General features: G+C 71.0%; 46 protein-coding genes (2 of these 46 running past the window's edge). 34 read left to right on the top strand and 12 right to left on the bottom strand.

The window, feature by feature from the left end:
• Window positions 1-856: the 3' portion of a hypothetical protein gene (locus tag H0E82_RS04800; RefSeq protein ID WP_180544300.1), read on the top strand. Its footprint begins 65 nt before the window's first position; 856 of the gene's 921 nt are visible here — the last part of the coding sequence; the start codon falls outside the window, past its left edge; it ends in the stop codon at window positions 854-856.
• 34 nt (window positions 857-890) lie between these two features.
• Complete coding sequence (gene plsB / locus H0E82_RS04795; protein WP_180544299.1) at window positions 891-3,665, top strand: glycerol-3-phosphate 1-O-acyltransferase PlsB; 2,775 nt, start codon at window positions 891-893, stop codon at window positions 3,663-3,665.
• 9 nt (window positions 3,666-3,674) lie between these two features.
• Here the strand turns inward: plsB and H0E82_RS04790 are convergent, their stop codons facing one another.
• Entirely contained in the window at window positions 3,675-3,899 is a 225-nt protein-coding gene (locus tag H0E82_RS04790) for a YdcH family protein (RefSeq protein ID WP_180544298.1), read from the bottom strand.
• Between the two features lie 151 nt (window positions 3,900-4,050).
• On the opposite strand from H0E82_RS04790, the gene bamE reads away from it, so the two are divergent.
• From bamE to H0E82_RS04770, 4 genes are all read left to right on the top strand, one after another.
• The gene (gene bamE, locus H0E82_RS04785) at window positions 4,051-4,632 is read left to right on the top strand and encodes an outer membrane protein assembly factor BamE domain-containing protein (RefSeq protein WP_180544297.1); all 582 of its coding nucleotides are present in this window, start codon (window positions 4,051-4,053) and stop codon (window positions 4,630-4,632) included.
• A 162-nt stretch (window positions 4,633-4,794) separates the two neighbouring features.
• Complete coding sequence (ttcA, locus tag H0E82_RS04780) at window positions 4,795-5,688, top strand: tRNA 2-thiocytidine(32) synthetase TtcA (protein WP_180544296.1); 894 nt, start codon at window positions 4,795-4,797, stop codon at window positions 5,686-5,688.
• A 104-nt stretch (window positions 5,689-5,792) separates the two neighbouring features.
• Entirely contained in the window at window positions 5,793-6,695 is a 903-nt protein-coding gene (locus H0E82_RS04775) for a recombination-associated protein RdgC (RefSeq protein WP_180544295.1), read from the top strand.
• A 101-nt stretch (window positions 6,696-6,796) separates the two neighbouring features.
• Window positions 6,797-7,579, top strand: coding sequence for a M48 family metallopeptidase (locus H0E82_RS04770; RefSeq protein WP_180544294.1), 783 nt, complete (start codon window positions 6,797-6,799; stop codon window positions 7,577-7,579).
• A gap of 14 nt (window positions 7,580-7,593) precedes the next feature.
• On the opposite strand, the gene H0E82_RS04765 is transcribed toward H0E82_RS04770, so the two are convergent.
• Window positions 7,594-8,460 carry an alpha/beta fold hydrolase gene (locus tag H0E82_RS04765; protein ID WP_180544293.1) on the bottom strand — a complete coding sequence of 289 codons (867 nt, stop codon included), beginning with the start codon at window positions 8,458-8,460 and terminating at the stop codon, window positions 7,594-7,596.
• A complete protein-coding gene (gene hemH / locus H0E82_RS04760) occupies window positions 8,457-9,434 on the bottom strand; it encodes a ferrochelatase (RefSeq protein WP_180544292.1) in 978 nt (325 codons plus the stop codon). The genes H0E82_RS04765 and hemH overlap by 4 nt, the downstream gene beginning before the upstream one ends.
• Window positions 9,435-9,576: 142 nt before the next feature.
• Here hemH and H0E82_RS04755 point away from each other — a divergent pair, with 142 nt between their 5' ends.
• The 5 genes from H0E82_RS04755 (at window position 9,577) to H0E82_RS04735 (ending at window position 12,681) form a co-directional block, all read left to right on the top strand.
• Window positions 9,577-10,449: a lipid-binding SYLF domain-containing protein gene (locus tag H0E82_RS04755; RefSeq protein ID WP_180544291.1), complete on the top strand. Its 873-nt coding sequence runs from the start codon at window positions 9,577-9,579 to the stop codon at window positions 10,447-10,449.
• Window positions 10,450-10,524: 75 nt separating this feature from the next.
• Window positions 10,525-10,746, top strand: a complete 222-nt coding sequence (gene tatA / locus H0E82_RS04750) for a Sec-independent protein translocase subunit TatA (RefSeq protein WP_180544290.1) — start codon at window positions 10,525-10,527, stop codon at window positions 10,744-10,746.
• Between the two features lie 21 nt (window positions 10,747-10,767).
• Window positions 10,768-11,235 (top strand): Sec-independent protein translocase protein TatB, encoded by a 468-nt coding sequence (gene tatB, locus H0E82_RS04745; protein ID WP_180544289.1) that lies wholly within the window; start codon window positions 10,768-10,770, stop codon window positions 11,233-11,235.
• Window positions 11,219-11,980 carry a twin-arginine translocase subunit TatC gene (tatC, locus tag H0E82_RS04740; RefSeq protein ID WP_180544288.1) on the top strand — a complete coding sequence of 254 codons (762 nt, stop codon included), beginning with the start codon at window positions 11,219-11,221 and terminating at the stop codon, window positions 11,978-11,980. The genes tatB and tatC overlap by 17 nt, the downstream gene beginning before the upstream one ends.
• Window positions 11,977-12,681, top strand: a complete 705-nt coding sequence (locus H0E82_RS04735) for an RDD family protein (RefSeq protein WP_180544287.1) — start codon at window positions 11,977-11,979, stop codon at window positions 12,679-12,681. Before tatC ends, H0E82_RS04735 begins: the two co-directional genes overlap by 4 nt.
• A gap of 16 nt (window positions 12,682-12,697) precedes the next feature.
• Here H0E82_RS04735 and H0E82_RS04730 read toward each other — a convergent pair whose 3' ends face one another.
• From H0E82_RS04730 to H0E82_RS04720, 3 genes are all read right to left on the bottom strand, one after another.
• Complete coding sequence (locus H0E82_RS04730; RefSeq protein ID WP_180544286.1) at window positions 12,698-13,630, bottom strand: hypothetical protein; 933 nt, start codon at window positions 13,628-13,630, stop codon at window positions 12,698-12,700.
• Between the two features lie 135 nt (window positions 13,631-13,765).
• A complete protein-coding gene (locus H0E82_RS04725; RefSeq protein WP_180544285.1) occupies window positions 13,766-14,497 on the bottom strand; it encodes a glutamine amidotransferase in 732 nt (243 codons plus the stop codon).
• 187 nt (window positions 14,498-14,684) lie between these two features.
• Window positions 14,685-16,508 carry a GspE/PulE family protein gene (locus tag H0E82_RS04720; protein ID WP_425600314.1) on the bottom strand — a complete coding sequence of 608 codons (1,824 nt, stop codon included), beginning with the start codon at window positions 16,506-16,508 and terminating at the stop codon, window positions 14,685-14,687.
• A 94-nt stretch (window positions 16,509-16,602) separates the two neighbouring features.
• Between H0E82_RS04720 and glyQ the strand changes: the two genes are divergently transcribed.
• The 5 genes from glyQ (at window position 16,603) to H0E82_RS04695 (ending at window position 25,684) form a co-directional block, all read left to right on the top strand.
• Window positions 16,603-17,511: a glycine--tRNA ligase subunit alpha gene (glyQ, locus tag H0E82_RS04715; RefSeq protein ID WP_180544284.1), complete on the top strand. Its 909-nt coding sequence runs from the start codon at window positions 16,603-16,605 to the stop codon at window positions 17,509-17,511.
• Entirely contained in the window at window positions 17,508-17,753 is a 246-nt protein-coding gene (locus H0E82_RS04710) for a hypothetical protein (protein ID WP_180544283.1), read from the top strand. Before glyQ ends, H0E82_RS04710 begins: the two co-directional genes overlap by 4 nt.
• Window positions 17,750-19,867, top strand: a complete 2,118-nt coding sequence (glyS, locus tag H0E82_RS04705; protein WP_180544282.1) for a glycine--tRNA ligase subunit beta — start codon at window positions 17,750-17,752, stop codon at window positions 19,865-19,867. The genes H0E82_RS04710 and glyS overlap by 4 nt, the downstream gene beginning before the upstream one ends.
• A 68-nt stretch (window positions 19,868-19,935) precedes the next feature.
• Entirely contained in the window at window positions 19,936-21,738 is a 1,803-nt protein-coding gene (locus tag H0E82_RS04700) for an autotransporter assembly complex protein TamA (protein WP_180544281.1), read from the top strand.
• Window position 21,739: 1 nt separating this feature from the next.
• A complete protein-coding gene (locus H0E82_RS04695; RefSeq protein WP_180544280.1) occupies window positions 21,740-25,684 on the top strand; it encodes a translocation/assembly module TamB domain-containing protein in 3,945 nt (1,314 codons plus the stop codon).
• Window positions 25,685-26,148: 464 nt separating this feature from the next.
• On the opposite strand, the gene H0E82_RS04690 is transcribed toward H0E82_RS04695, so the two are convergent.
• A complete protein-coding gene (locus H0E82_RS04690; RefSeq protein ID WP_180544279.1) occupies window positions 26,149-27,477 on the bottom strand; it encodes a sialidase family protein in 1,329 nt (442 codons plus the stop codon).
• A 78-nt stretch (window positions 27,478-27,555) separates the two neighbouring features.
• Here H0E82_RS04690 and H0E82_RS04685 point away from each other — a divergent pair, with 78 nt between their 5' ends.
• Together H0E82_RS04685 and H0E82_RS04680 are read left to right on the top strand one after the other, a co-directional pair.
• Complete coding sequence (locus H0E82_RS04685; protein ID WP_180544278.1) at window positions 27,556-27,930, top strand: putative signal transducing protein; 375 nt, start codon at window positions 27,556-27,558, stop codon at window positions 27,928-27,930.
• Window positions 27,931-28,108: 178 nt separating this feature from the next.
• Complete coding sequence (locus H0E82_RS04680) at window positions 28,109-30,466, top strand: Tex family protein (RefSeq protein ID WP_180544277.1); 2,358 nt, start codon at window positions 28,109-28,111, stop codon at window positions 30,464-30,466.
• A gap of 49 nt (window positions 30,467-30,515) precedes the next feature.
• On the opposite strand, the gene H0E82_RS04675 is transcribed toward H0E82_RS04680, so the two are convergent.
• Window positions 30,516-31,046 carry a hypothetical protein gene (locus H0E82_RS04675; protein WP_180544276.1) on the bottom strand — a complete coding sequence of 177 codons (531 nt, stop codon included), beginning with the start codon at window positions 31,044-31,046 and terminating at the stop codon, window positions 30,516-30,518.
• Between the two features lie 194 nt (window positions 31,047-31,240).
• Here H0E82_RS04675 and H0E82_RS04670 point away from each other — a divergent pair, with 194 nt between their 5' ends.
• From H0E82_RS04670 to glgX, 8 genes are all read left to right on the top strand, one after another.
• Entirely contained in the window at window positions 31,241-31,396 is a 156-nt protein-coding gene (locus tag H0E82_RS04670) for a cysteine hydrolase family protein (RefSeq protein ID WP_180544275.1), read from the top strand.
• A 452-nt stretch (window positions 31,397-31,848) separates the two neighbouring features.
• A complete protein-coding gene (glgA, locus tag H0E82_RS04665; protein ID WP_235974169.1) occupies window positions 31,849-33,399 on the top strand; it encodes a glycogen synthase GlgA in 1,551 nt (516 codons plus the stop codon).
• Window positions 33,400-33,437: 38 nt separating this feature from the next.
• Window positions 33,438-35,633 carry a 1,4-alpha-glucan branching protein GlgB gene (gene glgB / locus H0E82_RS04660; protein WP_425600316.1) on the top strand — a complete coding sequence of 732 codons (2,196 nt, stop codon included), beginning with the start codon at window positions 33,438-33,440 and terminating at the stop codon, window positions 35,631-35,633.
• On the top strand, window positions 35,621-37,381 hold the full coding sequence (treZ, locus tag H0E82_RS04655; protein ID WP_180544272.1) for a malto-oligosyltrehalose trehalohydrolase: 1,761 nt from the start codon (window positions 35,621-35,623) through the stop codon (window positions 37,379-37,381). The genes glgB and treZ overlap by 13 nt, the downstream gene beginning before the upstream one ends.
• Window positions 37,378-39,255, top strand: a complete 1,878-nt coding sequence (locus H0E82_RS04650) for a 4-alpha-glucanotransferase (RefSeq protein ID WP_180544270.1) — start codon at window positions 37,378-37,380, stop codon at window positions 39,253-39,255. The genes treZ and H0E82_RS04650 overlap by 4 nt, the downstream gene beginning before the upstream one ends.
• Window positions 39,252-41,765 carry a malto-oligosyltrehalose synthase gene (treY, locus tag H0E82_RS04645; RefSeq protein WP_180544268.1) on the top strand — a complete coding sequence of 838 codons (2,514 nt, stop codon included), beginning with the start codon at window positions 39,252-39,254 and terminating at the stop codon, window positions 41,763-41,765. Before H0E82_RS04650 ends, treY begins: the two co-directional genes overlap by 4 nt.
• A gap of 3 nt (window positions 41,766-41,768) precedes the next feature.
• The gene (locus tag H0E82_RS04640; RefSeq protein WP_180544266.1) at window positions 41,769-41,945 is read left to right on the top strand and encodes a DUF2934 domain-containing protein; all 177 of its coding nucleotides are present in this window, start codon (window positions 41,769-41,771) and stop codon (window positions 41,943-41,945) included.
• On the top strand, window positions 41,942-44,083 hold the full coding sequence (gene glgX, locus H0E82_RS04635) for a glycogen debranching protein GlgX (protein ID WP_425600313.1): 2,142 nt from the start codon (window positions 41,942-41,944) through the stop codon (window positions 44,081-44,083). The genes H0E82_RS04640 and glgX overlap by 4 nt, the downstream gene beginning before the upstream one ends.
• Before the next feature lie 133 nt (window positions 44,084-44,216).
• On the opposite strand, the gene H0E82_RS04630 is transcribed toward glgX, so the two are convergent.
• Complete coding sequence (locus tag H0E82_RS04630) at window positions 44,217-45,095, bottom strand: LytTR family DNA-binding domain-containing protein (protein ID WP_180544264.1); 879 nt, start codon at window positions 45,093-45,095, stop codon at window positions 44,217-44,219.
• 155 nt (window positions 45,096-45,250) lie between these two features.
• On the opposite strand from H0E82_RS04630, the gene H0E82_RS04625 reads away from it, so the two are divergent.
• Window positions 45,251-46,492: an acyltransferase family protein gene (locus H0E82_RS04625; RefSeq protein ID WP_180544262.1), complete on the top strand. Its 1,242-nt coding sequence runs from the start codon at window positions 45,251-45,253 to the stop codon at window positions 46,490-46,492.
• A gap of 22 nt (window positions 46,493-46,514) precedes the next feature.
• Here the strand turns inward: H0E82_RS04625 and H0E82_RS04620 are convergent, their stop codons facing one another.
• Both H0E82_RS04620 and mnmG read right to left on the bottom strand, forming a co-directional pair.
• Window positions 46,515-46,880, bottom strand: coding sequence for a hypothetical protein (locus tag H0E82_RS04620; RefSeq protein ID WP_180544260.1), 366 nt, complete (start codon window positions 46,878-46,880; stop codon window positions 46,515-46,517).
• 199 nt (window positions 46,881-47,079) lie between these two features.
• Window positions 47,080-48,969 (bottom strand): tRNA uridine-5-carboxymethylaminomethyl(34) synthesis enzyme MnmG, encoded by a 1,890-nt coding sequence (gene mnmG / locus H0E82_RS04615; RefSeq protein WP_180544258.1) that lies wholly within the window; start codon window positions 48,967-48,969, stop codon window positions 47,080-47,082.
• Between the two features lie 1,236 nt (window positions 48,970-50,205).
• On the opposite strand from mnmG, the gene H0E82_RS04610 reads away from it, so the two are divergent.
• From H0E82_RS04610 to H0E82_RS04600, 3 genes are read left to right on the top strand one after another with little or no spacing between them, the layout of a single operon-like run.
• On the top strand, window positions 50,206-51,183 hold the full coding sequence (locus H0E82_RS04610; RefSeq protein ID WP_180544256.1) for a pyridoxal-phosphate dependent enzyme: 978 nt from the start codon (window positions 50,206-50,208) through the stop codon (window positions 51,181-51,183).
• A gap of 10 nt (window positions 51,184-51,193) precedes the next feature.
• Entirely contained in the window at window positions 51,194-51,820 is a 627-nt protein-coding gene (locus H0E82_RS04605) for a YdcF family protein (RefSeq protein WP_180544254.1), read from the top strand.
• A complete protein-coding gene (locus tag H0E82_RS04600) occupies window positions 51,817-52,233 on the top strand; it encodes a ketosteroid isomerase-related protein (protein WP_180544252.1) in 417 nt (138 codons plus the stop codon). The genes H0E82_RS04605 and H0E82_RS04600 overlap by 4 nt, the downstream gene beginning before the upstream one ends.
• A gap of 16 nt (window positions 52,234-52,249) precedes the next feature.
• Here the strand turns inward: H0E82_RS04600 and H0E82_RS04595 are convergent, their stop codons facing one another.
• Window positions 52,250-52,861 (bottom strand): hypothetical protein, encoded by a 612-nt coding sequence (locus H0E82_RS04595; protein WP_180544250.1) that lies wholly within the window; start codon window positions 52,859-52,861, stop codon window positions 52,250-52,252.
• A 332-nt stretch (window positions 52,862-53,193) separates the two neighbouring features.
• On the opposite strand from H0E82_RS04595, the gene H0E82_RS04590 reads away from it, so the two are divergent.
• The 4 genes from H0E82_RS04590 to H0E82_RS04575 all read left to right on the top strand — a co-directional run.
• The gene (locus H0E82_RS04590; RefSeq protein WP_180544248.1) at window positions 53,194-53,904 is read left to right on the top strand and encodes an ABC transporter ATP-binding protein; all 711 of its coding nucleotides are present in this window, start codon (window positions 53,194-53,196) and stop codon (window positions 53,902-53,904) included.
• Entirely contained in the window at window positions 53,901-55,340 is a 1,440-nt protein-coding gene (locus tag H0E82_RS04585) for a DUF3526 domain-containing protein (RefSeq protein ID WP_180544246.1), read from the top strand. Before H0E82_RS04590 ends, H0E82_RS04585 begins: the two co-directional genes overlap by 4 nt.
• Window positions 55,337-56,590 carry an ABC transporter permease gene (locus tag H0E82_RS04580; RefSeq protein ID WP_180544244.1) on the top strand — a complete coding sequence of 418 codons (1,254 nt, stop codon included), beginning with the start codon at window positions 55,337-55,339 and terminating at the stop codon, window positions 56,588-56,590. Before H0E82_RS04585 ends, H0E82_RS04580 begins: the two co-directional genes overlap by 4 nt.
• A gap of 68 nt (window positions 56,591-56,658) precedes the next feature.
• Window positions 56,659-57,267: the 5' portion of a TonB-dependent receptor gene (locus tag H0E82_RS04575; protein ID WP_180544242.1), read on the top strand. 1,425 nt of this gene lie beyond the right edge of the window; only the first 609 of its 2,034 coding nucleotides appear in the window; the start codon lies at window positions 56,659-56,661; its stop codon lies off the right edge, out of view.

The raw sequence follows: 57,267 nt of genomic DNA, 5'->3' as shown, positions 1-57,267 counted from the left end.
GCCGCTGCTGCTGTGGCTGGGCGCCTGTCAGCGCGAAGTGGCGAGCGATGCGGCGCCGCCCACGGGGGGCGAGACGCCGGTGGCGGCGGTCACCGGCCTGACCACCCATCTGCGCAACGGGGACCTGGCCGCATTCGCCCGGGATGCGGTCCCCGCGTCGCTGGCGGGTCCGCTGGACCAGGCCTGGCGCGATGGGCGTTCACGCTGGCCCCTGACCGAGCTGCCGTTGTCGGGCCAGGTGCCCGCCGCATTGGCCGCGCTGTCGGCGCCGCAGGCCGAACGCAGCCTGCTCCAGGCCTTCCATCGCCAGTTCGCCGGCGCGGACCGCGAACTGCGCTCGGCCGCGATCGCGCTCGGCGTCTTCGCCACCCAGTACCTCGAGCACGACGGCGCGTTCAGCGCGGCCGAACGCGCCCATTACACCCAGCTGGTGGCGGCGACGAGCGACTGGGCCGCGCAGGCGCCGCTCTCGGATCGCGACCGCGCCCGGCAGCTGATCGCCGGCCTGGTGGCGGCGGCCCGCGCCAGCGGCATCGACAGCGACGCGACGCTCGGGCGCGCGGGGATGACGGACGGCCTGGCCGCGCTCTCGCCGCTGTTCACCGCGGTCAAGGGCGAACTCGCCGCCTATGGCCTGGATCTCGATCTCGCCTTCGACAGCGCCACCGTGTCACTGGTCGAGCAGACCGGGGACCGGGCGCGCGTGCGCCTGCAATACACGCTGGCCGGGCGCCCGGTCGACGCGGTGCTCGAGGTGGAGCGCCTTGGCGGCCGCTGGTACGTGTCCGACTTCCTGCGCCACGCACGCAGCGCCGTTGCGGCGGACACGCCGGCCGGCGCGGCGGTTGCGCACTGAAGCGGGCCGGGCGGGCTGCGCCCGCTTGGGCATAATGCCGGCGATGCCCGACCAACCTTCCCTGCAGTTTCCCGGTGGCCAGGACCCGCGCAGCGGCGCCGACCGCCCGGCCGCCACACCCGCGCCGACGGCGCCGGTGAACGACGACGCGACGACGGGCGGGCTCCCGCATGTCGACGCGGCCGACGTGCCCGTCCAGGCGACGGCCGACGTGTCCGCCGGAGCCGGACATGCAGAGACGGCCGTCGAGGCCCCGGCGTTCCATGCGCCGGTGGCCCTGGCCGCGTCGCGCCCGCGTCCACCACGCACGCCGTGGTGGGCCGGCCTGCTCGGCCGCCTGATGCGGCCGTGGATCGGCCTGAAGGTGGAGCCCCAGCTGCCCGAAACGCTGGTCGACCATCGCCCCGTCTGTTACGTGCTCGAGGATTACGGCCTGTCGAACGCGCTGATCCTCGATCGCGCCTGCCGTGAGGCCGGCCTGCCGTCGCCGCTGCAGCCGCTGCCCGGCGATCCGCTGGGGCGCAAGCGCGCCTATGTCGCCCTGTCGCGCCGCAATGCCGGCAGCGCGCTGGCGCTGGCCACCGGCAAGGCACCGCCGAAGTCGACCCATTCCGAATCGCTGGCGCGCCTGCTGGAAGCGCACCGCGCCGATCCCGCGCTCGACGTGCAGGTCATGCCGGTGTCGATCTTCGTCGGCCGCTCGCCGGACAAGAACAACGGCTGGTTCTCGGTGCTGTTTTCCGAGAACTGGGCGATCGTCGGTCGCTTCCGCCGGCTGCTGTCGATCCTGCTCAACGGACGCGACACCCTCGTGCGCTTCGCCGAACCCGTCGCGGTCCGGCCGCTGCTGGCCGAAGACCTCGGCGCCGAGCGCACGGTGCGCAAACTCTCGCGGGTGCTGCGCACGCATTTCAACCGGGTGCGCGAAGCGATCATCGGACCGGATCTGTCGACCCGCCGCCTGCTGGTGGACAAGGTGCTGGCCTCGCCGTCGGTCAAGGAGGCCATCGCCGACCAGGCCCGGCGCGACGGCACCCGGCCCGAGGACGCGTGGAAGAAGGCCCACGCCTATGCCTACGAGATCGCCGCCGACTATTCGCATCCGGTGGTACGCTCGGCGAGCTTCCTGCTGACCACGGTGTGGAACCGGATCTTCCGCGGCGTGCTGGTGCATCACCTGGATCGGTTCAAGGAAGCTGCGCCCGGGCACGAGATCGTCTACGTGCCCAGCCACCGCAGCCACATGGACTACCTGCTGCTGTCCTACCTGCTGTACGGCCGCGGCATCGTGCCGCCGCACATCTTCGCCGGCGTCAATCTCAACCTGCCGGTCATCGGCACGCTGCTGCGCAAGGGCGGCGCGTTCTTCGCCCGCCGCAGCTTCCGTGGCAATGCGCTGTATTCGGCGGTGTTCTCCGAGTACATGGCGCAGCTGGTCGGCGGTGGCTATTCGATCGAGTACTTCATCGAGGGCGGCCGTTCGCGCACCGGGCGCCTGCTGCCGCCCAAGGGCGGCGCGCTGGTAATGACGCTGCGCGCGCACCTGCGCGAGCCGCGCAAGCCGGTGCTGTTCCAGCCGGTCTACATCGGCTACGAAAAGCTGATGGAGGGCGGCAGCTATCTCGACGAACTCTCGGGCAAGGCCAAGAAGAAGGAATCGATCTGGCAGCTGTTGTGGAGCATCCCCAAGGTGCTGCGCAGCAACTACGGGCAAGTGGTGGTGAACTTCGGCGAGCCGATCCGGCTCAACGACATCCTCGCCGAGACCGCTCCCGACTGGAACGGCGCGCCCGTGTCCGAGGACGACAAGCCGGCCTGGCTCGCCAACACCGTCGACGTGCTGGCGCAGCGCATCCACGTCAACATCAATCGCGCCGCCGACGTGAACCCGATCAATCTGCTGGCGATGGCCCTGCTGTCGACGCCCAAACACGCGATGGGCGAGGCCGACCTTTTGGCGCAGATCGCGCTGTCGAAGCAGATGCTGGTCGAGGTGCCGTATTCCGATCGGGTGACCGTGACCCCGCACACCCCGGCCGAGATCGTCGCCCACGGCGAGGAAATCGGCGTGCTGGAGCGCGTGACGCATCCGCTGGGCGATGTGCTCCGGGTCGACGACGAGCAGGCGGTGCTGCTCACCTACTACCGCAACAACGTATTGCACCTGCATACCGCCTCGGCGTGGATCGCGTGCTGCTTCCTGCACAACCGGCGCATGAACCGGCAGACGGTGCTGCGGATCGGCCGCACGATGTATCCCTTCCTGCAGGCCGAGCTGTTCCTTCCGTGGAACGAGGACGGGTTCGCCGAGCGCATCGAACGCACGTTCGAAGTCTTCGTGCGCGAGGGGCTGCTGGAACTGGCCAGCTCCGACGACGGCGAGGTATTCGCGCGCAATGCCGGCCAGACCGACGAGGTGTTCCGCCTGCGCGCGTTGAGCCATCCGCTGCAGCAGGCGTTCGAACGCTACTACATCGCGATTTCGGTGCTCGCCAAGAACGGCCCGGGCACGCTCGGCGCCGGTGAGCTGGAGGGCCTGTGCCAGCTGGCCGCGCAGCGCCTCTCGCTGCTGTACGCGCCGGCGGCGCCGGAGTTCTTCGACAAGTCGCTGTTCCGCGGGTTCATCCAGAAGCTGCGCGAGCTGGGCCTGGTCAAGCTCGACGGCAACAGCAAGCTGGTGTTCGACGAGCGCCTGGCCGTGCTGGCCAAGGATGCGAAGGTGATTCTGGGCCGCGAGTTGCGCCACTCCATCGAGAAGGTCAGCCCCGAAGCGGTCCGCACGGTGCCGCCGGTGATCGCCGAGGACTGAGGACGCCGGTCAGGCCGGCTCGTCCGGGATCAACGACGACTCCAGCCGGGCGATCGCGTCCTTGAGCTGCAGCTTGCGCTTCTTCATGCGCTTGATCGCGAGTTCCTCGCCGACCCGGTCCCCGTGCAGGCGTGCGATCTCGTCGTCGAGGTCGCGATGCTCGCGGCGCAGCCGCCGCAGTTGCCCGCCGACGCTGTCGTCCGATGCGCTGTCGTCGGTGGGGGCGGCGGCCATCGGGCGAGCTTAACCGACGGGTGCGTCCCACCGTCTTGGCGCCGCAGCCGAGGCCTGCAAGAATGCGTCCGCGCCAGCCGGGGACTGGCGCGCCGCGATCCGCTCGCGCGCAGACTCCGCGGGCCCCGCCGCATCCCTCAAGGACGTCCCGATGCGTATTCCTCCGTTCCATCTCTCCGGCGCGCTCGTCGCGCTGGCCCTGCTGTCGGCGCCGCTCGCCGCGACCGCGCAGGAGAAGTACGACGGCTTCCTGTGCTGCAACATGCGCAGCGACGGCAGCTGGATCAGCGACAGCAACTATTCGGAAAACGGCAAGCGCGTGATCCCGGTGGGCACGCCGGTCAGCGTCACCGGATATGGTCGTCACCGGGTCAACGTGCGCATCGACGGCGCGCGCCAGGCCATCGGCAACGACTACAGCCGCGACATCGCCCTGGCCGACTTCGCCCGGCGCTACGTGGTGAACGAGGACCCGGCGGCGAAGATCGCCGGCTACCCGGCCAAGATCCAGGAGGCGATCAAGCGCGCCAAGATCACCACCGGCATGACCCGTGAGCAGGTGCTGATGGCCCTGGGCTACCCGATCAGCAGCGAGAACCCGGATCTCGGCGCGAACCTGTGGCGCTACTGGATGAGCAGCTTCGCCGAGTTCCAGGTGCAGTTCGACGCCAACGGACGGGTCAGCGGCGTCACCACCGATCCCAACACGCGCAATCTGGTCTGGGCGGACTGACCCCGCGCCGACCGGTCTCCACGGGCGCCGCGAGGCGCCCGTGTCGTATCCGGGTGCCGCCAGGCGCAGCCCCGGTCGAGCAACCGGTCGCGCCCGGGCAAGCCGCTGTGCGTCGGTGCGCGGCGCAGGCCCTGCGACGGGAGGCCCGGTAAACTAGCGCGGATGAGCACCGTTCTACCCCTTCACGAACCCCTGCCCCGCGCCCGCCCGGCGCGCGATGCCGAAAAGCTGGCGACGCGGCTGCGCCACCAGATGGGCCGCGCGATCGCCGATTTCGGCATGATCGAGGACGGTGACAAGGTGATGGTGTGCCTGTCCGGCGGCAAGGACAGCTACACGATGCTCGACATCCTGCTGCAGCTGCAGAAGAAGGCGCCGGTGTCGTTCTCGATCACCGCGGTCAACCTCGACCAGAAGCAGCCCGGCTTCCCCGAACACATCCTGCCGGCGTATCTGCAATCGCTCGGCGTGGACTTCCACATCATCGAGCAGGACACCTATTCGGTCGTCAGCCGGGTGATCCCAGAAGGCAAGACGATGTGCTCGCTGTGCTCGCGGCTGCGCCGCGGTGCGCTGTACACCTGGGCCGAGGCCAACGGCATCACCAAGATCGCGCTCGGCCACCACCGCGACGACCTGGTCGCGACGTTCTTCCTCAACCTGTTCTTCCACGCCAAGCTCAGCGGCATGCCGCCGAAGCTGCGCAGCGACGACGGCAAGCACGTCGTGATCCGGCCGCTGGCCTACGCGGCCGAGGACGACATCGCCGCGTACGCGCAGGCGAAGGCGTTCCCGATCATTCCCTGCAACCTGTGCGGATCGCAGGAGAACCTGCAGCGCAAGCAGGTCAAGAAGATGCTCGATGCCTGGGAGCGCGAGACGCCCGGTCGCATTGAGACCATCGCGCGCGCACTCGGCGACATCCGTCCCTCGCAGCTCAGCGATCCCAAACTGTTCGACTTCCTCGGCCTCGGCGGCGGCATCGCCGCGATGCCCGCGGCCGGTGTCACCCTGCCTGTCTGGCACGAGGACAACGCGCCGGCACAGGCGCCGTGACCACCGCCTGACGTGCCCGCGACGCGCTGCGTCGCCTATCGACTTTCCGGCGACCGCGTGCCATTGGCCGCGTCCGCTCCCACTTCCATTGGATCCCGACCCCGATGTTCTTCCGCAACCTGACCCTGTTCCGCTTCCCCACCGCTCTCGACCTGTCGGAACTTGACGCGCGTCTGGCCGAGTTCCCGCTCAAGCCGGTGGGCCCGCTCGAGATGTCCTCGCGCGGCTTCGTCTCGCCGATCGCCCGCGACGGCGAGGCGATGACGCACCGGATCGAGGACGCGATCTGGCTCACCGTCGGCGGTGAGGAGAAGATCCTGCCCGGGCCGGTGGTCAACGAACTGCTGGCACGCCGCATCGAGGAGTTCGAGGACAAGCAGGGCCGCAAGCCCGGCGGCAAGCTGCGCAAGCAGATGAAGGACGACCTGCTGCAGGAGCTCATGCCGCGCGCGTTCGTCAAGCCGGTGCGCAGCGACGCGCTGATCGATACCGAACACGGCGTGGTCGTGGTCAATACCTCCAGCCGCAAGAGCGCCGAGAACGTGGTGTCGGAGATCCGCACCGCGCTGGGCAGCTTCCCGGCCCTGCCGCTCAATGCCGAGGTCTCGCCGCGCGCGGTGATGACCGGCTGGATCGCCAGCGAACCGCTGCCCGACGGCCTGACGCTGGGCGAGGAATGCGAGCTCAAGGATCCGTCCGACCAGGGCGCGATCGTGCGCTGCCAGCGTCAGGACCTGCAGTGCGAGGAGATCACCCGCCACCTCGATGCCGGCAAGCAGGTGACCAAGCTCGCGCTCAACCTCGACGACCACGTGTCCTTCGTGCTCGGCGAGGATCTGATCATCCGCAAGTTCAAGCTGCTCGACGGCGCACTGGATTCGCTCGAGCACACCGACAACGACGACATGCGCGCCGAGCTCGATGCCTGCTTCGCGCTGATGCGCGGCGAGTTCAAGCGCCTGTTCACGGCGCTCGAAGGCGCGCTGAAGCTCTCCAAGGCGGATTGAGGCGCGCACGCGCGTCAGCGAGGCCGGACGGCCCGTGCGGCGTCCACGGCACAGCGCGCGAACGACGGCGCCGGCATCGCGCATGCGCATACAATCCGTGCATGCCGTCCCTGTCGCGCCTGTTGTCGTCGTCCACGAAGTCCCCCTCGATCCAGCGCGAGACGGTGCGCGTCCGGCTCGACGACGGTCGTGATGTCGAGGTCCTGCGCGTACGCGACCCGCGCGCGCGGCGCATCCGCCTGAGCGTCAGCGAACGCGGCGCGCGATTGACGCTGCCGTTGCGTGCGAGCCTGGTCTCGGGCGAGGCCTTCCTGCGCGAGCATCGCGACTGGCTGGCGGCGCAGCTGGCCGAGCACGGCGAGGCGCAACCGCTGCGGCGTGAGACCACCACCCATCTGCCACTCCGCGGCGGGTCGTCTCCGGTGCTCTGGACGCTCGGGCGTTATACGTGTCTGCGCCAGTGCGACGACGGCAGGCTGCAGTTCACCACGCCCGCCCAGGCCGGGCCGGCGGCGCTGCGACGCGGGCTGCGCGAGTTCTACGAGGCGCAGGCACGGGCCGACATCGCACGCTGGATGCCCGCCTACCTGGCGGGCCTGCCGCGCACACCGTCACGGGTGCGGCTCAAGGTGATGTCGTCGCAATGGGGCTCACTGGCGCCCGACGGCACGCTCACGCTGGATCTCGCGCTGGTGCTGGGTGCGCCCTCGGCATTCGAATACGTGCTGGTGCACGAGCTCTGCCACCTGATCCACGCCGACCATTCGCGCGCGTTCTGGCGCGAGGTGGAGGCACGCTGTCCGGACTGGCGCGATGCGCGCGACTACTTCCGCGACCACGGCCGCCGGCTCAAGGGCGATCTGCACGCACTGTTGACCGGCTGATCCGCGGTCCCGCGTCAGCTCGCCGGGTCGAGGAACGTCCCGATCGCGGCCGCGACCTCGCGCGGCTGCTCCATGTGCAGGTGATGGCCGCCGGTGATGACCACGAGGTCGCCGTCGGGCAACAGGCGCGCGCGCCGGCTGCGGTCGGGCTCGGGCAGGTAGACCTGGGGCGGATCGGCATAGATCACCCGCGTCGGACATTCGATGCCGGCGACCAGTGCGTCGACCTGGGCACCGGTCATGCGCACCGCGGTGGGCACGGTCAGGCGCGGATCGCTGCACCACACGTAGCCGCCGTCGACCTGGCGCACGCCGCGCTCGACCAGCAGGCGCGCGGACGCTTCCGACAGCGCGTTGACGCGCATGCGCGCACGCACCGGCGCATCGAGATCGGGAAACACCCGCAGCGCGCGCTGCGGCAGGCCGCGTGCCGATTCGACCGCGTCGCGCAGGCGCGGCACCGTCTGCTCCACGGTTTCCGGCAGGGCGCCGAGCGCCTCGATCGCGACGAAGCGCTCGATCCGCGTCGGGACCGCCGCCGCGACCAGGCTGGCGATGCCGGCGCCCATGGAGTGCCCGAGCAGCGCGAAGCGCTCCCAGCCGAGCGCATCGGCCACATCGAGCACCTGGTGTACCGCGCCGACGAAGGTGTAGTCGGTTCCTGCCGGCATGTGCGCGCTGTGCCCGTGGCCGGGCAGGTCCGGCGCGACCAGATCGAGCCCCGGCAGGCACGCGGCCAGCGGCGCGAAGCTCGCCGCATTGTCGAGCCAGCCGTGGAGCGCCAGTACGCGGCGCCCACCGGCTGCACCGAAGCGCAGGCCGTGCACGCGCCCGATGCCGATGCCGACGTCGAACGGCGTTCCCGCCGCCGCTGCGCTCATGCCCGCTCGGCCAGGTCGCGCCGCACCAGCGCCGCCAGGGCCTGCGCGTGCGCCGGCGCGTCGTTGAGGCAGGGAATGTAGCGAAGCCTCCGGCCTCCGTGCTCGTGGAAGATTTCCGCGTTCTGCAGCGCGATCTCCTCGAGCGTCTCCAGACAGTCCACCGCGAAGCCGGGGCAGACGACGTCGATGTCGCGCACCCCCTCGCCGCCCAGGGCCTTGAGCGTCTCGTCGGTGTACGGCTGCAGCCAGGGCTCGCGACCGAAGCGGGACTGGAAGGTCAGCAGCGCCTCGTCCTCGTGGAGTCCCAGCGCACGCACGATCGCGTCGCATCCCGCCCAGCACTGCAGCGGGTAGGGATCGCCCGCATCGGCCAGACGCTGCGGAATGCCGTGGAAGGAGAACAGCAGGCGTTCGCCCCGACCGTGCACGTCCCAGTGCGCGCGGATCGAATCGGCGACCGCCTCCACCCAGTCCGGGTCGACGTGGTAGTCGTCGCGCATGCGCGCAACGCCGCTGTCGCCGAAGACCGCCGTGACCACGTCGCCGACCGAGGCCGTGGTGGTCGTCGAATACTGCGGATACAGCGGAAGCACCTGCACCCGCGGATGTCCGGCGTCGCGCAATTGCTGCAGCACGGTGCGCAGCGACGGATTGCCGTAGCGCATGGCGTGGACCACGCGCGCCTCCGGCATCTCGCGCTGCACCGCGTCGGCGAGGCGCGCGGTATGCACCGCCAGCGGCGAGCCGCCGTCCATCCACACCCCGGCATACAGCTTCGCCACGCGCGGCGAGCGGAACGGCAGGATCACGAAGTGCAGGATCGGGCACCACAGCCAGCGGGTCAGCGCGACCACGCGATGGTCGTGCAGGAACTCGGCGAGGTAGCGGCGCACCGCCTTGGGCGTGGGCGCGTCGGGCGTGCCGAGGTTGACCAGCACGACGGCGGGCTGGAGCGGGGAGGCGGGCGTGTTCATGCGCATAGGATGGCAGGCGGCGCGGGCCAGCGGCAGGCCGGCGGCCGCGGGCAGAACTCACCCTCGATTCATTCGGCCGTCACTAGCCTGAACTCCGCCCGATTTTCCGCCCCGACCCGCGGCCACGCCGCCTGGAGCCTGCATGACCCCGATCCTCCGCCACCGTTCGCTGCTGGCCCTCGCGCTGGGTCTTTCGCTCGCCGCCGGTGCAGCCGTCGCCGGACCCCGCGAGGATGCGCGGGCCCAGAATGCCGTGCGCGTCCTGGGCGAGATCCAGGCGATCCCCGAATCCGGCATTCCCGACAAGCTGCTCGACGAAGCCCGCGCGATCATCGTCATTCCCGACACGGTCAAGGCCGGACTGATCATCGGCGGCCGCCGCGGCCACGGTCTGATGTCGGTGCGCACTGCCGACGGCACCTGGTCGAATCCGGCATTCGTGCGCATCACCGGCGGCAGCATCGGCTTCCAGGCCGGCGTGCAGTCCTCCGATGTGGTGCTGGTGTTCCGCAACGAGCGGAGCCTGGAGTCGATCGTCAACGGCAAGTTCACCCTCGGCGCCGATGCGGGCGTGGCCGCCGGCCCGGTCGGCCGCAATGCCGCCGCGCTCACCGACGGCCAGCTCAAGGCCGAGATCTGGTCCTGGTCGCGGGCGCGTGGCCTGTTCGCAGGCGTGGCACTGGACGGCGCCGTGCTGCAGATCGATGACGAGGCCAACAGCGCCGTCTACGGCAGCACGACGACGCCGCGCGCGATCCTCGAGAACCGTCCGGGCCAGGCCCCGTCGAGCGCGATCGTGGATTTCCGCGACCGCCTCGAGGAGGCCAGCGCCACCGCGCGGGTGGCCCGCGGCGGCGCGGCGGTACCCACGACGCGTGCGCCGCAGGGCGCCCCGGCGATCCGCGACGTCCCACAGGCGACCACGATGCCCGTGCAACAGGGCGACCCGCGTCCGCAGCCGTTTGAGAACGTCGACGACCAGCCGGCCCAGGTCGAGCCGCTGCCGGAGTGGTGATCGACGCGCACTCGTGACCGGCCCGCGCGGCCGGTTGCGGTATCCTCGCCGTCCACCTCTTCCCCGGTATCTGCCATGGGCAGTTTCAGCATCTGGCATTGGCTCATCGTCCTGCTCGTCGTCCTGCTGGTGTTCGGCACCAAGCGGCTGCGCGGCGCGGGTCGCGATCTCGGCGAGGCGGTCAAGGGCTTCAAGAAGGGCATGCACGACGAGGAGACGCCCGAGCGTCTCGACGACCGCTCCAAGGATCCGGCCTCGGCCGACCGCGCGCGCCACGACGACAACGTTTCGCGCTGACGCGCGCGTGCGGGCGTCGGAATGTTCGGGATAAGCACCGGCGAGCTGCTGATCCTGGCGTTGATCGCGCTGGTGGTGCTGGGCCCGGAGCGCCTGCCCAAGGCGGCGCGGTTCGCCGGGGTCTGGGTGCGCCGCGCGCGCACGCAGTGGTATTCGGTGAAGTCGGAACTCGAGCGTGAGCTGGCCGCCGAGGATCTCAAGCGCAGCATGCGCGAGGCGCAGCGTTCGATCGCCGATGTCGGCACCCAGCTGCGGGATGCCGGTGCGCGGGTGGTCGACGGCGTCGACGAGGCCCGCCGCGGAGCCGACACGCTGATCGACGAGGCCCGGCGCATGCCCGGCGATCCGGCCGAGGCGTCGCCGCCGGCGGCGTTGCCCGAAGGTGCGATCGCGGCCGATCCGACCACGCCGCCGGTCCACGGGCCTGCCGCGACGGCCGACATTCCTCACGCCACGGTCCGGGACGGCAGCGATGGCCCTGCTCGCTGAGGACGACACCGGCGAGGGCAGCCTGATCGATCATCTGATCGAGCTGCGCACCCGCCTGATGCGCGGCCTGGCCGGTACGGGCATCGTGCTCCTGTGTCTGCTGCCGTTCGCCAATACGCTCTACGGCCTGCTGGCACAGCCCCTGCTCGACAAGCTGCCCGAGGGCGCCCATCTGATCGCGATCGAGGTCGCGTCGCCTTTCTTCGCGCCGCTGAAGCTGGCGTTCTTCACCGCGCTGGTGGCGACGATGCCGTGGCTGCTGTACCAGGCCTGGGCGTTCGTCGCGCCCGGCCTGTACAAGCGCGAGAAGCGACTGGCGCTGCCGCTGCTGGCCTCGGCGGTGGCGCTGTTCTACATCGGCTGCGCGTTCGCGTTCTTCTTCGTGCTGCCGTCGGTGTTCCGCTTCCTCACCCTGGTCACGCCCGACGGCGTGGCGATGATGACCGACATCAACGCCTACCTCGACTTCGTGCTGGTGATCTTCCTCGCCTTCGGCCTGAGCTTCGAGCTGCCGGTGGCGCTGGTGATCCTGGTGCTGCTCGGGTGGGTGACCACCGACCAGCTGCGCGAGGCGCGCGGCTACGCGATCGTCGGCGTATTCGTGCTCGCGGCGATCATCACCCCGCCCGACGTGATCTCGCAGCTGATGCTCGCGCTGCCGATGTGCCTGCTATACGAGGCGGGCATCCTGGCGGCGCGCCTGCTGGCCCCGCGCCCGGCTCCGCTGCGCGACGAACAGGCATGAGCGCGCGCGGCATGCCCGTGCCGGCGCCGCTGGCGCTGCGCTATGCGGCCTGGTCGCTGGATGCGGCCGTGATCGCCCTGCTCGTGATCGCGCTGCTGCACGGGTTTCTGGGACGCGCCCTCGCGGCCTGCCGGAATGCGCTCGATGCCCTGACGACCGCGATGGCCGGCACGCTGCCGGCGGCAGTGGAGGCAGGCGGCTCGCCGCTCGTCCTGGTCCAGATCTGGCTCGGCGACGGCGCGCTGCACGCCGCCGCGCTGGCGCTCGCGGGCAGCGTGACCGGCCTCGTGGCACTGCCGACGCTCGTCTTCGCGCTGCTCTCCCTGCCCTGGTTCGCCGCGTTCGAAGGCAGCGCGCGTCAGGCGACGCCGGGCAAGCGCCTGCTTGGCCTGCGCGTGATCGACGACGACGGCATGGCGCCGGGACCTGCCCGCGCGGCCTTGCGCCAGGCGGCCGGCGCACTCTCGTGGCTCAGTCTCAACATCGGCCACGCGCTCGCCGGCATGCCGCCGCGCCACCAGGCCCTGCACGACCGCATCGCCGGTACGCGTGTGGTGCGGATCGATGCGCGTCCGGTCCCGCTCCTCGCGCGAATGTGGCTGGCCCTGCAGCTGCCGGCGGCATTCCTGCTCCTGGCGCTGCTGATGCGCGCGGTGGACCGCAGCCTAGGCGCCGCGATGGACGCCGCGCTGCTCGGCTGAGCGCAGCGCGCGCCGGTCAGAGTTCGATCTGGCCGGACATGGGGGGCGTGCCCGCCTCGTCGCCAGGGGGGGCGCAGATGTCGCGCCACATCGCGTACATCACACCGAACATCACGATGTAGAGCACCAGCAGCAGTGCCAGATACAGCGGCAGCAGCAACACGCCGGCCAATGCCGGATGCACCAGGCTCGCGACCACCGTGATCATCACGACCAGGATGCCGAACACCAGCATCAGGGCGAACACGCCGGCCATCGCGATCGCCGCGACCACCATCACCGGTAGCACGTTGCGCAGCGCGCCGACCAGACCGTCTCGCAGCGCCGCGGTGACCCGGCGTCCGCCCAGGGCCACCTGGCCCAGGCCGATGGCGTAGACGGTGGCGTAGTAGATGCCGAACATCAGGCCGAGTGCCATCAGCAGGCCGATCCCTGCGGGCGGCATGGGCAGCTCCGGCGGCGTCGCCGGCGACGCGCCCGCGTTGCCCATTTCCTGGGAGAGCGTCATCACTTCGAGATACCACTCGGGTACGCCTTCGCCGAACAGGCTGACCAGCGCATAGAAGGTGAGGATGTAGAGCGCGCCCATCAGCACGCCGAAGCCGACCAGACGCCCGGCGCCGCCCTCGGCCGAGAAGGTGCGGAACACGTCGGCCGCGCGCGCCGGCCGGCCGCGTTCGACCGCGTCGATCACCCGCAGCACGCCGCCGATCAGCAAGGGATAGACCAGGATCGACACCAGCGAGGTCGCACCGATGACCGCGAGCTGGGTCTGGGCGTCGAAGCCGAACGCGGTCTGCATCACCACCTGGACCAGACTGGGCAGCAGCGCCAGCAGCGAGACGATCGCGATCGCGCCGTACACCGCGCGGGGATTGCCGCGGCCCACGTTGACCGCCTGCACCAGCCACGTCCAGCCATGGCCGGCCCCTACGTTCCGAATCGTCATCCCAGAGTTCCAGTCAAGTGCGCACGGACCACGCGCCGCGCGGGCGTCATCGTACTGCACGGCGAATCCGCGCGGGAACGAACGGCGCTCCGGACATGCAGGACCACGCCGCGCTCCCGGGCGCCACCCTGATCCTCAGTCGCGCGGCAGCGCCTCGGCCACACGCACGAAGCGCTGCAGCACCGCCCGGGCCTCGGGCGCGGCGCGTACGCCGGCCACCAGCGCCACGGGGTCGAGGCCTTCCTGGTACAGCGGGCCCGAACGGCCGCGAATGTAGCCGCGCATGTGGGTGGTGCTGAATTCGGGGTGGAACTGCACACCCCAGGCCCGATCGCCCCAGCGGAAGGCGTGATTGGGCTCGAGCGCCGAGCGCGCGAGTACGGTGGCACCCGCGGGTGGGCGCAGCACGCTCTGCAGATGGGTGGTCTGGGCGATGAAGCCCGCGCCCGACGGCGCGAACAGCGCATCGTCCGCAGCTTCGGGCGTGGTCTCGATCTCGAAGCTGCCCATTTCGCGGCCGCAGGGGTTGTCGCCGACCTCGCCCCCCAGCGCATGCGCGAGCAGCTGGTGGCCGTAGCAGATGCCGAACACCGGCGCGCCGGCCCGCGCGGCCCCGCCGAGCCAGACCGCGCTGCGCTCGCTCCAGTCCAGACGATCGGTGACCATGGCACCGGAGCCGGTGACGATGATGCCCGCGTAGTCCCCGGCCGCGGGCAACACGCCGCCGCGCTCGACGTCCACCACCTCCACCGCGCGCTCGCCCAGCCCGGCCGCCACCCGGATCCAGTGCGGAAATCCGCCGTAGCGCCGCATTGACGGCAGCGGCTGGCCGGTTTCGACGATCAGGAACGGGCGGGGGTGCGGCATGGGCGACTGCGCTGATGGAACGGGACGCCGAGTATCGACGGTTCCGGCCTGGCGTGGGCGCCGCCGAGGGCCGGTGCCGGGCCGCCAGCGTCGCAGGGGCGATGCCGGTGTCTCCACGGCATGGGCCTGCCGCGCGTCCGGCGAAGCGCATGCGATGCCGGTCGGGCATGCAGGCCGCCGTGTCGCGTCACTCGCGCGGCGGCAGCACCGTCATCACCTCTTCCACCGTGGTGACGCCCTGGGCCACCTTTTCGGCGCCGGCCATGCGCAACGTGCGCAGGCCGCCCTCGACCGCGGTGCGCGAGAATCCGGCCAGATCCATGTCCGGCTGGATGCGCGACCGCAGGCCCGGGGTCAACGGCATCAGCTCGTAGATACCGACGCGACCGAAATACCCGGTGTTGCGGCACTCGAGGCAACCCACCGGGCCGCAGGCGGTGACCGGCGGCGGCAGGTCGCTGCCGGGGCCCACCAGTGCACGCCAGCCTTCCGGATCCACGGGCCTGGGCTGCTTGCAGTGCGTGCACAGCATGCGCACCAGACGCTGGGCGAGGACGCCGTTGAGCGTCGACGCGATCAGGTAATGCGGCAGGCCGAGATCGAGCAGCCGGGTAATGGCGGCCGGGGCATCGTTGGTGTGCAGCGTCGACAGCACCAGATGGCCGGTCAGCGAGGCCTGCACCGCCATCTGCGCGGTGTCGAGGTCGCGGATCTCGCCGATCATGATGATGTCCGGGTCCTGACGCAGCAGCGTGCGCACGCCCTGGGCGAAGGTCAGGTCGATCGCGGTGTGCACCTGCATCTGGTTGAGCTCGACCGCCACCATTTCGATCGGGTCTTCGACCGTGCACACGTTGACGTCGTCGGAGGCGAGCTTCTTCAGCGTCGAATACAGCGTCGTCGTCTTGCCCGAGCCGGTCGGGCCGGTGACCAGCACGATGCCGTGCGGGCGCTGCACCAGGTCGTTCCACGCCGCCGCCTCACCGGCGTCGAAGCCGAGCTGCTCGATCGGCTTGAACGCGGTGTCCGGATCGAAGATACGCATGACGACCTTCTCGCCGAAGGCGGTCGGCATCGTCGACAGGCGCATCTCGACCTCGCGCCCGCCCGGCGAGCGGGTCTTGATGCGGCCGTCCTGCGGCCGCCGGCGCTCGGCCAGATCCATGCGGCCCAGCACCTTGATGCGGCTCACCGCCGCGGTCATCACCGGCGGCGGCATCTCGAACACCTTGTGCAGCACGCCGTCGATGCGGAAGCGCACGCGGCCGATGTCGCGGCGCGGTTCGAGATGGATGTCGGACGCGCGCTGCTCGTAGGCGTACTGCAGCAGCCAGTCGACGACGTTGACGATGTGGTGGTCGTCGGCGTTGACGTCGCCCGAGCGGCCGAGCTCGACCAGCTGTTCGAACGACGGCGCCTCGGTGGTGCCGTCGCGCATGTCCTTGGCGCCGCGCACCGAGCGCGTGACGCCGAAGAACTCCATCGTGTAGCGGTGCAGATCCAGCGGATTGGTGACGACCAGATCGATCTCGCGCCGCAGCAGGCGCTGGATATCGGGCAGCCATTCCAGCGCCATCGGCTCGCTGGTGGCGATGCGTGCATGGGTGGGGGTCACGTCCACCGGCAGGATGCGATGCCGCCGCGCGTAGGCGTGGGAGACGAGATCGGTGACGTCGGCGACCGCGATCTTGGTCGGGTCGATGCGCAGGTAGGAATGGCCGCTGGCCCGCGCCAGCCATTCGGTCAGGGTTTCCAGTCCCAGATCGGTACCGGGGCGCAGCGCGGACGGCAGCTTCAGATTGGCCAGCAGCACCAGCGGATGCACCGCATCGAGGCCGCGTGTGGCACGACCGCCGACGCGCGCGCGCTCGGCGTCGATCTGCGAGAGCAGGCCGTCGGTCACCAGCGCATCGATCACCTGCAACAGGCCCAGACGCCCCGGCGACAACCGCGACGGCGTGCCCGCTGGCCGGTGCGCGGGGACTGACGACGACGCGCGCGGTTCGTTCAAGCCGGCTTCTCCATGTCGGGCGCAGCGCGCTGCGCGGCGGGGGGCATCGCGTGGACCGCTATACTAGCGCGCCGCCGCAGACGCGCTTTTTCCGATGACCGGACCGACGTTCCAGCAGCTGATCCAGACGCTCAACGCCTACTGGGCGAAGCAGGGCTGCGTGCTGATCCAGCCGCTCGACCTCGAGGTCGGCGCGGGCACCTTCCACCCGGCGACCTTCCTGCGCGCGCTCGGCCCCGAGCCGTGGAATGCGGCCTACGTGCAGCCCTGCCGCCGCCCGACCGACGGCCGCTACGGCGACAACCCCAACCGCCTGCAGCGCTACTACCAGTACCAGGTGGCGATGAAGCCGAACCCCGACAACATCGTCGAACTGTATTTCGACTCGTTGAAGGAACTCGGCATCGACCCCGAGGTGCACGACCTGCGCCTGGTCGAGGACAACTGGGAATCGCCGACGCTCGGCGCCTGGGGCCTGGGCTGGGAAGTCTGGCTCAACGGCATGGAGGTCACGCAGTTCACGTACTTCCAGCAGGCCGGTGGCCTGGAGTGCAAGCCGGTGCTCGGCGAGATCACTTACGGTCTCGAACGCCTGTGCATGTACCTGCAGAACGTCGACAACGTGTTCGACATCGTCTGGACCCACGGCCCCGACGGCACGCCAGTGACCTACCGCGACGTCTACCACCAGAACGAGGTGGAGCAGAGCGCGTACAACTTCGAACACGCCGATGTCGCCGAGCTGTTCCATCGTTTCGATGCCTGTGAGACCGAGGCGCTGAAGCTGGTCGAGCTGGGCCTTCCGCTGCCGGCCTATGAGCAGGTGTGCAAGGCAAGCCACAGCTTCAATCTGCTCGACGCGCGCCGCGCGATCAGCGTGACCGAGCGCCAGCGCTACATCCTGCGCGTGCGCACGCTGGCCCAGGCAGTGGCGAACGCCTATGCCGCGCAGCGCGAGGCGCTGGGGTTTCCGGGGCTCAAGCGCGCCGGTGAAGCGGCATGACCGAGACGCTGGGCGGGTTCGTCATCCTCCTGTTCACCGCGCCCGCCGCGTTCGCGTTCTTCGCCGCGTACTGGGCCCAGCAGACACGGCGCAATCCCTGGCTCTGGTTCTTCTTCGGACTGATCCTGATGCCCGTCGCCGGCGTCGTGCTGCTGATGCTCAACGGCGAACGCGGACGCCGCGACATCCCGACTGGCGAGGACCTCGGCCAGCATCTTTCGATCCGGAACGACCTGCCATGACCGCCTCACTGCCCCTGCTGATCGAACTCGGCACCGAAGAACTGCCGGTCAAGGCCCTGCCCGGTCTGGCGCAGGCGTTGTTCGACGGCGTGCTCGCGGCGCTCGACAAGCGCGGCGTCGCCGTCGACCGCGGCGAGGCGAAGCCGCTGTACACGCCGCGCCGCCTCGCGGTGCTGCTGCCGGGCGTGGCGACCGAACAGCCCGAACAGCGTTCGGAAGTGCTGGGCCCGTATCTCAACATCGCGCTCGATGCCGACGGCAATCCGACGAAGGCGCTGCAGGGCTTCGCCGCGAAGGCCGGCATCGAGTGGACCGCGCTCGAGAAGACCCGTGACGCCAAGGGCGAGCGCTTCGTGCATCGCGCGGTGACGCCGGGCGCGACGACCGCGGCGCTGCTGCCGGACGTGCTGCGCGAGGCGATCGCGGCGATGCCGATCCCGAAGCCGATGCGCTGGGGCGCGCATGCCTATGCGTTCGCACGGCCGGTGCACTGGCTGGTGCTGCTGCACGGTGAGGGCGTCGTCGACGCCGAGCTGTTCGGCGTGCGCAGCGGCCGCACGAGCCGCGGCCATCGGTTCATGCACGACCGCGCCGTCGAGATCGCCGCGCCGGGCGACTACGTCGACGCCATGCGCGGCGCGAAGGTGCTGGTCGACGCCGACGCGCGGCGCGCGGCGATCGTCACCGCCGTCGAAGGCGCGGCGCGCCACGCGGGCGGCGATGCGCGCATCGAGAGCGACAATCTCGAACAGGTGAACTGCCTGGTCGAATGGCCCAGCGCGATCGCCTGCGCCTTCGAGGCCGAGTTCCTCGCCGTGCCGCAGGAGGCGTTGATCGCCACCATGGAGGCGAACCAGAAATTCTTCCCCGTGCTGCGCGATGGCCGGCTCACCGAGCACTTCATCGCGATCGCCAACATCGAATCCAAGGATCCGGCCGAGGTCGCCAAGGGCTACGAACGCGTGATCCGTCCGCGCTTCGCCGACGCCAAATTCTTCTTCGACGAGGACCTCAAGCAGGGCCTGTCGGCGATGAACGACGGGCTGAAGACCGTGACCTACCAGGCCAAGCTGGGCAGCGTCGCCGACAAGGCCACGCGCGTCGCTGCGCTCGCCGAAATCATCGCGCCGCAGGTCGGTGTGGATGCCACTCTCGCGAAGCGCGCCGCATTGCTGTCGAAGGCCGATCTGCAGTCGCGCATGGTCAACGAGTTTCCGGAGCTGCAGGGCATCGCCGGGCGTTACTACGCGAAGCACGACGTGGCGCTGGCCGGCCTGTCCGACGACGAGCGCACATCGCTGGCGAACGCACTCGACGAGGCCTGGCAGCCGCGCTTCGCCGGCGACGACATCGCGCTGTCGCCGCTGGGCAAGGTGCTGGCGATCGCCGAGCGCCTCGACACCCTGGCCGGCGGTTTCGCGGCGGGCCTCAAGCCGACCGGCAACAAGGATGCATTCGCGCTGCGGCGCAATGCGCTCGGCTTGGCGCGGACGTTGATCGAGAGTGGGTTCGATCTGGATCTGCAGGCACTGCTGGCCAGCGCGATCGACCGCGTCGGCGCACTGCCCACGGGCAAGGACGGCGCGAGCGCGTTCGCTGACCGCGGCGAACTCTACGACTTCATCCTCGACCGCCTGAAGGGCTACTACGCCGACAAGGGCGCGACCGTGCAGCAGTTCAACGCCGTCGCCGCGCTGCGGCCGAAGTCGCTGTACGACCTCGACCGCCGCATCGACGCCATCGGCACCTTCGCCGCACTGCCCGAAGCCGCAGCGCTCGCCGCCGCCGACAAGCGCATCCGCAACATCCTGCGCAAGGCCGACATCGAGATCCCGGCCACCGTCGATCCGGCGCTGCTGCGCGAGCCGGCCGAGGCCGCGCTGGCCGAAGCCGTGGAGGTGGTGCATGCCGAGACCGGTCACGCCCTCGCGCACGGCGATTACGTGTCGGCGCTGACCCATCTGGCGCGGCTGCGGCCGCAGGTGGATGCGTTCTTCGACGGCGTGATGGTGAATGCCGACGATCCGGACCTGCGCCGTAACCGTCTGGCATTGCTCGAGCAGCTGGCGGAGCGCCTCGGCAGCGTGGCGGCGATCGAGCACCTGTCGAGCTGACACCCCACATCGCGCGTGTGCGCGATGCCGTTAATCGAGTCTTGACGCGACTTGGGTATCCTCCCGCGATGCCTCGTCTTCCCGTGTTGTTCGCTGCCGCCGCGCTCCTGTTCACGTCGGCCGCGGTGCAGGCGGCGCGGGTGGAGCGTGTCGAGATCATCGGTCTCGACGAGGAGATGACCGAGAACGTGCGGGTCTCGCTGGCGCTCTACGATGCGATCGGAAACGAGGTGTCGGGGCGCCGGCTGGCCTATCTGCTGCGCGAAGCCGAGCGGCAGACGCGCGAGGCACTGGAGCCGTTCGGCTACTACTCGCCGACCATCGACATCGAACGCAACGGCGAGTCGACGGCGGTGGCGGTGCGCGTTGTGGTGGACCCGGGCCAGCCGGTACGCGTCCGCAACCGGGACATCGCGATCATCGGCGCCGGGGCGCAGGACCGCTATCTGGCCCGCGACGTGGCCAACTTCGTCCCCGGCGAGGGCGCCGTGTTCAGTCACGCCGACTACGACGCGAGCCGCAACGGCCTGAGCCGGCGCCTGGCCGAGCGCGGGTATTTCGACGCCGAATTCGCCTCGCGCCGGGTCGAGGTCACGCGCGCCGACTACGCCGCCGACATCGACCTGGTCTGGACCAGCGGCGAGCGCTACAACATGGGCCCCACCACCTTCGAGCAGACGCCCGAACCGGTGGTCAACGACAGTCTGCTCGAACGCATGGTGTACTGGCAGGAAGGCAGCTACTACCACCAGGGACGCCTGGACCGGTTGCGCACCTCGCTCGCGCGTCTGGACTACTTCGCCAACATCGACATCCAGCCGCAGGTCGACCAGGCCAATGCCGAGCGCGAGGTGCCGGTGCAGGTCACCTTGACCCCGGCCAAGCGCAGCATCTACACCTCGGGCGTGAGTTACGGCACCGACAGCGGCGCCGGTATCCGGCTTGGGGTGGAGCGGCGCTACGTGAACATGCGCGGGCACAAGGCCCTGGCCCAGGTGGACTACGCCCAGCGGCGCAAGACGGCCACGTTGCAATACCGGGTGCCGGCCTTCGCCTGGCGCGACGGCTGGTACACCGCCAGCCTGCAGTTCGCCGACGAGCAGACCGACTACGTCGACAGCCGCCGCGCCGAGCTGGTCGGCAGCCGCAACGGACAGTACAACGAGTTCCTCAACCTGGTGGCTTCGGTGCACGTGCTGCGCGAGCGCTGGCTGTTCCGGGAGATCGCCAATGGCGACAGCGATCCGGACACCGCGCCGGTCCTGCAGCGCTACCGCTTCGCGACCTTCGCGTATCCCTCGCTGCGCGCGGAATACGTCGACGTCGACGACCGGCTGTTTCCGCGTGCCGGCATCGGCGGCTCGCTGATGCTGCGCGGGGGCGTGGAAGGCGTCGGCTCGGAGGCCTCGTTCGCCCAGTTGCACGCGCGCGCCAGCTGGTTCCGCGGTATCGGTGAAGCCAACCGCCTGATCGTGCGGGGCGAAATCGGCCATACGTTCACCGAGGCGCTGGTGGACATGCCGCCGAGCCTGCGTTTCTACGCCGGCGGCGACCGCAGCATCCGCGGCTACCAGTTCCGCGAGGTCAGCCCGCGCATCGACACCGAGGCCGGGCGCTATTCGGTGGGTGCGCAAAACCTGGTGACCGCCAGCGTGGAGTTCGAGCGCTACTTCACTCCGACCATCGGCGCCGCGGTGTTCGTCGACAGCGGTGACGCCTTCGACGGTTCCTCGCCGAACTGGCGCACCGGCGTCGGCATCGGCGCGCGTTACCGCTCGCCCGTCGGCCCGTTGCGGCTCGATATCGCGCGCGGCCTGGACAACCCCGACTCCTCGTTCACGATCGGCCTGTCGATCGGCGCGGAGTTCTGAGATGGCCTTCCACCGCCATCGCCTCCCCAGCGACCTGACGCCCGAAGAGCGCGAAGCGAGGATCGCCGAACTGCGTGCCCGCCGCCGCGCCCGCGCGCGCAAGCTCGCGCTGCGCAGCGCGATCGGCATCGCGGCACTGATGCTGCTGGTCGTCGTGGTCGCGTGGTGGCTCCTGACCACGTTCGGTGGCCGCGATTTCCTGCTCGGGCAGATTGCCGGCCGGCTGCCGGCCGGCACCGAGCTGACCTGGCGGTCGGCCGAGGGGCCCGCCTCCGGGCCGCTGACGATGCACGACGTCCGCTACGTGCAGCGCAGCTGCCCGGACGTCAACGAGCAACCCGTCGCCTACGGCAACTGCGACGCGCCGCGGGTGCTGGTGTTCACCGCCGCCCGGGTCACCATCGACCCGGCGCTGATGCCCCTGGTCGGACGCCGCCTGCGCCTGGACGTGCTGGACGTCGACAACGCGGTCCTGGCCCTGCCGCCGCCGGTGGAGACCCCGTTCGAACTGCCGCGCTGGCCCGACTCGCTGCCGCGGATCGACCTGCCGCTGTCGCTGCAGGCCGACACCATCCGCGTCGACGGTTTCCGGGTGGAGCGCGAGGGTACGCCCGTCATCGACATCCGCAGCCTGCGCGGTGGACTGGATGCGCAGCAGGGCGAGTTGCATCTGGCGAACGTCACCGTCGACAGCGACCGCGGTGTCTTCACCGCCCACGGCGTGTACGCACCCGACGACGACTACCGCATGGACCTGACCGCGAGCGCGCTGATGCCTGCGCCGGCGGGGCGCACGCGCCCGCGCATCGGGCTGGTCGCCCGCGGCGATCTGGCACGGCTCGACCTCGCGGTCGTGGGGCATGCGCCGGCGCCGCTGCGCGCCGTGCTGACCCTGCGCGGGCGCGAGCAACCCGACTGGGCGCTGCGCGCGTCGACCACGCGGCTCGACCCCGCGCTGCTGGCCGGCAGCGGCGAGCCGGGCACGCCGCTCGCGTTCGAGTTGCGCGCGGACGGCACCGGCGGCACGGCATCGCTGCAGGGCGAGGTACGCCTGGGCGAGCCGGATGCCGATCCGATGCGCATCGTGCTGCAGCCGTCGCAGGTCTCGCTCGAGAACCAGCGCCTCGACTTGCGCCCCATGGTGGTGGACGTCCTGGACGGGCGGATCACCGCGCGCGGCCACGTCGATGTCGCCGAACCCGGCGACGTGCGTTTTCGCGTGGCGGCCAATGCGCGCGGCCTGCAGCTGGGCGCGAACCCCGATGCCGCCGAGCCTGCAGCGCCGATCAGCGCCGACGCCGACCTCGGCATCGCCGGCAGCACCGCCGCGTGGGCGGTCGTCGGCACCGGCGCCGTGACCCGCGATGCACTGCGCGCGACGCTGGAACTCGATGGCCGCGGCACCGGCGAGCGCCTGCGCCTGCAGACAGCGCGCGTGACCATGCCCACCGGCACGCTGGATGCGACGGGAGAAATCGCCTGGGCACCGGCGCTCGAATGGAATCTCGACGCCACGCTCGCGGGTTTCGATCCCGGCTACTTCGCCCGTGACTGGCGCGGTGCGGTGCGTGGCACGCTGGCCAGCACGGGTGCCACCCGCGACGACGGCGGCCTGGAGATCGCGGTCACCGCGACCGACCTCGGCGGCACGCTGCGCGGGCGCCGTGTGGACGGTCGCGCCAGCTTCGCCATGCACGGACCTGCGGCCGATGCCGGCGAGACAGGCCGCACCGATTACGAGGCCGAGGCGGCGTTGTCGCTGGGCGACAGCCGGATCGATGCACGGGCCTCGATCAGCGCAGCGCTCGATGTCGACGCGCGGCTGGCGCCGTTGCAGCTGGCCGATTTCCTGCCGCAGGGTGGCGGCAGCCTGCGCGGCACGCTGCGCATGACGGGCCCCCGCGATGCGCCGGACATCGCCGCCGATCTGACCGCGAGCGCGCTGCGGTTCGGGGATTACGCCGCCGACAGCGCGCGTATCAGCGGTCGCCTGCCCTGGCGCCAGGGCAGCGGCGCGCTCGATGTCACCGCCAGCGGTGTGCAGGCCGGGGTCGCGCTCGACTCGCTGCGCGTGGCCGCGCGCGGCGCCGTCGAATCGCTGGAGCTGGACGCGGATGCGCGAGGTGCGATCGGCAGCATCGCGCTGGCCGGCACGGCCGAGCGGCGCAACGCCACTTGGCAGGGTGCGCTGGCGAGCCTGCGCGTGGCACCCGCCACCGGCGCAAGCTGGGCGCTACAGGCGCCGGCGCGGTTCAGCGTGGCCGATGCGCGCTACACCCTCGAGGAAAGCTGCTTCGCGTCGAGCGGCGGTGGGGCGCTGTGCGCGCGGGCGGACTGGCCCCGGCAGGGCGCGGTCGTGACCGGCACCGGCCTGCCCCTGGCCCTGGTGACGCCTTTCCTGCCGGAACAGGACGGCGGCCGCCCGTTCGTGATGCGCGGCGAGATCGCGATCGACGCCGATGTACGTCCGGTGGGCAACGGGTTCGCCGGCAGCGCCAGCGTGCGTTCGGCCAGCGGCGGCGTGCGGACGTCGGAGCGCGCGCGCAACGAGGTGGTGAGTTACGAGGACCTGCGCCTCGACGCCGAATTCGACGGCAACCGCATCGACGTCACGCTGGCCACGACGCTCGACGACGCCGGCCGGATCAACGCTCAGCTCGGAACGGGATGGGACGCCTACTCGCCGTTGTCCGGCTCGCTGGTGGCGCGGATCGAGGACCTGACCTTCGTCGAACTGTTCTCGCCGGATATCGTCGAGCCCACCGGCCGCCTCACCGCCGACATCACCCTGGGCGGCACCCGTGCACAGCCGACGATCGGCGGCCAGGCCCGCCTGGCGGACTTCTCCACGGAACTCCCGGCGCTCGCGATCGCGCTCGAGGACGGCACGATCGCACTCGATGCGCTGCCCGACGGCACCGCGCGGATCGACGGCAGCGTGCGCTCCGGCGGCGGCCGTCTCGGAATCGCCGGCACCCTCGGCTGGAGCGGAGATGCGACACCGCTCGTGCTCAACGTGCGTGGCGAGAACGTGCTGGTGTCCGACACAAGCGACCTGCGTGTGGTCGCGAGCCCCGACATCACCGTGCGCTACGCGGCGCGCCAGCCCCTGAACGTGAGCGGCACCGTCGTGGTGCCCAGCGCGCTGATGGACCTGGAGCGGCTCAGCGAGGGCGTGTCGACGTCGCCCGATGTCGTGGTCCTCGATCCGGTGGATCCGGACACCACCGCCGCGTCGCCGCTCGAACTCGATCTCGCGCTGACCATGGGCGACGACGTCGTGCTGCGCGGCTTCGGCTTCGACGGCAGTCTCGGCGGCACGCTGCGTGTGCGCGCGATTCCCGGCCGCGAGATGACCGGCTACGGCCGGCTCGAAGTCGCCGGCCGCTATCGCGCCTACGGGCAGGATCTGCGCATCACCCGCGGCAACCTGGTGTTTTCCAACGGCCCGGTATCGGATCCCCTGCTCGACGTGCGCGCCGAGCGGCGCATCGATGCCGAGGACGTGACCGCGGGCATCGATGTCACCGGGCGCGCGTCGGCGCCCCAGGTGAACGTATGGAGCAATCCTGCCGGCGACGATTCCCAGGCCCTGTCCTACCTGGTGCTGGGCCGTTCGGCGTCGAGCCTGTCGAGCACCGAAGGCCAGCAGATCGACGCCGCCGCGGCCGCGCTCAACGCCGGCGGCAACCTCGTCGCCTCGCAGCTCGGCAGCCGCATCGGTCTCGACGATGCCGGCATCAACGACTCGCGCGCGCTCGGCGGCAGCGTGCTTGGCTTCGGCAAGCAACTCTCGCCGCGCCTGTACGTGGGCTTCGGCGTCTCGCTGCTCGGCACCGGTCAGGTGCTGACGCTCAAGTACCTGCTGCGCGCGGGCTTCGACCTGGAGATCGAGTCGAGCACGATCGAGAACCGCGGCTCGTTGAACTGGCGGCACGAGCGCTAGGTCGATGGGCGTCGCTTCTGCGGCGTGAGTCGCATCGCGATGCGATGTCGCGAGATTCACGGTGCCCACCGCCTCGGCAGCGTGCATCACCGGACACGCTGTCGCACGAAGGGAATCGTCGCGAACGAGTATGCGTGACGCCTGGTGTGGCCATCCCAGCACGAGCCGGGAGGCTGCGGTGGGTAGCGCCTGCCCGTAGACGTCGAATGCAGCATCACGACCGCACCTCGGCTGTGTACCCGCACCGCTCGATGCCGCACGCAATGCAGATCCGAATGCGATGCGTACCGCACTGCTGGAACTCGCGCGCTCGCCCGTCGATCGGGCCTTCTCCGAACAGCACACGCACACGATGAGCCTGGCACCGACCAAACCCGCCTCTGGTCCTAGCCGTCAGCGGCGCTCTGAACAACAGGCTTGGATACAGCGGCCATGGCGACCCACGGCGATCGCGATGCGTTCGATCAACGCTGCAGCCGCATCCCCCGCAGCTGCGGCGCGCCATCGACGACATCGATCCAGACCACGTAGGCGTTGCGGCCGACGACCTGGAGTTGCGGGAAGCCGGTCGCGCGGCCGCGGCCCTGGAGTCGGGCGAGCTCGACGCGCTCGTGTTCGGTGGCGAGGTCGGCGCTGCGCCTCGAGAGCCACAGCGCCTGCGCGCCGTCGGCATCCTCGCGCAGCCACACGGCCCAGGCCTGGGTGTCGTCGAGTGCGACGGCGATACGACCCTGTACCTCGCTGCCGGCGTCGAGTTCGACGGGGGCCGAGAAGCTGTCGCCGGCGTCGTCGCTGCGGGCGAGGCGCACCCGCGATTCGTCCCCAGGCGCGGTGTACCAGCCCACCAGCACCGTGTCGCCGCGCGCCGCGACCGAGGGGCCGTTGACCGGACAGGCCGGCATCACCCAGGCGTCGGCGTGGACCGCGCGTGGGGGTGTCCAGGCGCTGCCCTCGAAGCGCGTGACGAGGATGTCGCGTACTTCGCCGTCGGTCCGGCCGCGGTATACGACCACCGGGCCACGCGTGGTCACGGCCGCAGCCGTATGGCAGCAATCGCAGACGCTGGCGTCGATCTCATGTTCGTCGATGCGGCGCATCGCGGCATCGAAACGCGCCGCGCGCAGGGTCATCGGCCGGCCGCTGCCCGCATGGCCCTCGACGCCCTCGTGCCCCTCGTGGCTGGCACCCGTGGTGTTGCGCCCGTCCAGCCAGGCGATCCCGATCCCGTCGCCCTGGGGCCACATCGAGACGAATCCGTGTTCGGTCTGCGTGCCGTCGTCGTGCGGCACCACCGGCGCGCCCCAGTTGGCACCGCCGTCGCGCGAGCGGGCGAGGACCACGTCGTAGGCGTAGCGGCCCTCGCCGTTGCGCTGCAGCCAGTGCGCCCAGAGCGCGCCGTCGGCCGTCGGCATCACGTGCGGCGTGTCGGCCCAGTTGACGAACATGCGGTTGCCGATCGCGATCGTGGTCGGCGCCGTGCGCCAGGCCTGGGCGGCCGGATCGAAGCGCGAGAACTGGAACACGTGGCGCCGGCCCGCGCGCGAGTTGGTCCAGCTCAGCACCAGGTGCCCGTCGGAGGAGGCGGCCAGATCGGGCGCGGACGAACCGGGGCCGGTCTCGGGCAAGGCCCATTCGATGCGTTCACTCGGTGCGTCCACCGCCGGCGGTGGACCGGACGTGCCGGCAGCGCCATCCGGCGCGGCATCGTTGCCGCCTGCGCATGCGGCCAAGGTCAGCGCGAGCGCTGCGAGGGCAGGCAGTCGATGTTTCGGAGCGGAAAACCGGATCGGCATGGCGGCACGGGGCAGGACCTGCGGACGGGCGGCAAGGGTACCCTGTCGCCTGGTCAGTCCCGTGTGTCCGAACGTCGCATGCAGGTCATCGTCGCCCGCTACACCGATCCGCTCGAGGCCCAGATCGCCGGCGGCCTGCTGCAGGCCGAGGGCATCGCGGTGCACGTGGGCGATACCCACACCGCACTGGCGAACTGGGAATGGCGGCTGGCCATCGGCGGGGTGAAGCTTCATGTGGCGGCCGCGCAGGCCGAACGTGCGCGCGATGTCCTGCGTCGCCTCGACGCCGGCGAGTTCGCGTTGCCGTCCGAGGACGACGCGGCGTCCGTCTCCGCGACGCCGGTCGACCGCGAGAGCCTGTCCAGCAGGCTGGCGTGGATCGCGCTGGTGGTGCTGTCGCTGCCCGTGCCGTGGCGACGACGGCGCAGCGGCACGGGCGACACGTCCACCTGAGATCTGCGCCGGGCTGCGCGCGTTCCGATCCGTGCACGCCGTCATCTTCCCGGGTGCCGGCCTTCCGGCGACGTCGGGCCGTCCGCTGTGCGCCGCACCGCACGGCGGATGTCAACGGGTTCCCAGGCACCGCTGCGCTGGCCACAATCGCCGGCCCGTCGCCACGAAGTGCCCCCGCATGACCGAGACCCCGCTCGCCCGCCGGATCGCCGCCACCATCGCGGAGGAGATCGGCGCGCAGCCCGCGCAGGCGGTGGCCGCGATCGCCCTGCTCGACGAGGGCGCGACCGTGCCGTTCATCGCGCGCTATCGCAAGGAAGTGACCGGCGGTCTCGACGACACGCAGCTGCGGACGCTGGAGACGCGACTGGTCTATCTGCGCGAGCTCGAGGACCGGCGCGCGGCGATCCTGTCGAGCATCGAGGAGCAGGGCAAGCTGAGCGACGCGCTGCGCGCCGACATCGGCGCGGCCGACAGCAAGGCGCGACTCGAGGACCTGTACCTGCCGTACAAGCAGAAGCGGCGCACGCGGGCGCAGATCGCGCGCGAAGCCGGGCTGGAACCGCTGGCCGACGGCCTGCTGGCCGATCCCGCGCACGTGCCCGAGACCTTCGCCGCAGGGTTCGTCGATGCCGACAAGGGCGTCGCCGACGTAAAGGCCGCGCTGGAAGGCGCGCGCGCGATCCTGATGGAGCGCTGGGGCGAGGACGCGGCCCTGCTGGGCGAACTGCGCGATTGGCTGGAGGCCACCGGCGTGATCCGCGCACGCGTGGTCGAAGGCAAGGAGGCGGCCGGCGAGAAGTTCCGCGATTACTTCGATCACGCCGAGCCGCTGGCGCGGATTCCCTCACACCGTCTGCTGGCCCTGATGCGTGGGCGCCGCGAGGAGTTCCTCACGCTGGACCTGGAGCCCGGCAGCGATCCCGAACAGGGCAACGCCTATGCCGAGGCCCGCATCGCCCGGCATGCGGGCATCGCGGCGCAATCGCGCCCGGCCGACGCCTGGCTGCTCAACGCCTGCCGCCTGGCATGGCGCGCCAAGATCCATCTGCACCTGATGATCGACCTGTTCGGCAAGGCGCGCGAGAAGGCCGAGGGCGAGGCGATCGCGGTGTTCGGCGACAATCTCGAGGACCTGCTGCTGGCGGCACCGGCCGGCCCGAAGGTCGTGCTCGGCCTCGACCCGGGCATCCGCACCGGCTGCAAGGTGGCCGTGGTCGACGCGACCGGCAAGCTGGTGGCGACCGAGACCATCTATCCGCACGAGCCGCGCCGGCAGTGGGACCAGTCGCTGCAGACCCTGCGCATGCTGTGCATCGCGCACGGGGTGCAGCTGATCGCGATCGGCAACGGCACCGCGTCGCGCGAGACCGACCGCCTGGCCGGCGATCTGCTGAAGCTGCTGCCGCAGCAGGCGATCCAGAAGATCGTGGTCAGCGAGGCGGGGGCGTCGGTGTACTCCGCGTCCGAAACCGCGGCGCGGGAGTTTCCCGGCCTGGATGTCTCGCTGCGCGGCGCGGTGTCGATCGCCCGGCGCCTGCAGGATCCACTGGCCGAACTCGTCAAGATCGAGCCCAAGGCGATCGGTGTGGGCCAGTACCAGCACGACGTGGACCAGTACCGGCTCGCGCGCGCGCTCGATGCCCGGGTGGAGGATTGCGTCAACGCGGTCGGCGTGCACGTCAACACCGCGTCCGGCGCGCTGCTGTCGCGGGTGGCGGGCCTGTCGCCGAGCGTGGCCGAGAACATCGTCCTCCACCGCGACGCGAACGGCCCGTTCCGGCGCCGCCGTGACCTGCTCAAGGTGCCGCGCCTGGGCGAGAAGACGTTCGAGCAGTGTGCGGGCTTCCTGCGCATCGCCGACGGCGACGAACCGCTCGATGCCTCCTCGGTGCATCCCGAGGCCTATCCGGTGGTGGAGCGCATCGCCCGCGCCAGTGGCCGCGACGTGCGCCAGGTGATCGGCGATGGCGCCTTCGTGCGGGCGCTGAAGGCGGACCAGTTCACCGACGAGCGCTTCGGCTTGCCCACCGTGCGCGACATCCTCAGGGAACTGGAAAAGCCGGGCCGCGACCCGCGTCCGGAATTCAAGGCGGCGCGCTTCGCCGACGGGGTCGAGGAGATCAAGGACCTCGAGCCCGGCATGGTCCTGGAAGGGGTGGTCAGCAATGTGGCCGCCTTCGGCGCATTCGTCGACATCGGCGTGCATCAGGACGGCCTGGTGCACATCTCCGCGCTCTCCGATCGCTTCGTCAAGGATCCGCGCGACGTGGTGAAGGCCGGCGACATCGTCAAGGTGAAGGTCCTGGAGGTGGACGTGCCGCGCAAGCGCATCGCGCTCACCTGCAGGCTCGACGATGTCCCCGGCGATGCGCCGGGGCGCGATACGCGTCCGCCCGCGCGCGATGCGGGCCGACCGTCCACGCGCCCACACGACGGTCGTCCGCGGTCGCCCTCCGGCAACAGACCCGCTACCGGCGCGCCGCCTGCGAACAACGCCCTGGCAGACGCCTTCGCCCGCGCCCGCGGGCGCTGAGCGCGTCGCGCGTTTGCCGTGGCCGTGGCCGCGGACGGCACATGCGCGGCTACGGCGGGCGGCGCCGGCCCGTCATGCGCGGCCCGCCCGTGTCCGGCGTGGCGACCCGCCCGCAGGATGCCGCCCCGCGGGCGATGACGCCGGGGCCGATGCACGGGGCGCGCGGGACGGCGGCATGCGCGGAATCCGTCACGTGCATACCCGGCTGCCGATCGTGCAGGTGACCCGACGGCGCCGCATGCGTGCGGCGCTGGTCCGCCGAGTGGATGTCGGGCGCGCGGGGCCGATGGCGCGCGCGCATTGCCCGGGAACCGAGATCGCGCGGCACGTTGCGCGGGTTTCCCGGTCGCGCATCGTCGCGCCCGGCGCATTCGCAGGCGCTCGATGCGCGCGCTGCTGTGCCGGCGCCGAACAGCCATCCCCCGACCAGCGAGCGCGCGGGCCCCTCCAGGCCAGATGGCGTCGACGCGCGGCGGCCCCGCGGCCCGCCGCGCACCGGCACGGTCCGCGCCCGTTCGACGGCGCCTCCCGCGCGGCACGCCGCGCTTGGTGACCGGACCGCGTTGCCGGTGATCGACATGGTCGGCACCCTCGCGTTTCCGCGGGGTGCCGCGGCCCGATGCACGGCCGCCGGGGGGGATTCGCGGATCGCCGGCTCAAGCGCCGGCTGAAGGCGACCGGCGGGCCGGGCATCTGTGCCAACGACAACTTCGCCGACTGGTGCAGCGACGTCCGGGGGCTGGTCCAGCAGGCGCAGCAGTCGTCCGACGCACGGTGCTCGAGGCGGTCCTGCCGCAGCCCGACGATCTCCACGCCCTCAAGCCGCGGCATTCGGCCTTCCACCGGACCCCGTTGGAATCCATCCTCGCCCGCGAGCGCGTGGGACGGGGGCTGCCGACCGGCGTCTCGACCGAGGCTGCGTCCTCGTGAACGCGCTGGACGCGCGCATCCGCGATCCCGAGGTCTGCGTGGTCTCCGACTGCGCGGCCAGGGGCACACCGACACGCCGGGCCCACGCGCTGTCGGGGTTGCGCGCCTGCGGGATCCCCGTGCAGGCGTCCGCGCACGCCCTGTCCCGGCAGGCCCGCCGAGGGTGGACCGGCCCTGCGGTGACGGCGCTTCCGGCTCCGTTCGGGACGCTGCGCGCGGTCCGCAACAGGCGGGGCGAGACGCACGCCCGGGGGCCTCATCCCCGCAGGACCCGTCGGCCAGGTGCGACCCCGGCAAGGTTTTCCCGTTGCCCCCCTGGACCGCGAACAGCGTATTCACGGGTGTTTGATAGGACCGTGCGGATAGTTGTCACAGGCGCACGGGAAGGTGTGGTGGTCCCCGCCCTGGTCCTGTCCCCCACGACAGCCGAATCAACCCGCTGGATCGACCGCATGCCCTCCCCCGAAGGCGCAGGCCGCAGACGTCATGCGACCGGCGCGAGCCCCCGCCGCCAGACCCCCCCGATCCCGCGCGACGCGAGCGGCCGCTTCAAGCGGCGCTCGCACGCCACGCCGTTCTCCGCGGACGCCCATCGCTCGCTGTTCGTCACCTCGGAGATGAGCGACTTTATCAAGGCCGGTGGCCTGGGCGAGGTGGCGGCCGCGCTTCCGCGCGCGCTGCGGCGCCGGCACGACGTGCGCGTGCTGATCCCCGGCTACGCAGCCGTTCTCGCCCGCGTCGAGCAACTGACCGTCGTCGGCCGGATCGCCGCCCACGCCGGACTGCCCGCCTGCGAGATCGCGCTCACCCACCAGCACGACGGACTGCCCGTCTACGTGCTGCTCAATCCGGCGCTCTTCGCCCGCGAAGGCTCGCCCTATGTCTCGGTGGACGGCACCGAATGGGACGACAACGCGATCCGCTTCGCGACGCTGTCCTTCGCCGCCGCCGAGATCGCCGCGGGCCGCGCGGGGCTCGACTGGACCCCCCAGCTCCTGCATCTCAACGACTGGCCGTGTGCGCTGGCAGCCGGGTATCTGCGCTGGGCGGGCACGGCGGTGCCGAGCCTGCTGACCATCCACAACCTCGCCTACCAGGGCCTCTTCCCGCGCGCGATGGCGCCGGCGCTGGGCGTGCCGGAGGCGGCGCTGGATGCGGTGGACTTCTACGGGCGCCTGTCCTTCCTGCAGGCCGGCATCGTCTATGCCGACCAGGTGAACACCGTGAGCGTGAGCTACGCGCGCCAGATCACCGGCCCGGAGCTCGGCTGCGGCCTCGACGAGCTGCTCGCGCGCCGCGCCGCAGCGGGCCGCCTGAGCGGCATCCTCAACGGCATCGACGCCAGCTACGACCCGCGGACGGATCTTCACCTGCAGGTCCACTTCAGCGTGAACCAGTGGCAGGGCAAGAACCTCAACGCCGAGCACGTGCGCCGCGCGTTCCATCTGCCCTTGTCGCGCGGCCCGCTGTTCGCGGTGGTGTCGCGCCTGGTCCACCAGAAGGGCCTCGACCTGGTGGTCGACGTGGCGCCGCAGATCACGGCCGCCGGCGGCCAGATCGTGTTCGTGGGTGAGGGGGAACGCGCGATCGAGGATTCGATCCGCGCCCTGTGTGCCCGTTATCCGGCACATGTCGCGGCGATGATCGGGTTCGAGGAAAGCATGGCGCGGCGGGTCTACGCCGGCTCCGATTTCCTGCTGATGCCGTCGCGCTTCGAACCCTGCGGCCTGAGCCAGATGTACGCGCAGCGCTTCGGCAGCCTGCCGATCGCGCATGCGACGGGCGGCCTGATCGACACCGTCGACGACGGCGTGACCGGCTTCCTGTTCGCCGAGCCCTCGGCGGATGCGCTGCGCCGCTGCGTCGGCCGTGCGTTCCGCACCTGGCGCCTGCCGGGGTTGATGTCGGCGATGCGCCGCGCCGCGATGCTGACGCCGTCGGGATGGGAACACGCCGGCCAGCGCTACGCCGACCTCTACTCGCGCACAGCCCGCGCAGCCTGACCCCCGACGCCATGGACGACGGATACGAACCCGGCCACATGCTCGATCCCGGCGCGGCCGACGGCATGCCGTCTGACCGCGCCCCCGCCCTCGACGCGCTTCTCGACGGGCAGCCGGCGGATCCGTTCGCGCTGCTCGGGCCGTGCCGCCTCTCCGACGGACGCTGTCGCGTGCGGGTCATGCTCCAGGGCGCGCAGGCCGCGACGCTGCTGGCCGACGGCGTCGACGTGCCGATGCAGCAGGTGGATCCGCGCGGCCTGTTCGAGGCCGTGTTGCCGTCGGTCTGCCCCTACCGGCTGCGGATCGCATGGCCCGACGGCCTGCACGAGACCGAGGACCCGTACCGCTTCGGCAACGTCATCGACGCAGCGACGATCCAGCGCCTGGCCAACGGCGATCCCGACGCCGTGCGCAGCGCGCTTGGTGTCTACGCCTGCGAGCACGAGGGCATCGCCGGCACCCGGTTCGCCGTCTGGGCCCCCAATGCACGACGGGTCGCCGTGGTCGGCGACTTCAACGGCTGGGACGAGCGCCGCCATCCGATGCGCCTGCGCCACGATGCCGGTGTGTGGGAACTGTTCCTGGCCGAGGAGCTTGCCGGACAGCGCTACAAATACGCGATCACCGTGAACGACGGCAGCCGCCTGCAGCAGAAGGCGGACCCGCTCGCCCGGCGTACCGAGCCGCCGCCGGCCACCGCGTCGATCGTGCCGTCGCGCGAGTCCTACGCATGGTCGGACCACGCATGGATGGCCGCCCGCGCGGATGCGCCCGATGCGCCGATCAGCATCTACGAGGTGCACGCCGCATCGTGGCGACGTGCCGCCGACGGCGGTCCGCTCGACTGGGACGCCCTCGCCGCCGCACTGGTGCCCTACGCGACCGGTCTGGGCTTCACCCACATCGAGCTGTTGCCGGTGAGCGAGCACCCGTTCGGCGGCTCCTGGGGCTACCAGCCGGTCGGGCTGTTCGCCCCCACCGCCCGGCATGGCGACCCCGCCGGTTTCGCGCGTTTCGTCGACGCCTGTCACGGCGCCGGCCTCGGCGTCATCGTCGACTGGGTGGGCGCGCATTTTCCGGACGATGCCCACGGCCTGCAGCGCTTCGACGGTACCGCACTGTACGAGCACGCCGATCCGCGCGAGGGCGTGCACCGCGACTGGAACACCCTGATCTACAACTACGGTCGCAACGAGGTGGCCGCCTACCTGGTGGCGAGCGCGCTCGACTGGATCGAGCGCTTCCATCTCGACGGACTGCGTGTGGACGCGGTCGCCTCGATGCTCTACCGCGATTACAGCCGCGGCGAGGGCGAGTGGGTGCCCAACGAGCACGGCGGGCGCGAGAACCTGCAGGCGGTGGCGTTCCTGCGCCGGCTCAACGACGAGATCCGCAGCCGCCATCCGGGCGTGTGGGTGATGGCCGAAGAATCCACCGCGTGGCCGGGCGTCACCGCGCCCACGGCGCAGGGCGGGCTCGGCTTCTCGCACAAGTGGAACATGGGCTGGATGCACGACACGCTGCAGTACATGCAGCGCGATCCGGTGCATCGCCAGCACCACCACAGCGAGATGACCTTCGGCATGGTCTACGCGTATTCCGAGCGCTTCGTTCTGCCGCTGTCGCACGACGAGGTGGTGCACGGCAAGGGCTCGCTGCTGTCCAAGATGCCCGGCGACGACTGGCAGCAGCATGCCAACCTGCGGGCCTACCTCGGTTTCATGTGGGCGCACCCGGGACGCAAGCTGCTGTTCATGGGCGGCGAGCTCGGCCAACGCCGTGAGTGGTCGCACGACCACGCGCTGGACTGGCACCTGCTGTCGGAGCCGCGCCATGCGGGCCTGCAGCGTCTGGTCGGCGACCTCAACCACGGCCTGCGCACCCGGCCCGCGCTGCATGTCGACGACGATCGCCCCGGTGGTTTCGAGTGGAGCGTCGGCGACGACCACGCCAACAGCGTATTCGCCTTCGTCCGCCACGACCGCACCGGCGGCGGCGTGCTGCTCGCGGTGAGCAACATGACCCCGCAGGTGCTCCACGACTACCGCGTCGGCGTGCCGCGCGCGGGCCGCTGGCGCGAAGTGCTCAATACCGACAGCGCCTTCTACGGCGGCAGCAACGTCGGCAATGGCGGCGGCCTGCCGACATCACCCGATCCGATGCACGGACATGCGCAGTCGCTTCACCTCACCCTGCCGCCGCTGGCCACGTTGTGGCTGGAATGCGAGGACTGAGCACGACGCCCGCATGGGGCGCGCGACTGGACGGCGACTCGGTGCACTTCGCGGTGTGGGCCCCGGCCTGCACGCAGGCCTGGCTGGTGCCGGAGGACGCCGCGCCGGTGCCGATGTCGCCCGACGGCCACGGCGGGTTCTCGCTCTCGCATCCCGGCCGGCCGGGCCTGCGCTACCGGTACCGGCTCGACGCCGCGACGGTGCCCGACCCCGCCTCGCGCTGGCAGCCCGAAGGTGTCGACGGACCGTCGGCGGTGCACGATCCCGACGCCTACTCATGGCACCACACCGCCTGGCACGGGCGCCCGTGGAACGAGGTCGTGCTGTACGAGGCGCACGTCGGCGCCTGCGGTGGCTACACCGGCCTGCAGCGGCAGTTGCCCGCGCTCGCGGCGATGGGCATCACCGCGGTGGAGCTGATGCCGGTCGCGGAATTCCCGGGCCGGCGCAACTGGGGGTACGACGGCGTGCTGCCGTATGCCCCGGCGTCGGCCTACGGGTCGCCGGACGCGCTCAAGGCGCTGGTCGACGCGGCGCACGGGCTGGGTCTGCAGGTGTTCCTCGACGTGGTCTACAACCACTTCGGGCCGCACGGGAATCATCTCTCCGCCTATGCGCCGGATTTTTTCCGCGACGACGTCGCCACGCCCTGGGGCGCGGCGATCGACTTCACCCGGCCGCAGGTGCGGCGCTACTTCATCGACAACGCACTGATGTGGCTGCACGACTACCGCATCGACGGATTGCGCCTGGATGCGGTGCACGCCATCGCGCCGCCGGCGTTCCTGGACCAGCTGCGCGACGCGATCCGTGCCAGCCTGCCGCCGGACCGCCACGTGCACCTGGTGCTGGAGAACGAGGGCAATACCGCATCGTGGCTCGGGCCGGATGGCTACGACGCGCAGTGGAACGACGATTTCCACAATGCGCTGCACGTGCTGCTGACCGGTGAGCGCGAGGGGTACTACGCGGCCTTTGCCGATGCGCCCGAAGCACATCTGGCGCGGGTGCTCGGCGAAGGCTTCGCCTACCAGGGGCAGCCGGATCCGCGCGGGCACGTGCGCGGTGAACCCAGCGCGCAGGTCGCGCCCTGCCACTTCGTCGCGTTCGCACAGAACCACGACCAGATCGGCAACCGGGCCTTCGGTGACCGCCTGGTCACGTCGCTCGCCGAACCCCGCCTGCGCGCGGCGCTGGCGCTGACCGCACTGACCCCGATGGTGCCGCTGTTTTTCATGGGCGAGCCCTGGGGCGCGCGCCAGCCCTTCCCGTTCTTCGCCGACTTTCCGCCGCCGCTCGACGAGGCGGTGCGGGAGGGACGTCGGCGCGAATTCGCGCAGTTCGCGGCCTTCGCCGATCCTGCCCGGCGCGCGCGCATTCCCGACCCGAACGCCGAGGCCACATTCGAAGCCGCGCGCGTCGCGATCGCCGATGCGGGGACCACCGAAGGTGCGCGCTGGGTGGCCTGGTTCACCGCGCTGCTCGCGGTGCGCCGGGCGCAGCTCACGCCGCGCCTGTGCGACCTGCGCGCCGATGGCGCGGGTGTCCTCGCGCCGGGCGTGGTCCACGCCGCATGGCGCGACGCGGAACGCCGCCTCGACGCGGTGCTGAACCTGGGCGACGCGCCGATCGATCTCGCCGCGGCGGGCATCCCCTCCGGCGCGGGCCACTACCGCAGTGACGGCGCCCCGGACGACGCCGTGCTGCCCCCCGATACGTTCCTGCTGCGCTGGCGGGACGCGGCATGAGCGCATCGCTGCATGCACGGGCCAGCGCCGCCGGCCTGTGCCGTCATTGGGAAGACGCGGCCGGCATCGGCCGGACGGTCGCCGACGCGGACCTGCACGCGATCCTCGCCGCGATGGACGCGGCACAGGGCGATGCGGCACTCGACCCGCCCGGCCTGCCGCCTCTGGTCACCGCCGAGGCGTCCGGGCCGGTGCATCTGGCCGGGGTGGAGGCCGGCCTGCTGACGCTGATCCACGAGGACGGCGAGGAAGTGGAGATGGCGGTCGACGGGCGCGGCATGGCCCGCGCGCCTGCACGCCCGGGCGACTGGCGGTTCCGCCGCGCCGGTGCGTCCCACAGCCTGGCGGTCGCCCCGCCGCGCTGCTACAGCGTGGCGGATGCCCTCGACCTGCCGGCGCCGCGGGCCTGGGGGGTGGGCGTGCAGGTGTACTCGACCCGCCAGACCGATGACGGCGGCGTGGGCGATGCGGCCGGCGTGCTCGACTGGGTCTACCGCGTGGCGGCTGCGGGCGGCGACGCGGTCGCGCTGAGCCCGGTGCATGCGGCCCGGCCGTGCACGGGGGTGTGCAGCCCGTATTCGCCCAGTGACCGCCGCCGTTTCGATCCCGTCCATGCCGCGCCGGCCCTGGTCCTGGGCGCGGATGTCGTCGCCGCCGCGTGTGGCCACGTGGCGACGGCGCCTGCCGGCGACGACGCACTGATCGATTGGCCCGCCGCCACGGCGGCACGATGGCGCCGTCTGCGGGCCCTGTACGCCGCCCGCGGACATCTCGCCGAGGGCCTGCGCGCCGATCTCGCCGAGTTCGAGATGGCGGGCGGCGACGCGCTAGAGGCGTTCGCGCGCCACGCCGCGCGCGACCACGGCGACGGCGAGCCGGGCTTTCACCGCTTCGCACAATGGCTCGCCGAGCGCAGCTGGGCCGGCGTACAGCGCGCGGCACGCGATCGCGGCATGGGTCTCGGGCTGATCGCCGACATCGCCGTCGGCTTCGATCCCGCGGGCGCCGAGGCTGCGGCCTGGCCCGACGCGGTGCTGCAGGGCCTGGAACTGGGCGCGCCGCCGGACGCCTTCAATGCGGCCGGGCAGGTCTGGGGGGTCACCGGCTACAGTGCTGCCGGACTGCGCCGCACTGGCTATGCCCCGTTCCGCGCGCTGCTGCGCGCCACCATGCACGCGCGCGGCGGCGTGCGCATCGATCACATCCTCGGTCTGATGCGCTTGTGGGTGGTGCCACGGGGCGCGCCCTCGTCGGCCGGGGCCTACCTGCAGTATCCGCTGCAGGACCTGCTCAACCTGGTGGCCCTGGAGTCGTGGCGGCAGCGCTGCATCGTCATCGGCGAGGATCTCGGCGTCGTACCGCCGGGCCTGCGCGACACGCTCGCGCGGCGCGGCGTGCTGGGCATCGACGTCCTGCCGTTCACCCGCGACGCCGAGGGCGCCTTCCTGCCCCCGAAGCGCTGGCGCCGCGACGCGATCGCGACCACCACGACCCACGACCTGCCCACGCTGGCGGGATGGGCGCAGGGCCGCGATCTCGAATGGCGCGCGCGCATCGACGCGGTGCCGGGCGACGTACTACAGACGCAGCGCGAGGCCCGTGCCGACGATGTCGCCGCGCTCGATGCCGCCTGCCTCGACGCGATCGGCGCGACCGGGCCGGTCGCGTGGGCGGCGTATGCCGCCGCCTCGCCGGCGCCGCTTGCGCTGCTGCCGGTCGAGGACGCACTGGGGCTCGAGGAACAACCCAACCTGCCCGGCACCGTCGACGAACACCCCAACTGGCGGCGCCGCCTGCCCACGGCCGTCGACGACACCCCGGCGCTCGCCGCGCGCCTGCGCGCGTTCGCTGCCGCAAGGAACCTCGACGCATGACCCCGCTGCGCGCCACCGTCCGTCTGCAACTGCACGCCGATTTCCCCTTCGATGCCGCGCGCGCGCAGCTCGACTACTTCGCCGCGCTCGGCATCAGCCATCTGTACCTGTCGCCGATCGGCGTGGCGACCCCGGGCTCGACCCATGGCTACGACCAGGTCGATCCCACCCGCATCAGCGAGGCGCTCGGTGGCGAGGCAGGATTCCGCGCACTGGCGATGGCGGCGCGCGATGCGGGCATGGGCGTGCTCATCGACATCGTGCCCAACCACATGGCGACGCATGCGGACAATGCCTGGTGGTGGGACGTGCTCGCCCATGGCCGGGACGCCGAACATGCCCGGTGGTTCGACATCGACTGGGACGCGCCGGGCCGCAATGGACGCCTGTGGCTGCCGGTCCTCGACCGTCCGTTGCGTGAAGCCGTCGACGCAGGCGTACTGCGCGTGGCGCCGACCGGACGCGGCGTGGTGCTCGACCATCACGGCAGCCAGTACCCGGTGCAGGGGGCCGCGCAATCGGATGCGACGGCCTGGTGCGAAGCAGTCAACGCTGCCCCGCAGCACCTGCATGCGCTGGTGCTGGAGCAGCCCTACCGGCTCGCCTGGTGGCGCACCGGCAACAGCCTGATCAATTACCGGCGCTTCTTCGACGTCACCGGGCTCGCCGCGCTGCGCATCGAACGCCCCGACGTGTTCGACGCGGTGCACGCGCTGCCGCTGCGCCTGCTCGGCGAAGGCCTCATCGATGGCGTGCGCATCGATCATGTCGATGGTCTCGCCGACCCGCGCGCGTATCTGCAACAACTGCGAAAAGCGCTCGATGCTGCCGCGCCGGGGACGGACAGACCCGTGTTGCTGGTCGAGAAAATCCTCGCACCCGATGAAACGCTGCCCGGGAACTGGGATTGCGACGGCACCACCGGCTACGACTTCATGGACCAGGTGGGCGGCGTGCTGCTCGAACCGGACGGCGAACCGCAGCTGGTCGCGCAGTGGCGTGCGCACAGTGGCCGCAGCGGCGATTTCGTCGGCGAAGAACACCTCGCGCGGACGCAGTTGCTGCAGGGGGCCCTGGCCGCGGAACGCGCGCGCACCGGTCGTCTGCTCGATGCGGCGATCGTTCGCGACTCCGCGCTGGAGGAACTCGGCGCGCCGCTGCTGCACCGTGCGCTGGATGCCGTGCTCGCCGAGTTCCCGGTGTACCGCACCTATGCGCCACGCGACGGGATGCAGCCCGAGGATCTGGCGCGCTGGCGGCAGGCGGCCGATCGCGCACGTGCGCGCGGCGTCGACGCGGCCCTGCAGCGCGCGATCGATGGCCTCGTCGACGACCTGCTGCAGCGACCGGGCGATGCCGCTGCCGCATTGCGCACCGCCTGCGAGCAGCTCTCGGCACCGTTGAACGCGAAGTCGGTCGAGGACACCGCGTTCTATCGCCACGGCGCGCTGATCTCGCGCAACGAGGTCGGCAGCCATCCGGTGTCGCTCGCCTGCCCGCCTGCGGTCTTCCATCGCAAGGCCGCCGCGCGCGGCCCGCGTGCCCTGGTCGCCACCAGCACCCACGACCACAAGCGCGGCGCCGACGTGCGTGCGCGGCTGGCGGTGCTCGCCAGCGATCCGCACGACTGGGCAACGCGCGTGGCGGCGATCGAAGCCGCCGTGCCGGAGGCCTGCGCGGCGGTCGATGGCGGTGATCGCTGGATGCTCTGGCAGACTATCGTCGGTGCATGGCCGCCCGACCTGCACGCCGACGACGATGCCGGCGTCGACGCATTGCGCAGGCGCGTCGCCGGCTGGCAGGAAAAAGCCCTGCGCGAAGCCAAGCTGCGCAGTTCCTGGCTCGATCCGGACATCCGTTACGAAGCTGCCGCGGGCGCGCTGCGCGACGCGGCATTCGCTGATGGCGCTGCGCGCCTGCTTCTTGCCCAGGCTGCAGAACGCATCGCCGCGCCCGGCGCGGTGCTCGGCCTCGCGCAGGCGACGCTGCAGTTGTGCGTGCCGGGCGTGCCGGATCTCTACCAGGGCTGCGAAGGCTGGGACCTGAGCCTGGTCGATCCGGACAACCGCCGCCCGGTGGACTACGCAGTGCGTCGCAGCTGGCTAGACGCTCCCCACGATGCGCATACGCACTGGCGAGGGGGCGGCATCAAGAGTCGGGTATGGCAACAGTTGCTGGCGCTGCGGCGCGCGCAGCCGCCGCTGTTTGCGGCAGGCGATTACGCGCCACTGAAGGCGGAAGGTGAAGACGCCGATGGCGTGCTCGTATTTACACGACGCCATGACGGCGCTGCGCTGATCGTGGCGATCCCGCGCGCATCCGCCGCCCTGCGCGTGCGGCCGGATGCACCGGCATGGCAACCGGACGCCTGGACCCGCACGCAGCTGTCGTTGCAGGAGGGCCGCTGGCGCGACGCCTGCAGTGGGCGCGAATTCAATGGAGGCGACCACATGGTCGCCGATCTCTGGCAGATATTTCCTGTCGCGGTGTTGATCCGCGACGACGGGTGACGAATGGACGAGCAGCAACGCAACGCCCGGATCCGGGAACTGGCACGCGAAGTCTGGGAAGCGGAGGGCAGGCCCGACGGTCAGGCCGACCGGCATTGGGCCATGGCCGAGCGCCTGGTCGATGCCGAACTGCGCGCCGAGCACGAGGATCTGGGCCTCGACACCGGGAGTGCGCATTGAGCGCCGCGGGACGGGCGACGCCCGAGCGCCTGCGCCAGCGCTCGCGGATCCGCGAAGGTCGCCCGTTTCCGCTGGGCGCGACCTGGGACGGACTGGGCGTCAACTTCGCCCTGTACTCGGCCAACGCCACGCGCGTGGACCTGTGCCTGTTCGATGCGCGCGGCCGCGAGCAGGAACGCATCACCCTGCCCGAGCACACCGACGAGGTCTGGCACGGCTACCTGCCCGACGTGCGACCGGGCCAGCTCTACGGCTACCGCGTGCACGGGCCGTATGCGCCCGACGCCGGCCACCGCTTCAATCCGAACAAGCTGCTGCTCGATCCCTACGCCCGGCAGATCGTCGGCGAACTGAAATGGGCGCCGCACCTGTTCGGCTACACGATCGGTCACCGCGACGCCGACCTGAGCTTCGACCGCCGCGACAGTGCGGCCTACATGCCCAAGGCCGCGGTGGTCGATCCGGCGCACACCTGGGGTGACGACCGCCGCCTGCACACGCCCTGGGACAGGACGGTCATCTACGAGGCACACGTGCGCGGTCTGACGATGCGGCATCCGCAGGTGTCGGAGGGCGCCCGCGGCACGTTCTCGGCGATCAAGAACGATGCGGTCATCGCGCATCTCAAGGACATCGGCGTCACCGCGATCGAACTGCTGCCCATCCACGCCTTCGTCGACGACCAGCATCTGCTCGAGCGCGGCCTGCGCAACTACTGGGGCTACAACTCGATCGGCTTCTTCGCCCCGCACCCGCGTTATCTGGCCAGCGGCAACATCGCCGAGTTCAAGCAGATGGTCGCGCACCTGCACCAGGCCGGCATCGAGGTGTTGCTGGACGTGGTCTACAACCACACCGCCGAAGGCAACGAGCTGGGGCCCACGCTGTCGTTCAAGGGCATCGACAACGCCAGCTACTACCGCCTGGCCCAGGATCGCCGCTATTACATCAACGACACCGGCACCGGGAACACCTTCGACCTGACCAATGCCGGCGCGCTGCGCATGGTCAACGATTCGCTGCGCTACTGGGCCGACCAGATGCATGTCGACGGCTTTCGTTTCGACCTGGCGACCATCCTCGGCCGCGAGCCGCACGGCTTCGACCGCAGCAGCGGTTTCCTCGATGCGGTGGGCCAGGATCCGCTGCTGGCGCAGACCAAGCTGATCGCCGAGCCCTGGGACATCGGCCCGGGTGGTTACCAGGTCGGCAACTTCCCGCCGGGCTGGTCGGAATGGAACGACAAGTACCGCGACACCATGCGCGCCTACTGGCGCGGCGATGGTGGCCAGCTGGCCGAGTTCGCGCGGCGTTTCACCGGCTCGGCAGACCTGTTCGACCATCGCGGCCGCCGCCCGCGTTCGTCGGTGAACTTCGTCACCGCGCACGACGGATTCAACCTGCACGACCTGGTCAGCTACGCCGACAAGCACAACATCGCCAACGGCGAGGACAACCGCGACGGCCACGACCACAGCCTCTCGGCCAACTACGGCGCCGAGGGCGAGACCGACGACGCGGCGATCAACACCCTGCGCGATCGGCAGAAGCGCAACTTCCTCGCCACCCTGCTGCTGTCGCAGGGCACGCCGATGCTGCTCTCGGGCGACGAGTTCGGACACACCCAGCAGGGCAACAACAACGCCTACTGCCAGGACAATAAGATCGCGTGGCTGGACTGGGAGCGGGCAGGCAGCGAGGGTGGGCGTGCGTTGTCACGCTTCGTCGCGCGCCTGGCGACGCTGCGCCGCTCACATCCGCTGCTGCGGCGCACGCGCTGGTTCGACGGCCGGTTCGACGAGACCCTCGGGCTGCGCGACATCGGCTGGCTCGCGCCGGACGGGGCCGAGCTCTCGCCCGGCCAGTGGGAAGACCCCGAGGCCCGCGCGCTGATGGTGCGGCTCGATGGCCGGGCGCCGGACAGCGGGCTGCGGACGCCGGCGGCGCACACCACCCTGGTCATCCTCGCCAATGCCAGCTCGGTCGCCGTGCGGTTCGCGCTGCCGGCGGATCCGGACGTGCGATGGGAGGTCCTCATCGACACCGCCGATCCCGATCGCGACGAGCTGCTCGACGGCGGGGCGGTGATCGAACGTGGCGACCGCAGCCTGATGCTGCTCGGCGCGCGCCGGCGCTAGGCGGCGTCCCGGGGCGGCGCAGAGTCCGCGTGCGGAGCGTGGCGTCTCGGCCCGCATGCCCCGCCCGGCGGCCGGCTGCGGCTTGTGTCCGGCATCGCTGCGGTCGCCGGCTGACGCACGGGGACCGCGCGCGTCAGCCGGGCGCGGCTGCGGTGCGCAGCCGGTCGCGGTGCCGCCGGCTGCACGGCACGGCGGTGCCGTCCTGCAGGTGGATGCGCGCATCGCCGCTGTCGAGCGCTTCGATCGACGCGATGCGGTCGACGTTGACCAGATGGCTGCGGTGCACGCGCACGAAGCGCGCAGGATCGAGTCGCGCTTCGAGTTCGGCGAGCGTGCTGCGCAGCGGATAGACCTTACCGCGTACGTGCAGGTTGGCGTAGTTGCCGGCGGCCTGGATCCACTCGATGTCGTCGGCCGCGACCAGGAATTCGCGGCCGAGCTTGCGGACGAGAAAACGCGACGGGCGCTCGACGGGCTCGACCGGCGCGCTGTCGTCGTCCGGTGCGGCCAGCAGCGAGGCCTCGCCCTGCAGGCGACGTACCAGCAGGCGGTAGACGTGCAGCACCACGACGATGCCGAGAAAGGTGCGCGCATCCTTGAGGTACTCGTAGAGGAAGGCATCACCGAAGACATAGGTCTCGCCGTGCCAGGCGTAGACCAGGCGGCGCATGCCGACCATCAGGCCCACGTGCAGCATCGACCAGACCACGCTCGCCACGGCGTACAGCGGCAGACGTTGCCGCCAGCTGTCCAGATGCACCGGCCAGCGCCCGGTAAACCACACCATCGCCGGCACCAGCACCAGCAGCGCGATGGCGCTGCTGCCTTCCCAGCTCGCGACCTCCCATGCGGAATAGGGCAGGTCGAGTCGCTGGACGTCCATCCAGGTGGTCACGCTGTTGCCCACGCCGGACAGCAGGTACGTGACGAGCCAGTAACCCACCTCGACCGGCCGGCGGATGGCGAGGTAGCGCTCGGCGCCGGAGCGCGGCGTGGATGGACGGTCGGACATCCGCGCATTCTAGGCAGCGCGCGCAGATCGGCCTGCCCCACTCGTCCCTGCCGCCCCGCGGTCCGTCCCCGGAACCGCGCCACGAAGCCCCGGGCGGCGGAGGACCCCCGGCGAGGGCGCGCATCGTGGCATCCCCGTACCGATCGCAGGCTCCGATGGACCGCCGCCACGACCTCGACACTCTGCGCGTGATCGCCTTCGCGCTGCTGATCCTCTATCACGTGGGCATGGTCTACGTGGTCGACTGGGGCTTCCACATCAAGAGCCCGACCCTGCTGGCCTGGGTCGAATGGCCGATGGTGCTGGTCAACCGCTGGCGGATGTCGCTGCTGTTCCTGCTGTCGGGCATCACGCTCGGCCTGGTGCTGGCACGTCGCGCCCCGGCACGGCTCGTCGGCACCCGCAGCTGGCGCCTGCTGCTGCCGCTGGCATTCGGCATCGTCGCGGTGGTGCCGGTGCAGGTGTACTGCGAGGCGCGCACGCTCGGCACCATCGCGCCGGGGTTCGCCGCCTTCCTGCTGCGCTATCTGCAACTGCGGCCGTGGCCGGCCGGCACGTTCACCGGCGCCGAGTACGGCTTCACCTGGAATCATCTCTGGTATCTGGCCTACCTGTGGGTCTACACACTGGGTGTGCTGGCCGCGCTGCCGCTGCTGCGCGCGTTCGGCGGCACGCGGCTGGCCGACTGGCTGACCGCACGTGGACGCTGGCTGCTGTGGACGTTGCCGGCGCTGTGGCTGCTCTTCGCCCTGCTCGTCCTCGCGCCGCGGTATCCGTCCACGCACGCCGTGGCCGGCGACTGGTTCAACCATGCGAAATACCTGCCGGTCTTCGCATTCGGCGTGTTGATCGCCCGGCGCGCCACGATATGGACCGCGCTGGACGCGCACCGCTGGACGCTGACCGGACTCGCGCTGCTCGGCGCGACCGTCTACATGACGCTGCGTGTGATCGGCCGCCTGCTCGACACGGGGGCGATGTCGGCTGCGGGCCTGGACGCGTGGATGCCGCTGCCGGGCTGGAAGCTCGTCTCGGTGGGCGCGCACGCGCTGTACGCGTGGACCGCACTCCTCGCGATGCTGGCTTGGGGCGCGCGACTGTTGAACCGTCCGTGGCCGGGACTGCGTTACGCGAGCGAGGCGGTGTATCCCTGGTACATCCTGCACCAGAGCCTGATCGTGTTCGCTGCCTACTGGCTGATTCCGCTGCGCCTGGGGCCGCTGTGGGAGCCGCTGCTGGTGCTCGCGATCACCGTCGCCGGCTGTCTGCTGATCCACGAGCTGCTGATCCGCCGTATCCGCTGGCTGCGACCGCTGTTCGGACTGCCGCGGGCCGCACGCCCGGCCCGAGGCGCAGGTCCGGGCCATGCCGATGTATCGACGGCGCGGAGCGCGTGAGCAGCGGGCGTCGCGTGCAGACTCAGCGCGCCCTACCCGTGCGCAGGCGCCGGCGCATCCAGCCGGCACCGGCCGAGACCAGCGCCGCCGGAACCGACAGCGCTACCGCGTACACCAGGCCCGCGAGCAGCAGCGCCCCGGCGCCCGATACGGCGATCACCACCGGCACCTGGGCGAACACGACGATCGGGCCCCAGAGCCAGGCCCGCGTCGGCATCGCCGATCCGAGCATGGCCGAGACCAGCAGCGCGCCCGGATAGATCACCGTCCAGTACGCGGGCGCATCCCAGGGTTCGCCACCCTCCGCTATCCCGGACGCGACCGCCCAGTACGCGATGCCGATGAGGGCGGCGATGGATGCACCGAAGGCCACGGATCTGTTCGTCATGTCGGTGTCCTGCACGGTCGAAGGCCGTACCAGAGCACAGGTTCGCCGAACGCCGGATGATCGGGCCGCGCCTGATGGCCGACGCCGCTGTGTGTCCGAGCGCTTGCACGCATGTCGATCGGTCAGCTTGGTGCGCAACGCACGCGGTTGCGCACGCTGACGTTGCACGGGGTCGAGGCGATACGGTCGCCGCGCGCCGTCAAGCCGCGCGCGTGCGCCGTGCGCGCTCCAGATGCACCAGCAATAGCGAGATCGCGGCGGGCGTCATGCCGGGAATGCGCTGCGCCTGCCCGACCGTCAATGGCCGCACCTGGGTGAGCTTCTGCGCGAGCTCGGCCGACAGGCCACGCACCTGCGCATAGTCGAAGTCCGGCGCGATCGCCGTGGTTTCCTGGCGCTGCTGGCGCTCGATCTCCGCGCGCTGACGCTCGAGATAGCCCGAATACTTGGCTTCGATCTCCACCTGCTCGGCAACGTCGGCCGCTTCGACGCCGGGGCCGATCGCCTCGACGCGCATCAGATCGGCGTAGCCGAGCTCGGGACGACGCAGCAGATCGATGCCGCTGCTCTCCCGGCGCAGTTCGATGCCCAGCGTCGCGACCGCATCGCGACCGATCGCATTCTGCGGCGAGGCCCACAGGCCGCGCAGGCGCGCGGTCTCGCGCTCGACCGCCTCGCGCTTGGCGTCGAAGCGAGCCCAGCGCGCGTCGTCGACGAGGCCGAGCATGCGGCCCGCTTCGGTCAGGCGCAGGTCCGCATTGTCCTCGCGCAGCTGCAGCCGGTATTCGGCGCGGCTGGTGAACATGCGGTAGGGCTCCCTGGTGCCGTGCGTGATCAGGTCGTCGACCAGCACGCCGATATACGCCTGGTCGCGGCGCGGGCTCCAGGCATCGAGCCCGCGTACCTGGCGCGCGGCGTTGACGCCGGCGAGCAGGCCCTGGGCGGCGGCTTCCTCGTAGCCGGTGGTGCCGTTGATCTGGCCGGCGAAATACAGCCCCGCGACGGCGCGCGTCTCCAGCGTGTGCTTGAGCCCGCGCGGATCGAAGAAGTCGTATTCGATCGCGTAGCCGGCGCGGGTGATGTGCGCATTCTCGAAGCCGACGATGCTGCGCACGAGTTCGAGCTGCACGTCGAAGGGCAGCGAGGTGGAGATGCCGTTGGGATAGATCTCGGCGACGTTGAGGCCTTCAGGCTCGACGAAGATCTGGTGGCTGTCCTTGTCGGCGAAGCGCACCACCTTGTCTTCGATCGACGGGCAGTAACGCGGGCCGATGCCTTCGATCTGGCCCGAATACATCGGCGAACGGTGCAGCGCGCCGCGGATGATCGCGTGGGTGCGCTCGGTGGTGCGGGTGATCCAGCACGGCACCTGGCGCGGATGATCGTCATGGCTGCCCATGAAGGAGAACACCGGGCGCGGATCGTCGCCCGGCTGGATGGTCATCGCGGCGTAGTCGAGCGTGCGGCCGTCGATGCGCGGCGGCGTGCCGGTCTTCAGGCGATCGACGACGAACGGACGTTCGCGCAGGCGCGCCGCGAGGGTCGCTGCAGGCGGATCACCTGCCCGCCCGCCCGCGGACTGCGCTTCGCCGATGTGGATGCGCCCGGCGAGAAACGTACCGGCGGTCAGCACCACCGCCGGCGCATCGAAGCGCAGCCCGGTCTGGGTGATCGCGCCGCGCACCGCGTCGCCCTCGATGACCAGATCGTCCACCGCGGACTGGAAGATCGTCAGGTTCGGCTGCGCCTCGACGGCCCGGCGCACGAAGGCACGATAGAGGTTGCGGTCGGCCTGGCAGCGCGTCGCGCGCACGGCCGGGCCCTTCGATGCATTGAGCCGGCGCCACTGGATGCCGGCCGCGTCCGCCGCGCGGGCCATCACGCCACCCAGCGCGTCGATCTCGCGCACCAGATGGCCCTTGCCGATCCCGCCGATCGCCGGGTTGCAGCTCATCACGCCGATGGTCTCGACGTTGTGGGTCAGCAGCAGCGTGCGCGCACCGGCGCGCGCAGACGCGAGCGCCGCCTCGGTGCCGGCATGGCCGCCGCCGACGACGATGACGTCGTAGCTGTAGAAGTCGTTGGGCATCCGCGGATTATCGCGTGGAACGGCCGTCGACGCGGAGCGCCGGGGTTGGCATGGTTTCTGCGTACACCCGATTGCACCCGGGATGGCAAGCGTCTGAAAGGGGGACGCGGCTGGAGATTGGAACAGGGCCGGCCATGTACGTCTTGGGGAAGCGCGGGGCCGGATGTCGGGGGACATCCGGCCCCTTTTTTTGGCTCCACGTCAGCCCTGACGGGCTGGAACGAAGAGCCGACGCCCGGCGGAGGCGGAACAGGGGGGATCCGGTGATCCCCCGCCGGGTGTCGACAGGGTGTGACTTTTTCGTCGTAAACCGACGCGATGGGTCAGGCGTCGCCAGCTTGGCCCGCCTTCCACGCCGGCGCAAGCCTTATTACGGCTGAGCTTCGCGACGTGTGACCGATTGCCGCATTTCCCGACCGGGCACCGGCCGGCCTTCACCGCGGGAGGCCGGACGCACAACGTCAGCCTGTGACCGCGCCGGGCGTGAGGTGCCTTCCACGCGCACCGGGCCGGCACCCTCGAGACGTACCGGCCGCGTGCCCTCCGGCCGGCCCGGGCGCGAGTCGCCGTCGGCACGCGGCGGGCGCTGCCAGCCACCTTCGGGGCGGTCCGGACGGCCGGCACCGGGCCCACGATCAGGCCGATCGCCACGGGGGCGGCCATCCCAGTTGCCGCCGGGGCGACCGGGGCGGCCGCTGTCGGGTCGGTCGGGTCGGTCGGGTCGACCATGCCATCCGCCGCCCGGGCGATCCGGCCGCGCATGTCCCTGGGGTGGCCGCTGCGGCGGCCGGTACCCGGGCCGGCCGGAGTACACCGGAACCGGCTGCACGATGACCGTGGGCGGGCGGACATAGCCGTAGGGATAGCGGTTCCAGGTGCCGTAACCGTAGTACGGCGCGCCATACCCTGCACCTCCGTACCAGCCTCCATACCGGCTGTAACCGACGCTGCCGTAGGGCGCGCCGTAGCTCCGGTACACGGTCCCCGGCGAGCCGTGGTAATAGTCGCCACCGCTTGCGGCGCGGTAGCCATAAGTCGCGCAGCCTGACAACGTCACGCAGGCGAACAGCATCAAGGCCTTGCGGATCATGGCGGTCACCGTTCCGATCGGAGGACCAGCTTCGCCCCGGGGCATTGAATCCGCCCTTAAGCGGACCGGTGTTAATGAACCGCAGCCCGGTAGCGTTCCCGAGCGGTGGTCGTGATTCCCGGGAATGGCTCCGTTACGCTTGTCCGATGTCCGATGTTCTCCCCCAGCCCGACGACGTGCTCGCGGCCAGCGCGCGTATCGCTCCGCACGCCGATGTGACCCCGGTCCTGCAGGCCGGCTCGATCGACGATGCGGCCGGCTGCACGCTGCGGTTCAAGGCCGAGCATCTTCAGCGCGCAGGTGCGTTCAAGTTCCGCGGCGCCTGCAATGCGGTGTGGGCCCTGGAGGCGGCCCAGGCCGGGCGCGGCGTGGTGACCCACTCCTCCGGCAATCATGGCGCTGCGCTGGCACTGGCCGCGCGTTCGCGCGGGATCGCGTGCCACGTGGTGGTACCGGCGGGCGCGGTCGCGACCAAGCTGGCGGCTATCGCCCGCTACGGCGCGGTGCTGCATCGCTGCGACGCGACCCTGGGCTCGCGCGAGGCCACCTGCGAACAGGTCCGGCAGATGACCGGTGCCACGATGGTGCACCCCTATGCGGATGCACGTGTGATCGCCGGGCAGGGCACGGCCGCGCTGGAACTGCTGCAGGCGGCCGGCGCGCTCGACGACCTGGTGGTACCGGTGGGCGGCGGCGGTCTGGCGGCGGGCAGCGCGCTGGCGCTGCAGGTACGCGCCGCACACACCCGGCTGGTCCTCGCGGAGCCGCGCGGTGCGGACGATGCCCTGCGTTCGCTGCGCGCGGGCCGGCGCGTCGAGACGCTGGTCCCCGAGACAGTCTGCGATGGCCTGCGCGGGCTGCTCGGCTCTCCGAACTTCGCGATCCTCGGGGCGCATCGCAGCGGTGACGGCGCCGCGCCGGTGGAGGTCATTCCGGTGGACGACGCCGACACCGTCGCCGCGCAACGGATGCTGGCCACGCGCACCAAGCAGTTGGTCGAACCGTCGTCGGCGATCGCACTGGCCGCCGTGCTGGGCGCGCCGGCGCGGTTCGCGGGACGACGGGTGGGCATCGTGCTGAGCGGCGGCAACGTCGATCCGGACCGCCTCGCGTGGCTGCATTGAGCGTCGCGCCGTGAGTCGTCGCCGTCGCCCCATACGCACGCTGCTGCGCATCTGCCTGCGCGCGTTGCTGCTCGTTGCGCTGTGGCTGGCGGGCGTGGCCGCGTGGATCGTGCACGTGGGGAGCCGCGACGAGGCCGGACCGGCCGATGCGATCGTCGTGCTGGGCGCCGCCGCCTACGACGCCGTACCGTCGCCGGTGTTCGAGGCCCGGATCGAGCACGGTGTGGATCTGTACCGCGCAGGCCACGCCCCCACGCTGATCTTCACCGGCGGCTACGGCGGCGCGAAGGCGCGCTTTTCGGAGTCCCAGGTCGCGCGGCGGTACGCCTTGCGCCAGGACGTGCCGGAGGCGGCGATCCTGATCGAGTCGCGCTCGCGGACCACGCTCGAAAACCTGCTCGAGACCCGCCAGCTGATGCAGGACCACGGCCTGCACCGGGTGATCATCGTGAGCGATCCGCTGCACATGTCGCGCGCACTGCGCGCTGCGCGCCGGCTCGGTATCGACGCGGTCGGGTCGCCGACGCCGTCGACCCGGTTCCGCACCTTCCGCACCCAGCGCGAGTTCCTGCTGCGCGAGGTGTATTTCTTCCATCGCGACCTGCTGGACGCACTCCACGGAGCACTCGCCCGATGACCGGTTCATTCCAGGCCGCCGCATGCCGCCTCGTCGAGCGCTATTACGCCGCCTTCAACGCGGGCGATCGCGTCGCGATGCTCGAGCTGCTGGAGGACGACGTCGCCCACGATCCCAACCAGGGCCCGCGCGAGACCGGACGCGAGGCCTTCGCCGCCTTCATGCAGCGCATGGACGCGCGTTACCGCGAGCGGCTGGACGACATCGTGGTGATGGCGAGCGAGGACGGCCGGCGCGCCGCGGCCGAGTACGTCGTGCGCGGGACGTATCTGGCGGACGATGCCGGCCTGCCGCCGGCGCGCGGGCAGCGCTACGTCCTGCCCGGCGGCGCGTTCTTCGAGATCCGCGACGGCCGCATCGCGCGCGTGAGCAACCACTACAACCTCGACGACTGGATCGCGCAGGTGCGCTGATCCGGAGGCGGCGGGCTCAACCCGCGGACTGGCCGTCCGCCACCAGGGTCAGGCCTTCGTCGAGCAGCCAGCGGGTCGCCAGCACCCGCTGCGGCTGCGGCTGGTCCTTCAGCACGTCGACCATCTGCCGGAACGACCGGCAGCGCGCCTGACGGCTGGTCTCGTCGGTACCCGTGGCGGTCATGCCGAGCATGAAGCCGTCGTGCAGCAAGGTCGCGGTCACCGCCGCGGACCGCAGTACCTGCTGCGCGGCGGCTGCATCGAACGGCTGCGGCGTGCCCTGCAGCCCACTGAGGGCGACGTTGGTGAACGCGTTGGCGAAGCGGTTGCGGCTGTCCGGGCCGAGCCGGTCGACGGCACGCTGGAACGCCGCGAGGTCCCGCGGCGCGTCGGGCTCGAACAACGCGCACAGCGCGCGTGCTTCGGCAGGCTGGCGGGAGGCGTGCAGTACGGCCTGGAACAGCGAATCGATCGCGGGCGTGGAGGCACGGCGCAGCACGTCACTCCCGGTGGCCATGACCGCGGCCGGATCGATTCGGGACAGGTCGATTTCGTACTGCTGCGCGGCGGACACGCCGGGGCAGGCCAGGGCAAGGCCGAGAACGGTCAGGGAGAGACATCGACGCATCGGAGTGTCCTGCAGCCGGAAATCGGCGACTCGCCCGGAGTCTAGGGCGGCGGCGCTGAACTTTCGGTTCCTCGCGGCGCAGGCGGCGACCGGTCGCCACGGGCACGGGGCTGGTGACGCCGGCTGCGTCGGGACCCGCGAGGCGCGCCGGGACCCGCGGCGGATGCGCGGCAGCACGCCGGAAGCCTGCAGCGCTCCTGTCCACGCGGTCACGCTGCGTCTGCGCCGCCCGGTCGCGAGAACGTCGTGCCGAAACGGGCGCGGATGTAATGTTATTACATGCTATCGTGCGGCCCCAATTTTTACTGCGGGGCCGTGCTTTGACGCCTTCCATGCCCGTCGTCGACATCCAGGCACTCTCGGTGTCCTTCGCCGGGAAACCGGTGCTCTCCGATCTGCATCTGCGCGTCGAGCCGGGCCGACTGTATGCGCTGCTCGGCGGCAACGGCGCCGGCAAGTCGACGACGTTGTCGGTGCTGCTCGGCTTCCTCAGGCCCGATGCGGGCACCGTCCGGGTGGCCGGCGTCACGCCCTGGGAGGCGCCCGACCGGGCCCGCGCGCAGCTTGCCTATCTGCCCGAGAACGTCGCGCTCTACGAGCATCTGTCGGCGGTGGAAAACGTCGACTACCTGCTGTCGCTCGCCGGCCGCCGGCACACGAGTGCGGCGATCACCGAGGCCCTGCGCGCCGCCGGCCTGCAGGAATCGGCCTGGCGCCAGCGCCTGGCGGGCTTTTCCAAGGGCATGCGCCAGAAGGTCGCGATCGCGATCGCGTTGATGCGCGAGGTGCCGCTGCTGCTGCTCGACGAACCCACGTCCGGCCTCGACCCGGGCGCGAGCGCGGATTTCCACACGCTGCTCGACTCGGTGCGCGCGCGCGGCGCCGCGGTGCTGATGGTCACCCACGACCTGCTGGGCGCGGTCGAGGTCGCCGACCGCATCGGCGTCCTCGAACACGGCCGCATCGTGCACGAGGCCGAGCGCGAGGCCTTCGACCTGGCCGCGCTGCACGCGCACTTCTCCGGACGGGCGCGCGCGGCATGAGCGCATTCGTTTCGGTGATGCGCAACGAGTTGCGCGCGATGCTGCGCAACCGCACCGCGCTGGCCGGCATCGTGCTGCTGGCGATGCTCGGTCTCGTCGCCACCGTGGTGTCGCTGCACCACATGCAGTCGGCGGCCGACCACCGCGCGCGCCAGCAGCTCGCGGCGCAGGAGGCGTTCGACGCCCAGCCCGATCGCCACCCGCACCGCGTGGTGCACTACGGGCATTTCGTCTACCGCCTGCCGTCGGCGCTGGCCGCGTTCGATGCCGGCGTCGACCCGTTCACCGGCAGCAGCATGTTCCTCGAAGGCCACCGGCAGAACACCGCCAACTTCGGCGACGTGATGCAGAGCTCGATCCTCACCCGGTTCGGCCAGCTCACGCCGGCGTTCGTGCTGCAGATCCTCGCGCCGCTTGTGCTGGTGGTGCTCGGTCACGGGCTGCTCGCCCAGGAGCGCGAACGCGGCACGTTGCGCCAGCTGATGCTGCAGGGCGCGTCCACGCGCGCCATCGTCGGCGGCAAGCTGGCGGCGCTGTGTGCGGTCGCGGCGGTCTTCATGCTGCCCGCGCTGGCCGGGCTGGCGGTGATGGCGGCCGCGCCCGGCGCGTCGGTCGCGGTGGCGGCTGCGCTGGCGTCGGCCTATGCGCTCTACCTGCTGCTGTGGTGCGCGGTGATCGCGGCGGTCTCGGCGCTGCTCGCGCGCCGCCGCGATGCGTTGCTGGCCCTGGTGGCGGTCTGGGCGCTGTCGGCGCTGCTGGTGCCGCGCGTCGCGCCGGATGTCGCCTACGCCGCACTGCCGTTGCCCGATCGTCTGCAGACCGATGTCGGCATCGGCCGCGATCTGCGCGCGATGGGTGACAGCCACAATCCGGACGACCCCTACTTCAACAGCTTCCGCCAACGCGTGCTCGACCAGTACGGCGTGACCCGCATCGAGGATCTGCCGGTGAACTACCGCGGCCTGATGGCGGTGGAAGGCGAGCGCCTCACCTCGAGCCTGTTCGAACGCTACGCGGCGCACAGTGCGCAGATCCAGCATCGCCAGAACACGCTGGTGGGCGGGTTCTCGCTGCTGAGCCCGTCGATCGCGCTGCGCCAGGCATCGATGGCCGCCGCGGCGACCGATCTTTCGGCGCATCTGGGGTTTCTCGACCAGGCCGAGGCCTTCCGTTACGCCATGGTGCAGCAGCTCAACCAGCTGCAGGCCGACGGCGTGTCCTTCGCCGACGACACGGCGCAGGACGCGGACGCCGACCGGCGCAAGCGCGTGGATGCCAGCCACTGGCGGGCGATTCCGCGTTTCGACTTCCAGCCGCAGAGCGCCGGCACGCTGCTGCGCGCGATGGCGCCCGGGCTCCTGGTGTTGGCGGGCTGGTGCCTGCTGGCGCTGCTGCTGCTCGGCCGGGTGGCGCGGCGACTGGGGGTGGCACGATGAGCACGTGGCATTACGAATGGCGGTTGCTGCTGCGCTCGCGGATCGCCGTGGCCGGGCTGGCACTGCTGGTGGTGCTGGCCGCGGCGAGCCTCGCATCGGGCGTGCAGCGCATCGACAGCCAGCGCGCGGCGATCGAGCGCATTCCGGCGTTGCAGGCGACCGATCTCGCCGCGGTCGTCGCCGCGCACGGCGACGGCACCGAGGCAGGCAGCGCGGCCTACTACACCTTCCATCCCACCTGGAATCCGCCGTCGGCGCTGGCCTTCGCCGCCGTGGGCATGCGTGATGTCGCGCCGTTCGTGCTGCGCGTGCGGGCGCTCGGGCTGGAGGCGCAGATCCACGACGGCGACGTGTTCAACCCCGAACTCGCACTGGCCGGTCGCTTCGATTTCGCGTTCCTGCTGACCTTCCTGTTGCCGGTGTTCGTCCTGGTGCTGTTCCACGATCTGCGCTCGGGCGAAGCCGAATCCGGACGCGAGCGCATGTTGCGCAGCCTGCCGCTGCGGATGGGCCGGTTGTACCTGCTCCGGGCCACGGTGCGCGCGGTCGCGCTGCTGGCCTGCGTCGGCGCGCCGTTCGTGCTGGTCGCGGTGTGGCAGGGCGTGCCGGCGCTGCAGATCGCCGCCGTGCTCGGCCTCGCCACGGCCTATCTGGTGTTCTGGATCGCGCTGTCCTGGGCCGTGGCGCACCGCGGCTGGAGCAGCGCGACCAATGCGGCGACGTTGGCCACGCTGTGGGTGGCGATCGCCCTGGTGCTGCCCGCGCTGGCACACGTGGGCATCGAACGCGCGATCCCGGTCGACCAGGGCGCGGCGATCGCGCGCGCGCAACGCGAGGCGGTCAACCGGGCCTGGGACATCCCGCGCCAGGACACCATGCAGCGCTTCTACGCGCGCTATCCCGAGTGGCGCGATTCCGCACCGCTGGGCACCGCGTTCCACTGGAAGTGGTATTTCGCCTTCCACCAGAACGGCGACGATGCGGTCGCGCCGATGGCGGCGGCCTACCGCGACGGCATCGAGCGACGCTCGGCGGCCGCGTCGCGTCTAGGCTGGGTGTTGCCGCCGGTGGGCATGCAGGCCGCGCTCACGCGCATGGCCGACACCGACATGCAGGCGCACCTGGCCTACCAGGACCGCATCCGCGCGTTCCATGCCCAGCTGCGCCAGTTCTATTACCCGTACATGTTCAACGACGTGCCGTTCCGAAAGGACGACTTCGCGGACGCGCCGGCCTTCGCGCCGCACTGATCGAACCGCTCCACCCACCCTTTCTCCACCCACGCCGGCGTCGTGCCGGCGCCTGCCCGGTCGCCCGCATGAAACTGCACACCCTCAGCCTCGCCCTGCTCGCCGCGCTGCCCGTCGCCGCCCACGCGCAGTCGGCCAACACCACGATGGGCACGGTGCACGTGCACCAGACCCGCGGCCAACTCACCGCGAACGAGGTGCTGACGTCGGTCGACGTGCTCGGCGCCGAGCGGATCGAGGACAAGACCGTCTCCCAGAGCTGGGAGCTGCTCGGCCAGATGCCCGGCATCCAGCTCACCGAAACCCGTCAGGGCGCCGAGTCGGGCAAGGTGAGCTTCCGCGCGTTCAATGGCGAGGGGTATCTCAATGCGATCAAGACCCTGATCGACGGCATTCCGAGCAACGTCAACAGCGGCAACCAGCGCTTCATCGACATGCTGTTTCCGCTGGAGATCGACTACATCGAAGTCGTGCGCGGCACCAACGATCCGCGCTACGGCCTGCACAACATCGGCGGCAACATCAACTTCGGCACCCGCCAGGGCGGTGACTACACCGACGCGCGGCTCACCTACGGAAGTTTCGACACCCGCATGGCGCAGATCGCGCTCGGCCGCGAGCACGGCGAGTTCCAGCAGAACGGGTTCGTCGGCGTGCAGACCTCGGACGGCTACCGC

Origin of the sequence: Luteimonas deserti, from assembly GCF_013425765.1 — a bacterium.
GTDB lineage: Bacteria > Pseudomonadota > Gammaproteobacteria > Xanthomonadales > Xanthomonadaceae > Luteimonas > Luteimonas deserti.
The sequence above is the reverse complement of the archived record's forward strand: the minus strand, read 5'-3'. Positions and strand labels throughout refer to the sequence as shown.

What these genes read in the sequence shown, in the direction of transcription:
- tatB (WP_180544289.1), top strand. Translation starts at nt 10,768, where the DNA reads ATGTTCGGGATAAGCACCGGCGAGCTGCTGATCCTGGCGTTGATCGCG.
- H0E82_RS04685 (WP_180544278.1), top strand. Translation starts at nt 27,556, where the DNA reads ATGCAGGTCATCGTCGCCCGCTACACCGATCCGCTCGAGGCCCAGATC.
- H0E82_RS04735 (WP_180544287.1), top strand. Translation starts at nt 11,977, where the DNA reads ATGAGCGCGCGCGGCATGCCCGTGCCGGCGCCGCTGGCGCTGCGCTAT.
- H0E82_RS04775 (WP_180544295.1), top strand. Translation starts at nt 5,793, where the DNA reads ATGTTCTTCCGCAACCTGACCCTGTTCCGCTTCCCCACCGCTCTCGAC.
- H0E82_RS04595 (WP_180544250.1), bottom strand. Translation starts at nt 52,861, where the DNA reads ATGCGTCGATGTCTCTCCCTGACCGTTCTCGGCCTTGCCCTGGCCTGC.
- tatA (WP_180544290.1), top strand. Translation starts at nt 10,525, where the DNA reads ATGGGCAGTTTCAGCATCTGGCATTGGCTCATCGTCCTGCTCGTCGTC.
- H0E82_RS04695 (WP_180544280.1), top strand. Translation starts at nt 21,740, where the DNA reads ATGGCCTTCCACCGCCATCGCCTCCCCAGCGACCTGACGCCCGAAGAG.
- H0E82_RS04580 (WP_180544244.1), top strand. Translation starts at nt 55,337, where the DNA reads ATGAGCACGTGGCATTACGAATGGCGGTTGCTGCTGCGCTCGCGGATC.
- H0E82_RS04755 (WP_180544291.1), top strand. Translation starts at nt 9,577, where the DNA reads ATGACCCCGATCCTCCGCCACCGTTCGCTGCTGGCCCTCGCGCTGGGT.
- H0E82_RS04610 (WP_180544256.1), top strand. Translation starts at nt 50,206, where the DNA reads ATGTCCGATGTTCTCCCCCAGCCCGACGACGTGCTCGCGGCCAGCGCG.
- H0E82_RS04630 (WP_180544264.1), bottom strand. Translation starts at nt 45,095, where the DNA reads ATGTCCGACCGTCCATCCACGCCGCGCTCCGGCGCCGAGCGCTACCTC.
- H0E82_RS04640 (WP_180544266.1), top strand. Translation starts at nt 41,769, where the DNA reads ATGGACGAGCAGCAACGCAACGCCCGGATCCGGGAACTGGCACGCGAA.
- H0E82_RS04790 (WP_180544298.1), bottom strand. Translation starts at nt 3,899, where the DNA reads ATGGCCGCCGCCCCCACCGACGACAGCGCATCGGACGACAGCGTCGGC.
- H0E82_RS04680 (WP_180544277.1), top strand. Translation starts at nt 28,109, where the DNA reads ATGACCGAGACCCCGCTCGCCCGCCGGATCGCCGCCACCATCGCGGAG.
- H0E82_RS04690 (WP_180544279.1), bottom strand. Translation starts at nt 27,477, where the DNA reads ATGCCGATCCGGTTTTCCGCTCCGAAACATCGACTGCCTGCCCTCGCA.
- H0E82_RS04725 (WP_180544285.1), bottom strand. Translation starts at nt 14,497, where the DNA reads ATGCCGCACCCCCGCCCGTTCCTGATCGTCGAAACCGGCCAGCCGCTG.
- treY (WP_180544268.1), top strand. Translation starts at nt 39,252, where the DNA reads ATGACCCCGCTGCGCGCCACCGTCCGTCTGCAACTGCACGCCGATTTC.
- glgB (WP_425600316.1), top strand. Translation starts at nt 33,438, where the DNA reads ATGCTCGATCCCGGCGCGGCCGACGGCATGCCGTCTGACCGCGCCCCC.
- H0E82_RS04765 (WP_180544293.1), bottom strand. Translation starts at nt 8,460, where the DNA reads ATGAGCGCAGCGGCGGCGGGAACGCCGTTCGACGTCGGCATCGGCATC.
- H0E82_RS04590 (WP_180544248.1), top strand. Translation starts at nt 53,194, where the DNA reads ATGCCCGTCGTCGACATCCAGGCACTCTCGGTGTCCTTCGCCGGGAAA.
- H0E82_RS04585 (WP_180544246.1), top strand. Translation starts at nt 53,901, where the DNA reads ATGAGCGCATTCGTTTCGGTGATGCGCAACGAGTTGCGCGCGATGCTG.
- glyS (WP_180544282.1), top strand. Translation starts at nt 17,750, where the DNA reads ATGACCGCCTCACTGCCCCTGCTGATCGAACTCGGCACCGAAGAACTG.
- H0E82_RS04600 (WP_180544252.1), top strand. Translation starts at nt 51,817, where the DNA reads ATGACCGGTTCATTCCAGGCCGCCGCATGCCGCCTCGTCGAGCGCTAT.
- H0E82_RS04710 (WP_180544283.1), top strand. Translation starts at nt 17,508, where the DNA reads ATGACCGAGACGCTGGGCGGGTTCGTCATCCTCCTGTTCACCGCGCCC.
- bamE (WP_180544297.1), top strand. Translation starts at nt 4,051, where the DNA reads ATGCGTATTCCTCCGTTCCATCTCTCCGGCGCGCTCGTCGCGCTGGCC.
- mnmG (WP_180544258.1), bottom strand. Translation starts at nt 48,969, where the DNA reads ATGCCCAACGACTTCTACAGCTACGACGTCATCGTCGTCGGCGGCGGC.
- H0E82_RS04650 (WP_180544270.1), top strand. Translation starts at nt 37,378, where the DNA reads ATGAGCGCATCGCTGCATGCACGGGCCAGCGCCGCCGGCCTGTGCCGT.
- hemH (WP_180544292.1), bottom strand. Translation starts at nt 9,434, where the DNA reads ATGAACACGCCCGCCTCCCCGCTCCAGCCCGCCGTCGTGCTGGTCAAC.
- H0E82_RS04620 (WP_180544260.1), bottom strand. Translation starts at nt 46,880, where the DNA reads ATGACGAACAGATCCGTGGCCTTCGGTGCATCCATCGCCGCCCTCATC.
- H0E82_RS04770 (WP_180544294.1), top strand. Translation starts at nt 6,797, where the DNA reads ATGCCGTCCCTGTCGCGCCTGTTGTCGTCGTCCACGAAGTCCCCCTCG.
- H0E82_RS04700 (WP_180544281.1), top strand. Translation starts at nt 19,936, where the DNA reads ATGCCTCGTCTTCCCGTGTTGTTCGCTGCCGCCGCGCTCCTGTTCACG.
- ttcA (WP_180544296.1), top strand. Translation starts at nt 4,795, where the DNA reads ATGAGCACCGTTCTACCCCTTCACGAACCCCTGCCCCGCGCCCGCCCG.
- H0E82_RS04730 (WP_180544286.1), bottom strand. Translation starts at nt 13,630, where the DNA reads ATGACGATTCGGAACGTAGGGGCCGGCCATGGCTGGACGTGGCTGGTG.
- glgA (WP_235974169.1), top strand. Translation starts at nt 31,849, where the DNA reads ATGCCCTCCCCCGAAGGCGCAGGCCGCAGACGTCATGCGACCGGCGCG.
- tatC (WP_180544288.1), top strand. Translation starts at nt 11,219, where the DNA reads ATGGCCCTGCTCGCTGAGGACGACACCGGCGAGGGCAGCCTGATCGAT.
- H0E82_RS04675 (WP_180544276.1), bottom strand. Translation starts at nt 31,046, where the DNA reads ATGTCGATCACCGGCAACGCGGTCCGGTCACCAAGCGCGGCGTGCCGC.
- plsB (WP_180544299.1), top strand. Translation starts at nt 891, where the DNA reads ATGCCGGCGATGCCCGACCAACCTTCCCTGCAGTTTCCCGGTGGCCAG.
- H0E82_RS04625 (WP_180544262.1), top strand. Translation starts at nt 45,251, where the DNA reads ATGGACCGCCGCCACGACCTCGACACTCTGCGCGTGATCGCCTTCGCG.
- treZ (WP_180544272.1), top strand. Translation starts at nt 35,621, where the DNA reads ATGCGAGGACTGAGCACGACGCCCGCATGGGGCGCGCGACTGGACGGC.
- glyQ (WP_180544284.1), top strand. Translation starts at nt 16,603, where the DNA reads ATGACCGGACCGACGTTCCAGCAGCTGATCCAGACGCTCAACGCCTAC.